Here is a 54,764-nt window from a genome sequence, read left to right on the forward strand (position 1 = left end):
AAGCTCAAGCCCAGCGCCATCACCACGATCGCGGTCACCTCGAACGGATCGGTCTTGGCCGGCAGCTCGGTCAGGAACCGGATCGACGGGTCCCAGAGATTCTGCCCCGTCACCAGTTGCACGAAGTTCACCACCGCCTGGCGATAGAACAGAAACACCGCGCCGAGGATCAGCCCGGCGACGATACCCAGCGCGCCGATCGTCACGCCGATTGTGACGAACACCTTGATCAGCCCGGCCCTAGTCGCGCCCATCGTCCGCAGGATTGCGATGTCGCGCGTCTTTGCGCGCACCAGCATGATCAGCGACGACAGGATGTTGAACACCGCGACCAACACAATGATCGACAGCACCACGAACATCGCCACCCGCTCGACCTGCAATGCCTCGAACAGGCTCGCATTCATCTGCCGCCAGTCGGTGACGACGCCCTGGGCGCCCACCTTGCTGATCAGCGGGTGCAGGATCTCCGCGACGCGGTCCGGGTCGACCGTCTGGACCGTCACCATGCCGACCGCGTCGCCCAGCATCAGCAGCGTCTGCGCGTCCTGGATCGGCATGATCACGAACGCCTTGTCGTAATCATAGACGCCCACCTCGAAGATCGCTGCGACGCGGTAGCTGACGATTCGCGGCACCGTGCCGAACGGCGTCGTTTGTCCGTCGGGGCTGATCAGGCTGATCGAGCTGCCGACTCGCGCGCCCAGCATGTCGGCCAGCCGCGCGCCGATCGCGACATTGCCGCTGCCGGGGGTCAGCGCCTTCAGGTCGCCGTCGACGACCTTCCCTTTCAGAACGGGATTGTCGCGAATGTCTTCGACGCGCATGCCGCGCGCGAGCACGCCTTCGACCCGGCCCTCGAACGTCGCCATCAGCGGCTGCTCGATCAGCGGCGTCGCCTCGGTGACGCCGGGGGTCTTGCGCGCCTCCTCCAGGATCTCGCGCCAGCCGGGCAGCCGGCCGCCATAGCCCTGGATCACGGCATGGCCGTTCAGGCCGACCACCTTGTCGAACAGCTCGGCGCGAAAGCCGTTCATCACGCTCATGACAATAACAAGGGCGGCGACGCCCAGCATCACCGCGACCAGGCTGATCGAGGCGACCAGCGCGATGAACGCCTCCCCCTTGCCCGGCAGCAGATAGCGTCTGGCGATCATCCGCTCGTAGCGCGACAGGATCATTTTTCGTGGAACCAATTCGAAAACGGAACTTGCGTCTAGGCCGCCGCCGAGAGCGCCGCAACCGCGCCGTGTTGCGCCGAAGCAACAGGTTCGCGCAATTTACATGAATGTAGGATAAACGGGCATGACTCTTTCGGAAAGCTGACATAGCCTCCCTCAATCGAAGCGCAGGCTGTTGAAAATGGCCGTGGTTCGGGGAGAGTCGTCGCTCCGCAGGGCCTCTTGAAGGGGAGCTGGCCCACGCGTCGAGAGGCGGTTTTCAAGGGGGCTGACGGCAACGTCACGCGGGTGCCCGGGTCGGAAACGGTCCGGGCATTCGCTTGTCTGGGCTCCTCCCCTCTCCCCCTCTCCCGGTCTCCCCATTGGTGGAGAGGGTTGAGTGGGGCCAAGCCAAGCCTTGCCTTCCGCGGCCTTCCGCCATAAGTCCGCGCCTTCCGTCGGAGCAGCGCTTCGGCGAAGCCAAGGTCGGGGCGTAGCGCAGCCTGGTAGCGCATCACACTGGGGGTGTGGGGGTCGCAGGTTCGAATCCTGTCGCCCCGACCATTCTTTTCAACTCCTCCCCGGAACGGGGAGGCGGACCATGCGAAGCATGGTGGAGGGGTCGCGAGCGCAGCGAGCCCTTTTTGCTGTGTCACCCACCCGCCGCCCCCTCCACCACCGGCTTCGCCGGCGGTCCCCCTCCCCGTTCCGGGGAGGAGCAAAAATCTCTGTCCTACATATAACCTATCTGGTTACACCTCCGAGTCGCAGCACTTGGAGGACCTATGGACATCGACTCCCTGATCGACGCGCTAATCGAGCGCGAGGGCGATTATGCCGACCATCCCGCCGATCGCGGAGGCCCGACCCGCTTCGGCATCACCGAGGCCGTCGCCCGCGCGAACGGTTACGCAGGTGCGATGCGCGCCCTGCCGCTCGACACGGCGGCCTTGATCTACCGCCGCCTCTACTGGACTCGCCCGCGGTTCGACGCCGTCGCCGAGCGCGCTCCGGCCATCGCCGCCGAGCTGTTCGACACCGGCGCAAACATGGGGCCGAAGGTCGCCGCCGCCTTCCTCCAGCGCGCACTCAACGCCCTGAACCGCGGCGCCCGCGACTATGCCGATATTTCCGTCGACGGCCTTGTCGGCCCGGCGACGCTGGACGCGCTCGACGGCTTTCTCCGCCACCGCGGCCGCCCGGGCGAAGCGGTGCTGCTGAAGGCGATCGAAGCGCTCCAGGGCGAGCGCTACGTGCGCCTCGCCGAAGGCCGCCCGGCCAATGAGGCGTTCCTCTACGGCTGGCTCGCAAACCGGATTGGCTAATTTCTCCTCACACGTGTCAACTTCGTCAACTTCGGAGACACCCGCATGCCGCTCATCGAAAGCCTGATCAGCCCGATCGCGGGCCTGATCGACAAGATCATTCCCGACCCGAAGGCGCGCGACGCCGCCAAGCTGGAACTGCTGAAGCTCCAGGGCAGCCAGGATCTTGAGGCAATCCGAACTCAGCTCTCCGCGATTGTCGCCGAGGCGCAGTCGGCCGATCCCTGGACGAGCCGCGCGCGCCCGAGCTTCCTCTATGTGATGTACGTGCTGCTGCTCTGGGCGATCCCGATGGGGCTGATCGCCGCCGCCGCGCCCGACATGGCCACCCACATCGCGTCGGGCATGACGGCCTATCTGAACGGCATCCCCGAACCCCTCTACGCGCTCTTCGGCACGGGCTATCTCGGCTACACCGCGGCCCGGCAATGGGGGAAGGTGAAGGGCGTGGAGAAGTGAGTCTTGCTCCTCCCCGGAACGGGGAGGAGCTTGATTCCCCTCCCAAACCGTATAACCGCCCCCCATGCACGAACCCGCAGCGCCGACGCGCGCCGTCCCGCCGTCCCTCTTCGCCTTCTCGATCTTCTACGGCGGCATGGTCTGCATCGCGGGCGTGCTCGGCAACAAGCAGGTGGCGCTGGGTCCGCTGGCGGTTGAGGCGGGCATCTTCGCGTTCCTGCTGCTGGTCGTCACCTCCAGCGCCGTCGCGGAGCTACATGGGCGGGATCGCGCCAACCGGCTCGTCCAGATCGGCTTCGTGCCGCTGATCGTGTCGCTGCTGCTGTCGATCGTGGTGCTGTCCTTGCCGCCCTCGAAAGACATGGACCCGGCCCGCCGCGACGCGTTCCAGCTGATGATGGGCGGCACCTGGCGCATCTGGCTGGGCGGCATCGTCGCCTACGGGATTTCGCAGACGCTGAACGTGACGCTCTTTTCATGGCTGAAGGGCCGGGAGGGCTCTGGCCTGCTCTGGCTGCGCGCGGGCCTGGCCAGTGTACTCAGCCAGATTGTCGACACGCTGCTGTTCGTCACGATCGCATTTCTGGGCGTGTTTCCGATCGGCAAGCTGCTGCTTGGCCAGATGCTCGCCAAGGTCGTGCTGTCGGCGATTCTGGTGCCCGCGCTGATCTATGTGTTCGTCGGCCTCGGCCGTCGCCTCGACAAGAAGGCATGAGAGTTCGCGTTATGACCGATCCCGCCAGCCTGATCGCCCGTGCCGACATCCTGATCGAGGCGCTGCCTTATATGCAGCGCTATGCGGGCCAGACCTTCGTCGTGAAATATGGCGGCCATGCGATGAGCGACCCGGCTGCCGCGCTCAGCTTTGCCGAAGACGTGGTGCTGCTGAAGGCGGTGGGCATCAATCCGGTGGTCGTGCACGGCGGCGGGCCGCAGATCGGATCGATGCTGAAGAAGTTGGGCGTGCAATCCGAGTTCGTGAACGGCCTGCGCGTCACCGACGAGCAGACGGCGGACGTCGCCGAAATGGTCCTGAGCGGCGCGATCAACAAGGAAATCGTCGCCCATATCGGACAGGCCGGCGGCAAGGCGGTCGGCATTTCCGGCAAGGACGGGCGGCTGGTCCAAGCGCGCAAGCTGGAGCATCGGGTCTACGATGCCGAGCGTGACGAAGAAATGCCGGTCGATCTCGGCTTCGTCGGCGAGCCGGTCGCAGTCGACCGCGCGCTGATCGACCATCTCGAGATCGCCGGCATGATCCCGGTCATTGCGCCGATCGGCATTGGCACGAATGGCGAGACCTACAACATCAATGCCGACACGATGGCCGGGGCGATCGCCGCCGCGCTGGGCGCCGCACGGCTGTTCCTGCTGACCGACGTTGCCGGCGTGCTCGACAAGCAGGGGCAGTTGCTGACCGACCTGACCCCGCCCGATATCGCCCGGCTGCGCGCCGACGGCACCATTTCGGGCGGCATGATCCCGAAGCTCGAAACCTGCCTGAACGCGGTCGAGAACGGCGTCGACGCGGCGGTTATCCTGGACGGCCGTGTCCAGCATGCGGTGCTGCTCGAAATCTTCACCAGGGCCGGCGTCGGCACGCTGGTCAGAGTCTGATGCTGGCAACACACCTTCGCTTCGGCTATCCGGGCGCAAACATTATTTCGAGGACCTCATGTGCGCTGTCGCTCAGATCATCCAAATCCTTCTGACCGCGATTTGGTGGATCATCATCATCCAGGCGGTTCTGTCCTGGCTGGTCGCCTTCAACGTCATCAACATCCATAGCGATTTCGTCCGGCAGGTGCTTTACGCGCTCGATCGGATGACGGCGCCCCTTTACCGCCCGATCCGTCGGATTATGCCCGATCTGGGCGCGCTCGACCTCTCGCCGCTCGTCGTGCTGCTGATCCTCTCGATCATCGACCAGGTGTTCATGCCGCGGCTGTTCGCGAGCGTCTGCCTGGCATGAGCCAGGCGGCGATCATCGACGGCGCCGGTTTCGCCGCCGGCCTGCGCGCCCGGGTGGCCGAAGGCGTCACGGCCTTTCGCGAGCGCACCGGCCGCGCGCCGGGCCTGGCGGTGGTGCTGGTCGGCGAGGATCCCGCGAGCCAGGTCTATGTCCGCTCCAAGGGCAAGGCGACGGCCGAAGCCGGCATGGTCTCGATCGAGCACAAATTGCCGGCCGACACCTCGCAAGACGAACTGCTGACGCTGGTGCGCGCGCTGAACGCCGATCCGGCCGTCGACGGCATTCTCGTCCAGCTGCCGCTGCCGCCGCAGATCGACGAGAATGCCGTGATCGCGACGATCGACCCGGACAAGGATGTCGACGGCTTCAATCCCGTCAATGTCGGCCGGCTGGCGAGCGGGCTGCATGGCTTCGTCCCCTGCACGCCGCTCGGCTGCCTGATGCTGCTGAAAGACCGGCTCGGCGACCTGTCGGGCCTCGACGCGGTGGTGGTCGGGCGATCGAACATCGTCGGCAAGCCGATGGCCCAGCTGCTGCTGCGGGAAAGCTGCACCGTCACGATCGCGCACAGCCGCACCCGCGACCTTCCCGCCGTCATCGGCCGCGCCGATATCGTCGTCGCGGCGGTCGGTCGGCCGCGGATGATCAAGGGCGACTGGCTGAAGCCCGGCGCGACCGTGATCGACGTCGGCATCAATCGCGTTCCCGCCGACGAGCCGGGCAAGACCCGCCTGGTCGGCGACGTCGCCTTCGACGAGGCGCTGTCGGTCGCGGGCGCGATCACGCCGGTCCCGAAAGGCGTCGGCCCGATGACGATCGCGGTGCTGCTGCGGAATACATTGGTGTCGGCGTGCAGGCGGGACGGAGTCCCGATTTCTGATGGCCTTTAAGGAACTCCGTTGGGGAGCGGCGCGATGCTAGACCTGTTCGTCGCCGCTTTCGCGACCTTCTTCGTCGTTATCGACCCGCCCGGCTGCGCGCCGATCTTCGCCAGCCTGACCGCGGGGGCGACGCCGCAGCATCGCCGCGCGATGGCGATCCGGTCGAGCATGGTCGCCGGCGCGATCCTGCTCGCCTTTGCGATCTTCGGCGAAGCGTTCCTGCGGTCGCTCGGCATCAGCCTCGACGCGTTCCGGATCGCGGGCGGCATCATGCTGTTCCTGATCGCGCTCGAGATGGTCTTCGAAAAGCGCCAGGAACGCCGCGAGCATCGGGCCGAGGACGTGAAGGCGCGGCCGGCGCACGAGGATATTTCGATCTTTCCGATGGGCATTCCGATGATCGCCGGGCCCGGCTCGATCGCGTCGGCAATGCTGTTGATGTCCCGCGGCCACGGCCTTGCCGAGGATTTGGTCGTGCTCGCCGCGCTGGCGGTGGTGCTGCTGTTGACGCTGCTCGCGCTGCTGCTTGCCGGCCCGCTGATGCGGCTGCTCGGCTACCGGCTGGAGGCGATGATCACCCGCGTCCTGGGCGTCATCCTCGCGGCCCTTGCCGTCCAGTTCGTGATCGACGGCATCCGCGCCAGTCTTACTTGATCCGCCACAGCCAATAGGGCGAGCCCTTCGGCAGCGGCACAGGCTCGAGCCACGGGAAGCGCGCGCCGCGTTCGAGCTGGGCATAGAATCCCTTGGGGCTGCGCGAGCGGTAGAGCGTCGATTCGGACATATAGGGGCAGACCAGCAGCAGCGTCGCCCCATGCCGCTTGGCGATCGCCCGCGCCTGTTCGGGGGGCCCGTCGAACGCGTGATGGATGTCCAGGATCGCCTGCTGGTTGCGGTGATAGGGCCCGGCGATCGCCTTGTGGTGCGTGACGGTGATCAGTCGGGGGCCCAGGTCGACAAACGTCATGACTGTCGCCGGCGGCAGCAGCGCGATCGGATGGAGCGACGGCAGGGTCGGGCAGGTCCGGTTGGCGTGCTCGACCTTGTCCCAGAATGGCTTGTCCTTCTTCTGCTCGGTCGGGAGCAGCGGGAAGACGGCGTAGGTGGCGATGCCGGACACCAGCAGGAACGCGCCGGCAATCCCGAACACCCGCACCAGCATCCGTTCGGACGCCGCGAACCAGCCGATCAGGTGCCAGCCGAGAAAGGTCGCGCCAATCACCCCGATCAGCTGCGCCGCCGGCCCGACGCGGACCTGCCAGAACAGCATGCCGACCGCGAATAGCGACAGCACGACGATCGACGACCAGCAATAGACGGCTTCGTCGCGCCGCGCCCGCCAGATCGCCCAGGCGGCGCCGATCAGCCCGATCGTCGGGATGGTGAGCCCGGCGATGATCGTGTCCGCATTCTGCATGTAGATCGGCCGCGCCTCGCGCACGTTCGACAGCCAGAGCTTGTAGAGTTCGGGCGACACCCCTTCCAGCCGGCCGCGGCAGTGCGGCCAGGTGAACCAGTAGAAGCCCGCGACGATGGCGCCTGCGCCGAGTGCCAGCAGCAGCCGCGCGCGCCAGCCGGCCGGGTCGAGCTGGCTCAGCAGCAGCAGGCCGGCGCAAGCGACCAGGATCGTCGACAGCCACACCGGCGACAGCGCGTCGCACACGGGCGCGCGGTTGGCATAGGAGGCAAAGAGGACGAACCCGATCGCCGAGGCGATCGCGAACGAGATCGCGTAGGAGACCATCCGCGGCTTCGCCTCGCGCCGCCCGATCCAGCGCAGCGCGATCGAGGCGCCGGCGACGGCGATAAAGGGCAGCAGCTCCAGCCCGATCACCAGCGACAATGCGCTCGCGATGCCGACGGTGATGCCGCCGCGCACGCGTTGCGGATCGGCCAGTGCGGCGATCGTCAGCATCAGAAAGGCAAGCTGCCAGCCATGATGGTCGATCCTCAGCGGCTGGAACATGCCGAGCGCAACCTGGCAGCACAGCACTAGCCCGCAGGCGACGATATAGGCCAGCGGATGGATCAGTCGCCGCGCGGTCAGGGCGGCGGCGACCATCGTCAGCAGCAGCGGAATCAGCGGCGCGATCGCAACCGCGGTCTGCTCCGCGATCTTGCCGCCGAACAGCGGCCGGACCAGCAGGATGATGCCGGCGATCGGCAGGTCGACCAGCCGCGACCAATGGATGTCGAATCCCTGCGGCGGGTTCAGCTTGTACTGCCTCAGGTCGTACCAGCCCTGCCCGTTCAGCCAGGCACGAACCTGGCTGATCCGCATATTGTCGTCGGTGTCGCCAAGCGCGAACCAGTGGATGGCGCCCCAGCGCTGCCACAGCAGCCAGGCGCAGGCGGCGAGCCAGATCAGCACCACCACCAGCCGCCAGCGATCGAGCAGCAACTTGCTTTCCGCGGACATACACTCTTTCCCCGCCCTTGACGCGGCATTAGGGGATCATTCGTAAAGAACAAGCGGCAGCGGCGGGCCGCCTTCGAACGGGATCTTCATGACCGACCACGTCTATTCGGGCGGATTCTACGATTATATCGATGCGGGCTCGCGGGCTTCCGCGCGCACAGTCGCGCGCCTGCTGCTGGGCGAGGTCGCGGTCGAAAGCCTGCTCGACGTCGGCGCCGGCCATGGCGCCTGGGCCGCGGAATGGATCGCAGCGGGCGTGCCCGACGTGGTCGCGGTCGATGGCGACTATGTCGCGCGCGATCGGCTCGCCATTCCGTCCGATCGCTTTCGCCCGCACGACCTGGCGCAGCCGCTCGACCTCGGCCGCCGGTTCGATCTCGTGCAGTCATTGGAAGTGGCCGAGCATCTGCCTGCCAGTGCCGCCGACGGATTTGTCGAGACGCTGACCCGTCACGGCGACCTGATCCTGTTCTCGGCCGCGGTGAAACATCAGGGCGGGGAACACCATGTCAACGAGCAGCCGCTCAGCTATTGGCGCGCCAAGTTCGCCGTCCGCGGCTACGCGCCCTATGACTGGATCCGTCCCCGCATCGCCGCCGACCGCGCGGTGATGCCCTGGTACCGCTTCAACACCCTGCTGTATGCGAACGAGGCAGGCGCGGCGCGGCTGTCGCCGGCAATCCGCGCCACGCGCGTGGCCGATGCCGCGCCGGTCGATATTGCGGGCGACCTGCGCTGGCGCACCCGCCGCGCGATGGTGCGGTTGATCCCGCCCGCTCTGGTCAAGCCGATCGCCATGGCCAAGGCGAACGTCGAAGCGCGTCTGCGGGGCTGAGATGCTGAGCAGGATCGATCCGCAGGCCCGCGCGGCCGCGGCGCAGCTTGTCCGCTACGTTGTGATCGGCGGCTTCGTCACCGCACTGGGCGCCGCGATCTATTATGGCTGCGCCGAGTTCCTCCACATCGAGCCGCTGATCGCCAACCTGATCGCGTTCATCGTCGGCGTGGTCATCGGCTATTTCCTGCACAGCCAGGTGAGCTTTCGCGGGCACGGCGCACGCGACGACCTGGCGCGGACCGGCGGGCGATTCATCGCCGTCAACCTGTTCGGCCTTACCCTCAATTCATTCTGGGTCTGGTCGCTGGTCCATTGGGCCCAGGGCCCCAATTGGTGGCCGATCGTCCCGATGGTCTTCGTGACTCCGCTGGCCACGTTCCTGATGCACCGCCACTGGACGTTCGGCTGACGCATTGATGCCGAGCCGCGCCGGGCGCCCGCTCCGCGCGCCGCGGATGTCGGACACGATATAGAGCGGCCGCTGCTTGGACTGGCTGTAGAGCCGGCCCAGATATTCGCCCATCACGCCCAGCACGAACATCTGCACCGCGCCCAGGGCGACGACGACCAGCATCAGCGATGTCCAGCCCTCGACCGCCTTGCCCGAGAGCCAGCCGGCAAGGATGTAGACGATCAGCAGCAGCGAGCCGATCGACAGCAGCATGCCGGCATGGCTGGCGAGCTTCAGCGGCGTCGAGGAGAAGCTGGTCAGCGCGTCGAGCGCAAAGCGAAGCATCTTGCGGAACGGATAATTGGTCGTGCCCGCGAACCGTTCGTCGCGATCGTAAGGTAGTGGCACCTGCCGAAAGCCAAGCCACGCGACCATGCCGCGGATGAAGCGCGCCTGTTCCGGCATCGACAGGAACACATCGAGCGCGCGGCGGCTGATCAGGCGGAAATCGCCGGTGTCGACCGGAATGTTGGTGTCGGTCGCGCGCGACAGCAGCCGGTAGAACAGCTTGGCCGTTCCCCGCTTGAATGCCGTCTCACCGCCGCGCGTGCGCCTAAGGCCGTAGACGACGTCGGCCCCGGCAAGGTCCATCTCCCGCATCATTGCCGGCAGCAGCTCGGGCGGATCCTGCAGGTCCGCGTCGATGATCAGGATGCGATCGCCGGCCGCGAGATCGAGCCCGGCCGTCAGTGCGAGCTGGTGGCCGTGGTTGCGCGACAGGTTCACGACCACGAGGTGCGGATCGCTCGCCGACAGCGCCTGCATGATCTGCCAGCTGGCGTCGCGCGAGCCGTCATTGACCAGCACGATCTCATGATCGGGCCCGACCGTCTCGTGCGCAGCGGCCGAGAGGCGGCGGTGCAGCTCGGGCAGGCACGCCTCTTCGTTGTAGCAGGGCACCACGATCGACAGCGCCGGCCGGTTCATTCGCTCTCCTTCCCGCGAAGGACACGATAGAGCGTCGAATGGCCGTTCGACCAGATGGGTTGGAGGTCCGGCGCACCGGCGCGCCCGTTCAACACCCAGACGTGATCGAATGCGGCCCGGTTGAACTCGCGCACCGCCTGCTGAAGATCGGACCCTTCGCCGCGGCAATTCTTCGGATAGACGAGCTGCGACGGGTCGGTGCCGTAGCGCCCCACACCGGGCTTGATCACGGTCATCGCCTGCGCGCTGTCGACCGTCCACTGATCGTTGGTGAACGCATCGCGGCGGACGATTGCCAGTGCCGGCAAATGATCGAGCCGCTCGGTCGACCAAGCGTCGTGGCATGGCCGGACGACGAGCGACAGGACCGAAGCGCCCCGCGGCAGATGCTCGAGCGCGCGCAGCTCATCGCGATAGCTCCGATCGTACAGCGCAAAGCTGGTCGTCGTCGCAGCGAGCCTGACCGCGAAAAACGCGAGCGCGGCGACAGCAATCCATCTGCCCTCGCTTCGGATGGCGAGCAGCGCCAGCGCGCATGTGAACGGCAGCAGCCGCATGTCGGCATAGGCGGAGCCGACCGCCACCCGCGGCATGACGACGAAGATGGCGAGGCACAGCAACGCTGCGACGGCAAGCTTTGCGTCCATGCGGCGGAGGATCGCAGCGATGCCGATGATCAGCAGCAGTGCCCACGCGGAAGCGATGTCGAACAGCTGCCAGCGATCGCGGAGCAGCGTCGAAATCCAGAAGATCTTCGCGTGCCAGTTGAACCAGTCGAAGGTCGCCGCGGTCGGGGAATCGCTCCGAAGCAGCACCATCGGGATCAGCGGCAGCGCGAGCGCGACGCAGCTGAGGCCCGCGAAAAAGGCAGCGTGCGCGATCGTTTCGCCCTGCCGGCGACGGCGCACGATCTCGGTCCCGAACGCGCTCAGGCCGAGCAGACCCCAGCCGACCATGTGCGTCAGCCACAGCAGGCACGAGAGCGGGACGAACAGAACGGTGCGCAGCCGCGCTCGGCCGAGCCGCCCCAGCCGGATCCACAGCGCGAGCGCGTTCCAGGCGAAGGCCACGGACAGGGAGAAGTTCAGAAACCCGAACTGGAACGGGTAGGCATAGGCGAGCGGCAGCGCGAACAGCGCCGTCGGCGGCACGCGGCCGTGCACTTCCCGCGCCGTCCACAGCATCCCGACGACGGTCAGCGGCGGAATAGCGAGCACGATCAGCTTGGTGCCGAGCTCGACCCCGAACAGCGTCCCCAGGGGCACGATCAGCAAATCGGCGCCGAGATTGCCGAGCAGCTTCCAGTGAAAGCTGAACGCCGCAGCCAGCGACGGCACGCGATCGATCGCCAGCTCGACATGGTAGCGGCCCATATGGCCAAGCACATCGACCAGGGGCGGAACCTGCGGCCATACGAGCGGGACCGCCGCTGCCAGGGCCAGCAGCGCGATCATCCAGCGTCTGTCGAGAAGCTCCCCCCGGCCGGGCATAGGCCCCCTTAGGGCTGGAGGCCCGGAGCGGCAATGGCGCGGACGCGCCAAACCAGCAGATCGCTGCCGATCAGCGACACGGGTTCCAGCCAGTCCGGAGCGGCGCCGCCCAGCAGATGGGCGGCCAGGCCGCCGGGCTTCACGAGCGGCGGCGGCAGCCCGCCGGTCGCGGTCGGGCACAGCGCGACATAGTCGATCGTCCACAGATTGGCTTGATAGCGCGCCTCATCCGGCGCCGACCGGAAGAACTCGGCCAGCGCGCGATTGCCCTGAACATTGCGGTGATAGGGACCGGCAAGGGCGCGGTGCTGGGTGCGGCCGATCAAATATGCGCTCAACTTCATCGGCGCGGCGAACGTGCCGGTGTCGAGCCGGCCGAGCGCCGCCAAAGTCTCCCTGCTCGTGCAGCTTGCGGCAGCAGCATCGGGACGGGGCCCCGTCGCGGCACCGAGCGTCTGCCACACAAGCCCCGCCGAAAGCAGCCAAGCGGCGGTGAGCAGGGCGACGCCGCGTCCGTGCACGCGCTCCAGCCATTGCGCGGCCACCGGGGCGGCGAAGGCGGCCGCGAACCACGCGACGCGCAATTGCACGATCGAGGTCGCGATCGCGACGACGATGATCGCGCCGAGCAGCAGCCACTCAGGCCGGCGCTCGGCCGCCCGCACGACGAACACGCCAGCGACCCCGAGCGCGATCAGAGGCAGGCCGAGAAAGGCCAGCGCGCGACCCAAGGGCTGCTGCAGCAATCCGCCATATTCGCCGACCTGATCCGGCCATGCCTGCGCGACCAGCGGGTCGGCCGGGCCATAGGGGCTGGCGAGGCAGGCCGGCGCTGCGAGCCAGATCGCCGCCAGCGCCAGAGCCGCCACCGCCGCCGCGGCGCCGATCCGCCAGCGCCGATCTGGCAGGCGCGGCGTCAGCCCGCCGAGCATAAGCCAGGCGCCGCCGCCGATCAGCATCGCGGCGAACAGCGGCGGGGTGAAGCCGTCGCAGCGATCGGCGGGCCAGACTTCCGGGCGCAGCAGTGCAAATCCCGCCAGCGCGGCCGCGACCAGCCCCAGCCCGAAACCGCCGACCCTTCGCCGGTCACCGATCCAAAGCCCCGCCACCCACAGCATCGCCGCAGCGATCACCGGCACTGTCTCGACGCCCACCAGCAGGCTTGCTCCGGCGGCCGCGCCGGCAAGGAAAGAACGCCTGTCGAGCAGCGCCAGGACCATCGCCTCGACCAGCACGACCTGCAGCCCGTGATGATCGATCCGGCCCGGTGCGAACAGCGCGACCGCCGGGAAGGCAAGCGCGGCGAGTGCGACGGCCGGCGCGGCCGTCCGCTCGCCGCCGAGCCGGGTCGCGAGGGCACCGGCGAGCAGCAGGTCGAGGAAGAACAGCAGCTCCGGCCAGAAGATCACCGCCGCGATCTCGGCGCGCGCCGGGCCCATCAGCGGCGACAGCAGGCGCACGATCAGCGCCGGCACGATGTCGGGCAGCCGCGACCAATGCATCGGCGTGCCGCCCGGCGGCCCGAGCCGCGCCTGCACCAGATCGCCAAAGCCCTGCCCGTCGATCCAGTCGCGGATCTGCGCGAGCCGCACCATGTCGTCCGGCTCCGGCAGCCTCAGCGCAGCGAGGTCGGCCCGGCCAAGCAGGGCCCACCATGCCGTCATCAGCACGGTCAAGATCAGCGCAAGCGGGAGGATCGGCGCAGGCCGGGCGGAGGTCATCGAGTGCTGCTTACAAGCTCCTCCCCGGAACGGGGAGGGGGGCCGTTTCCGCGCAGCGGAAATGGTGGAGGGGCCGCAGCGCAGCGAGGATGCCGCACCTCCGCTTCGCTCACGGGCTGCCTTGCAGCCGGGCTCCGCGGCTGCAGCTTGCCCCCGGCAAGCTACAGATCGCTGCTCCGGCCCCTCCACCATGCTTCGCATGGTCCCCCTCCCCGTTCCGGGGAGGATTTAGAAACTTATCGATCCCGCCGGCCCAACAGCCTCAGTCGCAGTGCGTTCAGCTTGATGAAGCCTTCGGCGTCGCGCTGATCATAGGCGCCCATATCGTCTTCGAACGTGACGATGTCGGTCGAATAGAGATTGAACTTCACGTCCGCCTTGCGACCGACCACCCAGGCCGAGCCCTTGTAGAGCTTCATCCGCACGGTGCCGGTCACGTTCTTCTGGCTGTGGTCGATCCCGGCCTGCAGCATCTCGCGCTCCGGCGAGAACCAGAAGCCGTTGTAAACCAGCGCTGCATAGTGCGGCATCATCTCGTCCTTCAGCCGCGTCGCGCCGCGGTCCAGCGTCAGCTGCTCGATGCCGCGATGCGCGAGGTGCAGGATCGTGCCGCCCGGCGTCTCGTACATGCCGCGCGATTTCATGCCGACGAAGCGGTTTTCGACCAGGTCCAGCCGGCCGATGCCGTGGGTCCGGCCATAGTCGTTGAGCTTTTCAAGCAGCGCCGCCGGCCCGAGGGCCTCACCGTTCACTCCGACCGGGTCGCCATGCTCGAAGTCGATCGTGATATATTCGGGCGTGTCGGGCGCGTCCTCCGGATTGACGGTCCGCGAATAGACATAGTCGGGCACTTCCTCCCACGGATCCTCCAGCACTTTGCCTTCGGAGGAGGTGTGGAGCAGGTTCGCGTCGGTCGAGAACGGTGCCTCGCCGCGCTTGTCCCGCGGGATCGGGATCTGGTGCTGTTCGGCGAACTCGATCAGTCGCGTGCGGCTGGTCAGGTCCCATTCGCGCCACGGAGCGATCACCTTGATATCGGGCGCAAGCGCATAATAGCCGAGCTCGAACCGCACCTGGTCATTGCCCTTGCCAGTCGCGCCATGGGCCACCGTGTCGGCGCCGACCTGACGCGCGATCTCGATCTGGCGCTTGGCGATCAGCGGCCGCGCGATCGAGGTGCCGAGCAGATACTGGCCCTCGTAGACCGCGTTCGCCCGCATCATCGGGAAGACGTAATCCCGGACGAACTCGTCACGCAGATCGTCGATGAAGATGTGCTCGGGCTTGACGCCCATCAGCAGCGCCTTCTGCCGCGCCGGCTCCAGTTCCTCGCCCTGGCCCAGATCGGCGGTGAACGTCACCACCTCGCAGTCATAGGTCTGCTGCAGCCATTTCAGAATCACGCTCGTGTCCAGCCCGCCCGAGAAAGCGAGCACGACCCGGTTCACCTTGCTTGCCATTTGCGCCGAATCTCCGTTCCGCGGCGCGGCCTATGCGCAATGAAAACCGGGTGCAAGAAGAGCGCGATCAGCCGAACCGGCGTCGGCCGACGGATTCCATGTCGAGTTCGGCCTCGGCCTGGCGGCGCAGCGACGCTTCGGCATCGGCCAGATAGTCGCGCGTGATCGGCAACGTGCGGCGGTCGCGGATATACTGGACCTGGTAATTGCACATGCCGCCATATTCGAACGAGATCAGCGCGCCGGCGAGATAGAACTCCCACATGCGGAAGAACCGCGCGTCGTACAGCGCCTCGATCTCGGCCCGGTGCGCGAGGGTGCGATCGTACCAGGCCTTCAACGTGTAGGCATAATGCAGGCGCAGCGTCTCGAGGTCGGACGCGATCAGCCGCGCCGTCTCGCTCGCGCTCACGATCTCGCTCAGCGCCGGAATATAGCCGCCGGGGAAAATGTACTTGGCGGTCCAGCGGTCGGTCGTGCTGGGGCCGCCCATCCGGCCGATGGTGTGCAGCAGCATCACCCCGTCTTCGGCGAGCAGATTCCGGCAATGCCGGAAAAAGGTCCGATAGTGCGGCGGGCCGACATGCTCGAACATGCCGACCGACACGATGCGGTCGAACTGCCCCGTCACGGCGCGGTAGTCGAGCAGCTCGAACCGGACGCGATCGGCGACCCCGGCCTCCTCCGCGCGGCGGCGGGCGACCCTGAGCTGCTGCTCGCTGAGCGTAATGCCCAGGACATCCACGTCGGCCATGCGATTGAGGTAGAGCGCCATGCCGCCCCAGCCGCAGCCGATGTCGAGCACCTTCAGCCCGGGCCGCAGCGCCAGTTTGGCGGCGATATGGGCCTTCTTGTCGGCCTGCGCCTGTTCCAGGCTGTTCGCAGGATCGGTGAAATAGGCGCAACTGTATTGCCGGTCCGCGTCGAGGAACAGGTCATACAGCCGGTCCGACAAGTCGTAATGATGCGCGACGTTGCGCTTTGACCGGCGCGACCAATTCAGCCGGTCCAGGCGTCCGTGCAGGTCCATCGCCGCGCGCCGCAACGGGTTGGGAGGCTGAAGCTCCCCGCCACGTTCGAACGGCTGGCTGCCGCGGATGATGCGCATCAGATCGAGCAGGGTGCCGCGCTCGACGATCAGGCCGCCGTCCATATAGGCCTCGCCGGCGCCGAGCCGTGGCATGCGCGCGATCCGCCTGGGCGTCGCCTTGTCCGCGAAACGCAACGTCACCGGCCGCACTGCCGGATCGGGCGTTCCGAACGTTCGGGTCCGTCCATCCGCGTAAATGACTGTCAATTCGCCGCGCTTGACGACGCGTTTCAGCATTGCATCGAGGAGAGCCATCGATGGCGAAACGCTGACGAAACGAATTGGTCGCACGAACCCAGATTAAATTCCGGCGTACCATTCGTAGTCAGTCGTATCCTCCCAGAACCCGCCCTTGCCGCCACGGATGCGCCGCAGATCGTCGACGGCTTCGACCCGCATGACGAACTTCGCATGCTTGTAGCCGAGCTGCCGTTCGATCCTAAGGCGAAGCGGCGCACCGTGCCCGACCGTCAGCAGGTGATCGTTCATGCCCCAGGCCAGGATCGTCTGCGGGTGAAAGGCATCGACCAGGTCGATCGACTCGTAATAGGGCGCGCCGCCGATCAGGTCGGCGCAGTGGAAGACGATATAGCGCGCGTTCGGGCGCAATCCGGCCTGGTCCAGCACCAGTTTCAGCGGAACGCCGTGCCATTTGCCGATCGCGCTCCAGCCCTCCACGCAATCATGTCGCGTGATCTGGGTGCGGGCCGGCATGCTGCGGATCTGCGCCAGCGACAGCGCGAGCGGATGCCGGACGAGTCCGTCGACCTGAAGCCGCCAGTTCGCGAACGCGCTGTCGACATGCGCCTGATACTCGGGTGTCCCCGGATTGGTGGAGCCGTTGGTCCGAAAAATGGGGCTCATCTGATCGGGCCGGTATTCGCGGGCGAGCGCCATCCGATCGGTCAACGATCGCTGCAGGAAGCGGTGCGCGTCTTCGCCCGAGAACAGGATTTTCGGAAAAGCCGGGTTCTCGCCGAGCCTGTCGCACCCGCCGAGCAAGCCGCTCGCGGCGGCGATCCCGCCGATCAGCTTGCGCCGGGTAACGATCATCGTTCCTCCCCCGCCGGCACGCGCAGCCAGCCGCTGATCATGCCGCGGACGCCGTTCAGCGGGCCGGCCAGCAGCACCAGCACCAGGTGGACCAGAATGAACAACAGGATCAGCGAGGCCACGATGAAATGGATCGAGCGCGCCGACTGGCGGCCGCCGAACAGGTCCAGCATCCACGGCCAGGCCGCGTCCATCCCGGGCGACATCGTCAGGCCGGTGAAGATTGCGAGCGGGATCAGCACGAAGATGACGATGAGGTAGCTGAGCTTCTGGAGGATGTTGAACCCGCCCGGATCGTCGGGATTGTCGAAGCGGAGCTTCAGATGCTCGACCACGTCATGCCACAGATTGGCCGGCCCGACCTCGCGCCATTTCAGCAGGAAATCCTTCTGGATATGGCGGTTGAACAGGCTGGCGATCAGGAAGAACAGCAGCCCGAAGGCAAGCACCAGCGCGAACGTCAGATGCCAGCGCCGTGCATGCGCGAGATCATAGCCGGACGGGATCGTCGCCCAATAAGGGAAGGCATTATTGCGGATCGAGCCGTCCTTGTCCTCCCAGCGGCCGAGCACGCCATCAGTGTCGAAGCGGCGATCGCCGAGCTTCAGATAGCCGCCGCGATCGTCGGCGCTGATCTCGAGCCAGGCCCGATCGAAATTGGCGCCATACTGGCCCCAGTAAAGCCGTGGATGCGCGTTGAAGATCATCGCGCCGCTCATCAGCAGCACGAAGATCGTCACCGCGTTCACCCAATGCCAGATTCGGGTGCCGAGCGTGTGGCGATAGATGAGGCGCGTGCGTTCCGGCTCGACCCGGTCGATCCCGCGTTCGTCCAACGCCTCGCCGTCCATCAGCGCCTCCCGCGACCGCCCGTCTTATGCAGCAGAGATACGGTCGCGGAAAGGTTTCGGTTGCAGGCTATTTGGCGACGGCGGTGATCATCCGCACCCAATGGTCCACATTGTCGTCGAATGCCTTGACCGGAATCCGTTCGTCGCGGCCATGCGCGCGCATGTCTTCGGGCACCACGATCCACAGTCCATCGACGCCGTAGACCGGCGTGCCGGCGACACGGAACGGCCGCGCGTCGCTCGCCCCGGCCGCCATTGTCGGGATGATCGGCGCGTTCGGGAACATCACGTGGATGCTGTCGGTGTAGGCCTTCATGATGTCGGGCCGCAGCGGCGAGGCATAGGACGTCTCGTTCTTGTCGAGCCGGGTCACCTGGACCTTGCTGCCCGCAATCTTCTGCAGCTCGTCGCGGATCGCATCGGGCGAGACGCCCGGCATGATGCGGCAATTGACGTTCGCTTGGGCCAGCTGCGGCAGCGCGTTCTGCGCATGGCCGCCGTTCAGCATCGTCGCGACGCAGCGGGTGCGCGTCAGCCCGACCTCGCCCGGATCGGCTTCGATGAAATCGGCAGCCTTGCCGTCCGCCGGATTGGCGAGCCAGGCGCGCATCGCATCGCCAAGCGGCCCCTTTTCGACCTTCTGCCGTTCCTGGAAATAGGAGCGCGTGGTCTCGTTCTGCATCGGCTCGAAACGATAGGCGCCGAGCCGCACCAGCGCGGCCGAGAGCTCGGTGATCGGGTTGAACGGCTTGGGCTTGCTGCTGTGCCCGCCCGAATCGCGCACCGAAAAACTATAGTCCGCATAGGTCTTCTCGGCCGTGTCGATCGAGAAGCCGAGATCGTGCCCGTCCGCCGCGAACGCACCGCCGCCACCGTCCGAGTTCAGGCCGAAGTCCAGGCCCTTGAACTCGGGCCATTGAGTCGCTGCCAATTGGGCGCCGTTGCCGGCCGTCTCTTCGTCACCGGTGAACAGCACGACGATGTCGCGCTTCGGCTTGAAACCGTTGGCCTTCAGTTCGAGCAGCGCCGTCGTGATCGCCGTTGCGCCCTGCTTGATGTCATAGACGCCGCGGCCGTAATAATAGCCGTCCTTCTCGACGAAGGTGAACGGGTCCATCGACCAGTCCGACGGCTTGGCCTCGACCACGTCCAGATGCGCCATCAGCATGATCGGCTTGGCATTCGATTTGACCGCCGCCGGCCAGCGCACGATCAGCGCCGCGGTCTTGTCGCCCGGCGCGCCTTCGTAAGGCACCACCTTGATGTCGCTGTCCGCCCAGCCCGCCGCCTTGAACTGATCGCCGAACCAGCGCGCCAGCTCCGGCACCTTGTTGCGGCCTTCGACGGTGGGCACCTCGACCGCGTGCTTCAGCATCTCGCGGGCCTTGGCGTGCCATTCGTTGTTCGCCGGCGTCGCGAGCGCGGGTGTCGCGAGCAGCAGGGCAGTCAGAGTCAAGGCGCGCATAATCTCTCCTATTGTTGTCGGCACCATAACAATCCTCCCCTGGAAGGGGAGGGGGACCACTCGGCGAAAGCCGAGTGGTGGAGGGGTGTCAGCGTATGAGTTCTATTCTGAAGCGTGGACACCCCTCCGTCGCGCTGCGCGCGCCACCTCCCCTTGCAGGGGAGGATCACCGCTCGCCATGGCCTTCGGCCAGGTAATCGTCCGAGCGCATTTCCATCAGCCGGCTGACGGTGCGCTCGAATTCGAAGCGGCCATCGCCCTTTTCGTAAAGTTCGGCCGGTTCGGCATCCGCCGCGGCGAACAGCTTGACCTTCTGTTCGTAAAGCGCGTCGATCAGCGTCACGAAGCGCGCCGCTTCGTTGCGGTTCTCGGGGCCGAGCTTCGGGATGCCGACCAGGATCACCGTGTGAAAGCGTCGCGCGATCGCGAGATAATCGGGCGCCCCGCGCGCTTCCCCGCACAGCCGCTTGAACGAGAAGACGGCGACGCCCTTCAGGCTTTTGGGCACATGCAGCGTGCGGCCGCCGGGGACCGGGATGTCTTCGGTCGGCACGTGCGCGCGGTCCTCGACCGGAAAGTCGGTCAGGCGGAAAAAGGCGTCGGAGAGCGCCTTCGTCGCTTCCGGGCCGTTCGGCACGTGCCAGGTCTTCAGGCCCGAGATGCGCTGCAGGCGATAATCGGTCGGCCCATTCAGCGCGATCACGTCCAGTTTCTGCTCGATCAGGTCGATGAAGGGCAGAAAATGCTCGCGGTTCAGGCCATCCTTGTAGAGGTCGCGCGGCGGGCGGTTGGAGGTGGCGACCACCGTCGTCCCGGCATTGATCAGCGAGGTGAACAGCCGCGACAGGATCATCGCGTCGGGCGAGTTGTTGACGACCATCTCGTCGAACGCGATCAGCCGCGCCTCGCCCTTCAGGTCGGCGGCGACCGCAGGAATCGGATCGCCCGCCTCCTTTGCGCGCTCGACGCGAAGCCGATCGTGCACTTCCAGCATGAACTCATGGAAATGGACCCGCCGCTTCTTCTCGATCCGGACTGCGGAGAAGAACAGGTCCATCAGCATCGATTTGCCACGCCCGACCCCGCCCCACATATAGACGCCGCGGGGCTGCGGCTGGGGCTTTGCGGTCAGGCGCCAGAGGATGCTGCCGCGATTGGGCACCGCTTCCAGCTCGTTTGCCAGCCGGTCGAGCAGCTGGGCGGCGCTCGCCTGGGCGGGATCGCGCCGCAGCTGCCCATCGCGGACCAGCGCATCATACCGCTCATAGACGCTGCTCATCCGCCGCTCGGCTTGCGAATGGTGCCCGAATAAGAGGCGATCACCTCCGCGTCCTGCTCGACAAGGCCGCGAATGAAGACCAGCCGCCGCGTCACCCGCAGCACTTCGCTGACAAAATCGAGCGGCCGGCCGATGTCCGCCGCGCCGATGAACTGGGTCGAGAGGTCGAGCGTCACCGCGGTGCCTGCTTCGATGATTCCCTTGCTGCGCGAGGTGGCGAACAGCGCGACATCGATGAAGCCGAGCAGCGCGCCGCCATGCACCTTGTCGGCAAGATTGGAATGCTGGCGCTCGGGAAAGGCGCGCATGCGGACGCGTCCGTCCTCGTCCACGCGAACGATCATCTTGCCGAGCGCCGAGTTGAAGCGCGTCGGGTCGCGGAACCCCCATCGCATCCAGCCGGGGTTGTCGGGATCGGGCTCGTGGAGAAAGCCCTCTCCCCTCCCGCTCGCGGGAGGGGCTGGGGGTGGGATCGTCACGCTGCTAAGAACCTCAATTCAGGCCCACCCCCGCCCCTTCCCGCAAGCGGGAGGGGAGATTCAGATGATCCGCTCGACTTCCATCTTCTTGATCTCCGCGATGGCCTTGGCCGGGCTGAGACCCTTGGGGCAGACGTTCGCGCAGTTCATGATGGTGTGGCAGCGATAGAGGCGGAACGGGTCCTCGAGCTCGTCGAGGCGCTCGCCGGTATTCTCGTCGCGGCTGTCGGCCAGCCAGCGATACGCCTGGAGCAGGATCGCGGGGCCAAGGAATTTGTCGGAATTCCACCAATAGCTGGGGCACGAGGTCGAGCAGCACGCACAGAGAATGCACTCGTAGAGCCCGTCCAGCTTCGCGCGGTCTTCCGGCGTCTGCAGCCGTTCCTTGCCCGACGGCGGCGGCGTCACCGTCTTCAGCCAGGGCTGGATCGATGCATATTGCGCGTAGAAGCGGCTGAAATCCGGCACCAAATCCTTGATCACGTCCATGTGCGGCAGCGGCGTGATCTGGACTTCCTTGCGGCAATCCTCGATCGCGTGGGTGCAGGCGAGCGTGTTGCGGCCGTCGATGTTCATCGAGCAGCTGCCGCAGATGCCTTCCCGGCACGAGCGGCGGAAGGTCAGGCTCGAATCCTGCTCGCTCTTGATCTTGATCAGCGCGTCGAGGACCATCGGCCCGCAGCTGTCGAGATCGACCTCGAACGTATCGTAACGCGGATTCTCGCCCGTATCCGGATCGTAGCGATAAATCTTGAATTGGCGCACGCGCGTCGCGCCGGGCTGGGCCGGGAAGCTCTTCCCGTCCTTGCGGACGACACTATTCTTGGGCAGCGCGAATTCGGCCATGTTTTCCCCGCCTCTTGTCTGAGCGTCTGATAGGCTGCGCGCCCGCGGGACTCAACCGTCCAGATGCGATCGTTGGCGGGCCAGGCTTTTCGACGGCGTAGGCTTGGCCCATCAAAGCCCAAGCACCTGTAACCTTTGGCAAAAACTCCGGCCGCGCTTGGCGCCGGGACTTGCCGGATCGCCCCGGCGCACCTATTGAGGCGGCCTGCGGGGGAACCTCTCGGATCGTGTCCGTTTCGTGTGACAGTCCCGCGAATGTGTCGGACCGTATATTGCAGCCCAATCAGCCCCATTTCCCTGCTGCCGCAGATGCGGCCGGCGCGCCCGCGCCGGAGCTGGCCTATCGGCTCCAGCAGCAACAGCTTCTTTCCGAGTTCGGGATGTTCGCGCTGGGATGCGAGGACCTGGCGGCACTGTCGCAGCGTGCGTGCGAGCTCGCCGCGCGCGGCCTGCATACCGAGTTCGCAAAGGTCCTGCGCTATGGGCCGGAGCATGACGACCTGCTCGTCTGGGCCGGGGTCGGCTGGAAACCGGGCGTCGCCGGGCATGCGACGCTCGGCGCCGATCTCGCGTCGCCGGCAGGGTTCGCCCTGAAGACCGGCCAGCCGGTCATTTCCAACGATCTTCGATCGGAGAGCCGCTTTCGCACGCCCCCGCTGCTTGCCGAGCACGGCATCCGGCGCGCGATTAATGTGCTGATCCCGGAATGTCGCGGATTCCGTGGCGTGCTGGAGGTCGATTCCACCGACGGCCACGCGTTCGTCGAGGCCGATCTGGATTACCTCCGCAGTCTTGCCCAGTGGTTGGGCATCGCGATGGAGCGGCAACGCGCGGAAGACGCGAAGGCAAGCTCGGATGAGCGGTATCAGCGCCTCTTCGAAGCGATCGATGCCGGCTTCTGCGTGATCGAGATAAAGTTCGACGCCGACCGGCAGCCGATCGATTACCGTTTCGTCGAGGTCAATCCGGCGTTTGCTGGCCATACCGGGCTTGCCGATGCGCAAGGCAAGTGGATGCGCGACCTCGCCCCCACCCATGAGCAGCATTGGTTCGACATCTATGGCCGCGTGGCCCTGACCGGGGAGCCGGCCCGGTTCGAGGAGCAGGCGGAGGCGCTCGGCCGCTGGTTCAGCGTCAACGCATTCCGCGTCGGCGATCCGGAGCTGCACCAGGTCGGCATCCTGTTCACGGACATGACCGACCGCAAGCGGCTCGAGACCCTGCTTCAGGAAAAGGTCGCGCACCAGGAAACGTTAATGCGCGAGGTCAGCCACCGGGTGAAGAACAGTCTCGCGCTGGTGGGAAGCATGCTGTACATGCAGGGCCGGGCGACGCATGACCCGGAGGTCAAGCGGGCGATCGCGGACGCGCAGACGCGCGTGCTCGCGATCGCGCAGGTCCACGACCAGCTCTGGCGCCAGAGCCAGGTCGAACGGATCGAGCTCGGGACATTCCTGGGCGATCTGTGCGCGAAATTGCAGGAGACCGACCGGCGACATCGGCTGCGCTGCGAGATCGATCCGGTCGCGATCCCGGCCGACCAGGCCATTCCGCTTGGCCTGATCGTCAACGAGCTGGTCACCAACGCATTCAAATATGCCTATCCGGACGAAAGCGGCGGCGTCATCGGCGTGGCCCTCCGGGAGACAAAGGACGGCATCCGGCTGGAAGTCGCGGACACCGGCGTCGGCCTGCCCGCTTCCGTCGACTTCGGCGCCTCGACGAAGAGCCTGGGCGGCCGCATGGTGCAAGCGCTGGCCCGCCAGTTGGGCGCAACGCTCGACGTGGAGTCCAGCAGTCGGGGAGCGAGATTCACGCTCGACATCCCGGAGTAGAAGAAAAGGGGGGCGGGGGTGAGACTGGGGGATTGTCACAACACCGAGGATTTTCGCCGCCTCGCCAGGCGGCGGCTGCCTTCGCCGGTCTTCCACTATATCGACGGCGCCGCCGATGACGAGGTCACGAAGGCGCGCAACACCGCTGCGTTCGATGAGTGCGACCTGATCCCGCGCGTGCTCGCCGGTGTCGAGCAGGTCGACATGCGCACGACGCTGATGGGCCGCGAGATCGCGCTGCCCTTGTTCTTCTCGCCCACCGCCTTGCAGCGGCTGTTCCACTGGCAGGGGGAGCATGCGGTGGGCGCGGCGGCGGAGAAATTCGGCACCTGGTTCGGCATTTCGAGCCTGGCCACGGTCAGCATCGAGGAGGTCGGCAGGACCGTCCGCGCGCCCAAGCTGTTCCAGCTTTACGTGCACAAGGACGAGGGGCTGAACCGGTCGATGGTCGAGCGTTGCAAGGCGGCGGGGTTCGATGCGATCGCGCTGACCGTCGATACCATCGTCGCGGGCAATCGCGAGCGCTGCCTGCGCACCGGCTTCACCTCGCCGCCACGGCTGACGCCCCGTTCTGCCCTGAGCTTCGCCGCCCACCCGCGCTGGACGCTCGACTATCTGTTCCGCGAGCCGTTCGCTCTCCCCAACCTCCAGACGCATGTGCGCCAGGGAACGAAGGTCGCGCTGTCGGTCGCGGACTATTTCGATACGATGCTCGATCAGTCGATGGATTGGAAGGCGGCCGAGCGGATCCGCGCCGATTGGGGCGGGCAATTCTGCCTGAAAGGCGTCATGTCGGTCGAGGATGCCCGCCGCGCCGTCGATATCGGCGCGACGGCGATCATGGTGTCCAACCATGGCGGCCGCCAGCTCGACGGCTCCAGAGCGCCGTTCGACCAGCTCGCCGAGATCGTCGATGCGGTCGGCGACCGGATCGAGGTGATCTGCGACGGCGGCATCCGCCGCGGCACCCATGTGCTGAAGGCGCTGTCGATCGGCGCAAGGTCCTGCTCCGGCGGCCGCTTCTACCTCTATGCGCTGGCCGCCGCCGGCCAACCCGGCGTCGAGCGCGCGATGGGCAAGCTGAAGGGCGAAATCGAGCGCGGCATGAAGCTGATGGGCGCGCGCAGCCTCACCGACCTGACCCGCGACAACCTGCGCTGGCGTTAGGCCGCGCGCAATTCGTCCAGGAACACGCGCGTCTCGGCCAGGATCGACTGGGTGCGCGCGAGCAACTCGGACGAGCGGCCCTCGACCTCTTCGGTCAGTCCGGACGAAATGACCGCCGCCTGCTTGGCTTCGGCAACCCGTCCGTGAACGTCGATCGCGAACGAGGCGGCGGCGATGGCGTGCTGTTCGAGTTCGCCGACGATTGCACCCTGGCCCTGAAGTGCGCTCGCGAGCGTCTGCGCCAGCTCTTCGAAAGCCCCGAGACAGCCCTGCATTTCAGCAATCGCCGCCTCGGTGTGGGTCGAGGCGTTGGCGATATCGTCCGCCTTCTGGCGCACGTCGCCGGTTGCGCGGCCGGTCTGGTTGGCGAGCGACTTCACTTCGGATGCGACGACCGCAAAGCCGCGCCCGGCCTCGCCCGCCCGCGCGGCTTCGATCGTGGCATTGAGCGCGAGCAGGTTGGTTTGGCGCGCGATATCCTCGATCGTCGTGGAAATCGCCCCGATCCCCTGCGCATTGCGCACGAGCGTGCGGAACTGCTCTTCGGCGCGGCCGGTCAGATCATAGGCGCGGACATTGGCCGAGGCCTGATCGTCGACGCGTTCCTGCACCGAGGCGAGTGCATGGCGAAGGTCGGCGGCGAGCGCGGAGAGCGTCGCCATGTCCGCTTCGGACCGATCGACCTTCCCGGCAAGCTCGACAAAACGCTGGTGGCTCGAGACCGCCGATTGCGCGAGCTGCCGCGCCAGCGCACAGGCCTGCTCGGCATCGGCGGCGATCGCTTCGATCCCCGACAGCAGCCGCGATTCGAACGATTGAGCGATGGCCGCGATTTCGCGCCGCCGGTCCTCCTCGCGTTGCTGACGAGCCTGTGCGGCAGCTTGGGAATCTTCAGCCGCGCGGGCAGCGGCGGTTTCGGCTTCGCGGGCGGCGAGGATGGCGATCTCGGCGCGAGCGCGCTCAGCGTCCGCGCCGCTCCGGAACTGCTGGACGACCATCGCGTGCTGCGACACCACCGTTCGCGCCAGCATCAGCACGAACACGGCGAGAAACGCGTAGACGGGCCATTCGATCGAGCTGATCCGGGCATAGACCGCGCAAACCGTCGTGACCGTCACGAGGAAGCTGGCGGCTGCGGCGGGAATCGATGCGTAGCGCAGTGCGCCGACCGCCATCACGCCGGCCATCACGGCCACGACGAGCACCTGCAATTCGGGCGGAGCGTAAAGACCCGCGTTGGAGAGGAAAATGAACCAGCCCAGCGCAACGAAGGCGGCTTCGGCAGCGATCTGGCGGACGCGTTCCGCGGGGCGATCGAGCTGCCAGCCGGCCGCGCGGTCGCGGAACCAGCGCACGAGCATCACGCTGCAGATGAGAAGGTGAAAGCCGGCTGCGGCAAGGATCGCGCGTAGATTCGCCGAATCGAGGCTTGCCAGCAGCACGCCCGAGGACACCAACAGGCTCATCGCGAACGACACGGGATAGGTGCGCGTCGCCGAATCGATCTGCGCGCGCAGCAGCTCGTCGGACAAATCTTCCGAGCGCAGCGCCGCGATCAGTGCCGACGTCCGCTTACCGGCTGCCATGCCCATCCTCTTGCACAGGGCTCGACCTAGCAGCGCCCAGCTAACAGGCCGTTAAGTGTAACGGCCCGGCGTGACACTATGGCTTTCGCCGCACCGCCGCTTCAGGTTAGGGACAGATGCTCTCGATGAACCTGTGCTTTTGAAAACCTCTGGGGCCTGATCGATGTTGAAACGCGTGACTCTCCTTCTCCTGCTCGGCACCGTCGCTGCGCCGCTCGCGGCCCAATCGATGCCGGACCTCAACGCGCGGGTCGGCAAGATCGAGAAGGAATTGCGCGCGGTGCAGCGCAAGGTCTTCCCCGACGGGCAGCCGCTGGAGCCGGAAATCGTCGCGCCCAAGGTGGTGCCCGAACCGCTCGGCGGCCCCGCCAGCTCGCCCGTCGCAGACCTGACCGCGCGGGTCGATGCGATCGAGGCGCAGGTGCGCTCGCTGACCGCCCAGGCGGAGCAGAACGGCCACCGGGTCAGCCAGCTCGAGGACCAGGTGAAGCAGCTCGTCGCCGACGCCCAGGCCCGCGCGGCTGCGGCTGCACCGCCGGCGGCACTGGTGCCGCCGGCCGCCGACGAGGTCCCCGCATCGCCGCCGCCCGGCGTCGAACGTCCGTCGACCGGCGATCCGGCTGAGGACGGCTATATCTACGGCTTCCGGCTGTGGCAGGCGAAGGCCTATCCGGAAGCGGAGGCAGCGTTGAAACAGGTGGCGGACAAATATCCGGACCACCGTCGCGCGTCCTTCGCGCAGAACCTGCTCGGCCGCGCCTATCTGGATGATGGCAAGCCCGCGCTGGCGGCGGTCGCGCTGTACGACAGCTACAAGAAATGGCCGAAAGGTGAGCGCGCAGCCGAAAGCCTTTATTGGCTCGGCCAGGCGCTCACCGATCTGAAGAAGCTTCCCGACGCGTGCAAAGTCTATGCGCAATTCGGTGACGACTATGGCGCGACGGCCGCCGCCAGCCTGAAGGCCCAGGTCGCCGCCGGTCAGAAGCGCGCGAAGTGCGCCTGATCGGCGCATGAAACGTCTCAGCGCCGGGCTGCTGCTGTTCCGGCGCCAGGGGGGCGTGCTTGAAGTCCTGCTGGTGCGCCCCGGCGGCCCCTATTGGCGCAAGCGCGACGTGGGCGCCTGGCAGATACCGAAAGGCGCCGTCGAGCCGGGCGAAGAGCCGCTCGCGGCGGCTTTCCGCGAAGTGGAAGAAGAGCTCGGGCTGCGGCTTGAGGGAGACCCGCTACCGCTCGGCCGCATCCGCCAGATGGGCGGCAAGCTGGTCGAGGCGTTCGCGCTGGAGGCGGAGTTCGATCCGGCGGCGCTGGTCAGCAATTTGTTCGAAATGGAATGGCCGCCGCGCAGCGGTGCCATCGAACGCTTTCCCGAAGTCGAGGAGGCGCGCTGGTTCACGCTTCCGGCTGCGAGCGAGATGATGCTGCCCAGCCAGCTGCCCCTGCTCGGTCGCCTTGCCGAAACGCTGGGGCCGGAGGACTGGTGATTTCCGCGCCGGAGGGGCAAAAGCGGTCTATGTCCACCACCTACACGATCGATACGGCGACCAGCCGCGCCCACCCGACGCCCGCGCCGATGAAGCGGCTGACGGTGCCGGCAGTGCGCGCGCGCAAGGGCGGCGAGCCGCTGGTGATGCTGACCGCCTACACGGTCCGGATGGCGCAGCTGCTCGACCCGCACTGCGACATCCTGCTGGTCGGCGACAGCCTGGGCCAGGTGATCTACGGCCTGCCCTCGACGCTTCCGGTGAGCCTGGACATGATGTGCGCGCATGGCGCCGCCGTCGTGCGCGGCAGCTATCATGCGCTGGTGATCGTCGACATGCCGTTCGGAAGCTATGAGGCGAGCCCGGAGCAGGCTTTCGCATCGGCATCGCGCATCCTGGCCGAAACGGGTGCCGCCGGGGTGAAGCTGGAAGGCGGCGAGACGATGGCGCCGACGATCGCGTTCCTGACCGCGCGCGGCATCCCGGTGATGGCGCATGTCGGCCTGACGCCGCAATCGGTGAACGCGCTGGGCGGCTATGGCGCGCGCGGTCGCTCCAACGAGGAGCATTCGCAGATCGTCGCGGACGCGCGCGCCGTTGCTGCTGCCGGCGCCTTCTCCGTTGTCGCCGAGGGCGTGATCGAGCCGCTGGCGCGGGCGATCACCGCCGAAGTCTCCTGTCCGGTGATCGGCATTGGTGCGTCGCCGGTCTGCGACGGGCAAGTGCTGGTGGCCGAGGACATGCTCGGCCTGTTCGAACGCACGCCCCGTTTCGTGAAGCGCTATGCGGACATGGCCGGCCTGATCGGCAATGCAGTCGCCACCTATGCCGACGAAGTCCGGTCGCGCGCGTTTCCCGGGTCCGAGCAGGTCTACGCGCCCAAGTAGCGGCTTCCGTTTGCCGCAGCGCGTCGCTAAGGTCCGCGCCGCTTGATCCCCCAGGAGATTTGGTTTGGCCGTACCGCCGGAGACGAACGAAGCTTTTTTACGCGAAGTCGACGAGGAACTGCGGCGGGACGAACTGGCCAGGCTCTGGAAGCGCTGGGGCCGGGCGTTGCTCGCCCTGATCGTGATCGGGCTCATCGCGTTCGGCGCTTTTCTGTGGTGGCGCGATCACCAGGCGAAACAGGCCGGGGTCGAGGGTCAAGAGCTGACCGCCGCGATCGACCAGCTGTCGAGCGGCCGCATCGACCAGGCGCTGCCGACTCTGCGCGCGCTGAGCAAATCCCCGCGCGGCGGCTATCGGGCTGCCGCGCAGCTGGCGATCGGCGCGATCGATTCCCAGAAAAAGGACCCGAAAGCAGCGATCGCCGCCTTCGCCGCCGTCGCGAATGACAAGGATATCGGCCAGCCGTTCCGCGATCTCGCGCTGATCCGGCAGACGACGATGGAATTCGACACGCTGCCGCCGGATCAGGTGATCGCGCGGATGCAGCCGCTGGCGAAGAAAGGCAGCCCCTGGTTCGGCAGCGCCGGCGAGCTGGTCGCGGTTGCCCAGCTGAAGGCGGGGCGGCCGACCGACGCCGGCGCAGCCTTCGCGGCGCTCGCTGCCGACCCCGCCGTTCCCGCCTCGATCCGTTCACGCGCCGCTCAGATGGCAAGCGTACTGGGTGTCGATATCAATCCTGCCGCTCTGCCGAGTTTGTCCCGATGATCCGTAATCTTCGCGCTCCGCTGCTGCTGGCCACGATGCTGGCGATCTCAGGCTGCGGCGTTTTCAAGCAGGCAAAGCCCAAGACCCCGGTGCTGGGCCAGCGCGTGCCGATCCTCGTCGCCGAGACGGGCGCCGAAGTCGATCCGACACTCGCCTCGATCGACGTGGCCGTGCCGCCGCCGGCCGTGAACGACGCCTGGACGCAGCCGAGCGGAAACTCGATGCACGCGATGGGTCACCTCGCCCTCTCCGCATCGCCGGCGCGGGTCTGGGAAGCCCAGGTTGCGGGTGGCGACAAGCGCGCGCATCTCGCCGCAGCCCCGGTCGTGTCGGGCGGGCGCGTCTATGTCATCGGCACCGACGCGCGGCTGCATGCCTTTGACGCCCAGACGGGCAACGAGGTCTGGACCGTGTTCGTCGGCAATGCGGCCGACGACGACCGCGGCAGCGGCGCCGCCAACAACAGCAAGGCGCTGTTCGGCGGCGGCGTCAGCGTCGACGGCGACAAGCTCTATGCCACCAACGGCCTGGGCGACGTGGTCGCGATGAACGCGGCGGACGGCTCGACGATCTGGCGCAAGCGGCCGGGCGGCCCGTTGCGCGGCGCGCCGACGCTGTCGAACGGCAACGTCTATGTCGTGAGCCAGGACAACCAGATCTTCGCGCTCCGAGAAAGCGACGGCAATGTCGAATGGACCGGATCGGGCACGCTCGAGGTCTCCGGCGTATTCGGCGTCGCCGCTCCCGCCGCGGGCCAGGGCACGGTGGTCGCCGGCTTCTCGTCGGGCGAGCTCAATGCCTATCGGTATGAGAATGGCCGGATCGTCTGGCAGGATGCGCTGTCGCGGACGAGTATCTCGACCTCGGTCGGCACGCTTTCCGATATCGATGCCGAGCCGGTGATCGATCAGGGCCGCGTCTATGCGATCGGCTCGGGCGGCCGCATGGTCGCGCTGGAGCTGGTGACCGGCCAGCGCATCTGGGAGATCAACGCGGGCGGCATCGCCACGCCCTGGGTGGTCGGCGACTGGGTGTTCGCGGTGACCGACAATGCGCGGCTGCTCTGCATCGCCCGCTCGAACGGCCGCGTGCGCTGGGCGACGCAGCTTCCGCACTGGAAGAGCGCCAAGAAGAAAAAGGGCTCGATCAGCTGGACCGGGCCGGTGCTGGCCGGCGGCCGCTTGATCGCGGTCAGCAGCGCGGGCGAGATCGCCTACGTGTCGCCGACCACAGGCTCGATCGAGGCGACCGTGAAATACGGCAAGCCGCTCAGCCTGTCGCCGGTGGTGGCCAACAACACGCTCTACCTGCTGGACGACGAAGGTCGGTTGACCGCCTGGCGCTGATACAAAAAGGGCCGCGGTTCTTCGGAACCGTGGCCCTTTGTTCGTGCAGATCGAGCTTACTTGCCCTTCACCGCATTGCCGGCGTCGGTCAGCGCATTGCCGGTCGCGTTCGCGGCGGTGTCGGTCGCATTGCCGGCGGCGTTCGCCGTGTTCGCGGCCATCGCGTCCATCGAATTGCCCGCGGCATCGAGCGCATTGTCGACGCTGTTGGCGCCCGCGTCGGCGGTGTTGCCGATGTCGGTGCCGACTGCGTTGGCGGCTTCGCTGGTCTCATTCTGGGCATGCTGCGAGCAGGCGGCGAGCCCCAGAGCGGCGGCCGAGACGAGCGCGAGGGCAGTCAGTTTCTTCATCGAGACACTCTCCTTTGTGAAGCGGGCGGGTCTAACGGCGCGTGCCGGGCGCGGCAACCGGGCAATTGTCGCCCGCGCTCGCATCCAGATCGAGGCAGCGGCCGTCGATCTCGGCCGGCGGCACGGGCAGGCCGATCAGCGATGCGAGCGTCGGCAGGATGTCGACCGTTTCGACGCCCAGCGGCTGCTCGAAATTCTGAACGCCCTTCCACCAGAACAGGATCGGCACCCGCCGGTCATAATCCCAGAAGCTGCCATGCGTGGCGACATAGCCCTTGGTCGGATCCGGGATCGGCGTGACCCGCTCCTTCAGCGCCACGATCAGGTCGCCTGACCGGCCCGGCCGGTACGACGCTCGCGCCCGCTCTGCGAACGACCAGGTTTCCGGTGGGCTGGTCGGCTGCGGCATCTTCGCGATGTCGGCGCCGACGAACACATCCTCGACCAGCGGCGACTGCTTGATCAGCTGCGCCGCACGAGCGACGGCCTTGGCGCGCGCCTTGGCGGGAACCGCACGGTCGAGATAAACGTCGCCGCCCGCCGGGATCAGCACCGGCCCCGTGAGCTTCAGCTCGCGGCCGATCTGCGCACCGATCGCCTTAAGGTCGAGCCGGCTGTCGACGCGCTGCGCGTCGGGCGCGGCGTGGATGCGGTTGCGCTCCGGCAGATCATGGCCGCCATGGTCGGCGGTCAGCACGACGACATAGTCGACGCCGCTCTTGTCCAGTTGATCGAAGAAGGCGCCCAGGCGCTTGTCCAGCGCGAGTAGCTGGATGCACATTTCGACACCCTCGGTGCCATAGGTGTGGCCGACATAATCGGTCGCGGATTCGCCGATCGAGATGATGTCGGTCTGCGGACCGCGGCCGAGCCCCATCGACTCGATCAGCGCCGATGCGAGCGTCAGATTGGCGTCGTCGATCTCGGGAGAGGCGCGGAACTTGGTCGTGTCGCCGGCAGCGCGGCCGAAATGCCAGGTGCCGACCGTCTTGCCGCCGCCGATCGGGATCGCCCGATCGCGCGAGGTGCAGACGTCGGGAACCGGCAGCGCCGGCTGCGGCTGCGCCAGCCGCGCCGCGAGCGCGCTGCGGAACGGGGCGATGGCGGCATCGGGCGCGGGCTGGCCGGCGGTCGTCACATAATCCTTGCCGTTCCAGAACCAGAGCTGGTCGACCTTGTGCCCGCCCATCATCACCGCGGCGCGATCCTTGCCGGCGACCGAGACGACCCGGGTAGCGGGATCGGCGTTCTTCATCCGCTCGCCGAGCGTCGGCACCAGAAGGTGCCTGGCGGAAACGGTATAGTCCTTGGAGCTACTGCCCGGCACCGTCTCGTCTTCGGCGCAATAGACGGTCTTGTCGGCACGCGCGACCGACTGATCGAGCCAGTCGTTGGCGATGATGCCGGTGCGATAGGGGCGGCTGCCGGTCAGGATCGTCGAGTGACCCGGGCAGGTCTCGGTCGCCGCATGGCTCTGATAGCCGGACGGAAACACCACGCCTTCGGACAAGCGCTTCAGGCCGCCGGTGAAGTGCTGCCTGTATTCCGAAAACAGGTCGGCCGAAAACTGGTCGATCGAGATCGCGACGATCAGCTTGGGCTTCGGGGGCTGCGCCTGGGCGGCGGTGGCGAGGAGAACGGCGACGGCAGTAACGATCGAGCGCAGCCTCACGTAGAAAACTCCTTGGGGTTTCGGGCCCGGAACCGATAGGGAATGCGCGATGCTCGCGAAACTGAAATCGGCATGGGCGTGGCTGCTGCTTGCACTGCTGTGGCCGGCAGCCGCGCTCGCGCAGCCGGGCGTCCAGCACATCCATCCGCGGCTGGTGGCGGAGAGCGCTTCGCCGGCGCCCGGACAAACGGTCGCGCTGGCGCTGGTGATGACGCCGGACAAGGGGTGGCACGGCTATTGGCAGAATCCCGGCGATGCCGGCGTGCCGGCGGACGTGAAGTGGCAGCTGCCGGCGGGCGTGAATGTCGGCGCGTTCCGCTATCCGGTGCCCGGCACGCTGCTGGTCGCGGGCCTGATGAACTATATCTATGAGCGCGAATATGCGCTGATCGCGCCGCTGACGGTGCCGAAGGACGCTGCGCCCGGAACCCGGCTGCACGTGACCGGCGACGCGCAATGGCTCGCCTGCACCGACGAAGTGTGCGTGCCGGAACAGGGCATGATCGCGGTCGACCTGACTGTCGGCGACGGGCGCATCGATCCGGCGGCACGCGCGCAGTTCGACGCGTGGCGGGCGAAGCTGCCGCGGCCGCTCGGCGCCCAGGCGCGGTTCGAGGTCGTGCAGGGCCGGATGCGCATTGCCGTTCCGCTGCCTGCGGATGTCCCCGTGTCCGCGCCCTATTTCTTCCCCTCGACAGAGGGCGCGATCGACTATGCCGCGCCGCAGAGCGTCAGCCGCAACGGGGATGCGCTGATCGTCGAAACGACAGCGAAAGGACAGCCCAACTCTCTGTCGGGCGTGCTCAAGATCGACGACGACACCGGCCTGTCGCTCGAGGCCGTGCCGGGCCCGGTGCCGCCTGCGGGCGAACCGATCGGCAAGGCGAGCGCGGCGCGATGGGACGCGATGACGGTGCTCACGGCCTTTGCCGGCGCAGTGCTGGGCGGACTGTTGCTGAATGTGATGCCGTGCGTGTTCCCGATCCTGAGTCTGAAGGCGCTCGGCCTGGCGCGCGCCGGCGTCGACGAGCGCGAGGCGCGGCGCGAAGGGCTGGCCTATGCGGCGGGCGTGATCGCGACCTGCCTGGCGCTGGGCGGCGCCTTGCTGGCGCTCAGGGCCGGCGGTGCCGCCGTCGGTTGGGCCTTCCAGCTGCAGGACCCGCGGGTGATCGGCCTGTTGCTGCTGCTCACGACCGGGGTTGCGCTGAACCTGGCGGGGCTGTTCGAGCTGAGGACGATAGGTGCCGGCGACGCGTTGGCGGCGCGGGGCGGCCCGGCCGGCGCCTTCTGGACGGGCGCACTGGCCGCCTTCGTCGCGACGCCGTGCACCGGGCCGTTCATGGCGGCAGCGCTGGGCGCAGCGCTGGTCTTGCCGGCAGCGGGAGCGCTGGCGGTGTTCGGCGGGCTGGGCCTCGGCCTCGCCCTGCCCTTCCTTGCGATCGGGTTCGTGCCCGCGCTGCGCCGCCTGCTGCCCAAGCCCGGTGCCTGGATGGAGACGATGCGGCACATACTGTCCGTGCCGATGTTCCTGACTGCGCTGGGCCTGGCCTGGATCCTGGGGCGGCAGGCGGGCGTGAACGGGATGGCCGTGGGCCTCGGCGCCGCGTTGCTGCTCGGCCTCGGCCTGTGGTGGGCGGGCGTCCGGCAGATGCGCGGCCGACCGATCCTGCCCGTGATCCCCGCCGCGGCCATTGCCGCCGGCCTGGTGCTGACGCTCGCCCCGGTCGCGACCCGGGCCGAAGCCGGCGGGCTCCTGAAGGCGCAGCCGTTCAGCGAGGCGGCGCTGAAGACGGCGCGGGACGCCGGGCGGCCGGTGTTCCTCTACTTCACGGCCGACTGGTGCCTGTCGTGCAAGGTCAACGAAAAGGGCGCGATCGAGCGGTCGGAAGTGGCCGATGCCTTCGCCAAGCATAACGTCGCGGTGCTGGTCGGCGACTGGACCAACGGCGATCCGACGATCGGGCGGTTCCTGGAAGCTCATGGCCGATCAGGCGTCCCCCTCTACCTCTTCTACCGGCCGGGCGCGCCGGAACCGGACGTGCTGCCGCAGGTGCTGACGCCCGGAATGTTAGCGCGGCTGGCCTCCTAGCGTCGGCGTGGGCGCCGGAAGCACCGGCGGCGGCGCGACCGGAGCGGCGGCGTTCGTGGGAGCGATCATGTTGTCCGTCGGCGGCGGTGTGGGTGGCGCGGGCGGATTGCGGCAGAAATCGACGACGCGGCGGATGGCGACCCCGCCCGGGATCGTCAGCGTCAGCGGGCCGCCGGAGACGGTCACCTGGGTTTGCGGACGGGCCATCGCGTCCAGCACCGCATCGCCCATGCCGGTGCGCGCCTGGACGCGGCCATTGCCCAGGTCGCGGGTGCCGAGGCTTACGCCCGCGCCGTCCGCCGACAGGTTCAGCGCCGTGCCGCTGCCGGCGCGCTCGAACAGGATCGACTGGCTCTGCCGTTCGCAGCGGAGCGCGAACACCGGCGGCTGGTCGGCGGCGCCGTAGAAAGCGGCGCCGTCCTCGACCCGCCACGCCATCGGCGCGCCGACGCCTTCCGGCGCCTGCGCAACATTCTCGTCGGTGTCGTTGGCAACGCTGACGCGCGTCTCGCCATTCCCTTCGGTGTGGTTGCCGACGGTCATCTTGTCGCAGCCGGCAAGCAGCAGGGCGACCAGGACGAGGCTATTTCGCGACATAGGCCCGCTGGCCCCCGATCCAGGTCTCGAGCACCTTGGTGGCACGAAGCTGCTGCGGCGTCGATTCGAGCGGATCGGTGTCGACGATGACGAAATCGGCGCGATAGCCGGGCTGGAGCATGCCGATCCGGTCCTCCGCCTGGCCGGCATAGGCCGCTTCGGTCGTATAGCCGGCAAGCGCGACTTCACGGCTGACGCGCTCCTGCGGCTGCCAGCCGCCGAACGGCTGGCCGTCCGGCCCTTCGCGCGTGATTGCCGCCGCCATGCCGGGGAATGGATTGGGCGATTCGACCGGCGTGTCCGATCCGAACGCGAGGTGCGCGCCGGTGCGCCGGATCGATTCCCACGCGTAGGCGCCCGCCAGACGGTTCGGCCCCAGCCGCGCCTCGGCCATCAGCCGGTCCGACGTCTCATGCGTCGGCTGCATCGAGGCGACGATGCCGTGCTTGCCGAAGCGCGGGATATCGGCGGGGTCGACGATCTGTGCATGCTCGATCCGCCAGCGGCGATTGTCGGGATAGCTGGGCGCGACTTCCTCGATCGCGCTCAGCACCTGGTCGTTGGCGCGGTCGCCGATCGCGTGGACGGCGACCTGAAAGTGATCCATCGCCGCGCGGACCATCAGGTTGCGGATTTTCGCGTCGTCCATGAAGCCCAGGCCGCTCTCCTTCGGCGCATCGGCATAAGGCTGCTTCAGCCAGGCGCCGCGCGAGCCGAGCGCGCCGTCCGCATAGAGCTTGATACCGACCATCCGCAGCCGGTCGTCATAGAGCCAGGGCGTGGGCCCGGCGCCCGCGATCGATAAGGCCGGCTCCAGCCCCAGCGCGTAGGACACGATGCGGACCTTCAGCACGTTCGCGTCGCCGGCGCGGCGGAACACGTTCCAGTCCTCGACAGACGTGCCCATGTCGTCGATGCCGGTGATGCCGAAGCCGAGCAGGATCGCCTGCGCCTTGGAGAGCGCGATGTCGCGCTCCCGCGGCTGCGGCGCGGGCACGACCTTCTCGATCAGCTTGCGGGCCGCGTCGACGAACACGCCCGCAGGCTGGCCGTCCGCGGTCTTTTCGATCCGGCCGCCGGCCGGCGACCGCGTGGCGGCCGTGATGCCGGCCGCCTTCATCGCGACGCTGTTCGCCCAGCCGGCATGGCCGTCGACCCGGACCAGCCACACGGGCTTGTTCGGCACGATCGCGTCGATGTCGGCTGCGGTCGGGAAACGGCCGAGGCCCCATTGCTCCTGGTTCCAGCCGGCGCCGATGATCCATGGTCGGTCCGGGTTGGCCTTCACATAGGCGGCGAGCATCGCCTTCGCCTCGTCGAGCGACTTCGCCGCGGTCAGATCGAGCGACATTGCCTTGAAGCCGAGCTCCATCACATGGCCGTGCGCGTCGATCAGGCCGGGCATCAGCACCCGGCCCTTGCCATCATAGCGAAAATCGAGGCCGCGATCGGGCCGCTTGTCGCCGCGATCGAGGAGCTTCGCGACACGGCCGTCCTTGTCGATCACAAGGCCAGTGAAGCGCTCGACCTTGCCGTCCTTGGTCAAGGTCAGCCCGTTCACATTGTCGATCAGCGCATCCGCATGGGCCGGCGCAGCGACGAGCACGAGAAGCGGCAGAAATGGACGAAGTGGACGACGTGGACGACATTCACATGGATTCATGAAAATTTTCAGGGCCGCCTTGGGGAAAGAGGCGAGCCGGGCGCGAAGGGGGAAGTCGTTCATTTCGCCTGCATAGCCGCGTCGGTGCCGGGTAGGACAGAGGGTTCGCGCGAAGACGCGAAGACGCGAAGGAAATGGGTTCTACGCGGAGGCGCGGAGGCGCGGAGGCGCGGAGAGGCTTCGCCGCTCGTCGATGCCGCGTCTTTCCGGCGAAGCCGGAGCAGGATGGGTTTCGGCTTCGCCGAAGATACGCCGGAAGCACGCCCCCTCCGCGCCTCCGCGCCTCCGCGCGAACCAACCTTCTTCGCGTCTTCGCGGCTTCGCGTGAACCTATTTCGGCAGCCGACGGATGATCGCGCTGGTGTCCTGGCGGCCATAGCCGAGCGCCTGGCAGTCGGCGTAGAATTGATCGACGAGGCTCGCGACCGGGAGTGTCGCACCGTTAGTGCGGGCCTCATCGATGGCGAGGCCCAGGTCCTTGCGCATCCAGTCGATCGCGAAGCCGAAATCGAAATCGTCGTTCGCCATCGTCTTCCAGCGGTTGAGCATCTGCCAGCTCGCCGCGGCGCCGCCGGAGACCGCCTCGAACACCTTGTCGAGGTCCAAGTTCGCGTGCTGGGCGAAACGCAGCGCCTCGCTCAGCGCCTGCACGGCGCCGGCGATGCAGATCTGGTTGACCATCTTGGTGGTCTGGCCGGCGCCGTCGGGACCGACATGCGTGATCCGCGCGCCATAGGCTTCCATATAGGGCCGCGCCGCCGCGATCGCCTTGTCGCGGCCGCCGCACATCACCGACAGCGTGCCGTTTTCCGCCCCGACCTGCCCGCCGGAGACGGGCGCATCGACGCACATGATCTCGTGCGACTTGCCTTCCACCGCGAGCTGCCGCGCGATCTTCGCGGAGACGGTGGTGTGATCGATGAACAGCGATCCCGGCCGCATCGTCCGGAACGCGCCTTCCCGGCCGAGCGTGACCTCGGCCAGGTCATCGTCATTGCCGACGCAGGTGATGACCACGTCCTGCCCCTCGCCCGCCTCCATCGGACTCGACGCCACGCGCCCGCCATTCTCGGCGACCCAGCGCTCCGCCTTTGCGGGCGATCGGTTGTAGACAGTGAGCTCGTGGCCCTTCTGGGCGAGGTGGCGGGCCATCGGGGCGCCCATCACGCCCATGCCGATAAATGCGATGCGGGACATGAGGGGGGATTAGAGGGCAAAAGTGGAAGAGGCTAGACCGGCGGCGGTGCCCGCTTCCGACCCATTGCGGACGTAAGCCCCTCTCCCGCTTGCGGGAGAGGGAGGGGCCCCCGCCGCGAAGCGGTGGGAGGGTGAGGGTCTGCGGCTCTCACGCTCGCTGCGCTTCGCTCTGGCCCCCTCACCCCGCTCGCGCTGCGCGCGAGTCGCCCTCTCCCCGAGGGGAGAGGGGCCGGATTACTTCCCCGCCACCTCGAAATCGGCCTGGGGCTCCGTCCGGCGGCGATGGTCTTCCTCCTCACCCCGGCTCTGGAGCCAGGCGGCGGTGCCGGCGGCGGCGAGGGCGCCGACGAAGAACAGGCCGCCGATCGCGACGGGGCTGATGCCGCCGCCTTCCGATTCATGGTCGAGCGGCTCGGTCTGGGTGCGGTGCGCGCGCGCCTTCACCGGATCGGGGAAGATGCGCACCGCGCTGGTTTCCAGCTTGTTCTTGAGGCCGCCGGCGATCACCGCGTGCCGGTCTGCCATCAGCGCGTCGATCGCCTGCGCGGCGACCAGGGCGGGATCGTCCTTGGCCATCTGGCCGGCGGGCGTGTTGTCCATGTTGGCGCGATGGAAGAAGTCGGTGTCGGTCGGGCCCGGCATCACCACCGTCACGACGATGTTCTTTTCGGCAAGCTCGTTCCTGAGTCCTTCGCCGAACGAGCGGACGAAAGCCTTGGACGCCGAATAGACCGATTCGAACGGCCCCGGCATGATGCCGGCGATCGAGGCGGTGAACAGGATGCGTCCCTCGCCCCGTGCCACCATGTCGCGGACGATAAGCTTCGACAGCTGCACCTGGCCGCGCACGTTCAGGTCGATCAGCGCCAGTTCCTTGTCGAGATCGGTCTCGTCGAACCCGCCGCCGCCGGAGCCGACGCCCGCATTCGCGCAGAAGATGTCGATCGCGCCCAGCGCCTTCGCTTCGCGGTGGAGCTGGTAGACGCCTTCTTCGGAGGCGAGATCGGCCGCGATCGTGTCGATATCGGCATCCGGCGCGCGCTCACGGATCAGCTCCGCGGATTGCTCCAGCTTGTCGATATCCTGCGCGGCGATGACGACGTCATGTCCGCTTTCCGCGAATTGCCGGGCCAGCTCGAAGCCGATGCCCGACGATCCGCCGGTGACGAGAACGCGCGGCCGATCTTCAGCCATGTGCCTACTCCGCTGGGGTTGCTGCCGCCTCTGACGTTCCGCTGCGGGCGATCGCCGACGTGCGGGCGAACAGTGCCGGACGTTCGTGCGCCACGGCCTTGCGGGCCGCCGCTTCGAGCGCTTCGCGCCGCTCATCCTCGTCCGCCTTCATCCGGCGATAGGTCGCGAGCGCCTGCCCGACCACCTGGTCCATATTGTAATAGCGGTAGGTGGCGAGCCGGCCGACGAAGACGACGTCGGGCTCAGCCAGAGCCAGCGCCTCGTAGCGTTTGAACAGCGCCTGATTCTCCGGCCGCGGGATCGGGTAATAGGGATCCCCTTCCGCCGACGGATATTCGTAGGTGATGCTGGTCTTGGGCGCCGTCTGCCCGGTAAGATACTTGTATTCGGTGATCCGGGTGTAAGGCGTGTCCTCGGCCGGGTAATTCACGACCGCGACCGGCTGGAACACTTCGGTGTCGATCATCTCGTGCCGGAACTGCAGCGAGCGGTACGGCAGCTTGCCGTAACGATAGCCGAAATATTCGTCGATCGGGCCGGTGAAGACGAGCTTGTCGTACGTCACCTCGCGGCGGACCTGATCGAAATCGGCGCCCAGACGCAGCTCGATGTTCGGATGGTCGAGCATGTTTTCGAACATCCGCGTGAAGCCGTCGAGCGGCATCGCCTGGAACTGATCGGTGAAATAGCGGTCGTCGGTGCTGGTGCGGGTCGGCACGCGGCTGGTGACGGACTTGTCGAGCTCCGACGGGTCCATGCCCCATTGCTTGCGGGTATAGCCCTGGAAGAAGGTCTCGTAGAGCTCACGCCCGACCTTCGAGACGACGACGTCGGCGGACGTCCTGATCTCGTCGACCGGTTCGGCGCGGCTTTCGAGAAACGCCTCCGCCTCCTCGTCCGTCTTGAGATCGAGGCCGTAGAGCATGTTCAGCGTGGTGCGGTTGATCGGCATCGGCACCAGCTTGTCGCCGACCTGCGCGCGCACGCGGTGTTCGTACGGCCGCCATTTGGTGAAGCGGGAGAGATAGGCGAAAATCTCTTCCGAATTGGTGTGGAAGATGTGCGGGCCGTAGAGGTGATAGAGAATGCCGTCCTCGTTCGGCAGGTCATACGCATTGCCGGCGATGTGCGGGCGCCTGTCGACAACCAGCACCTTCTTGCCGGCGTCGCGGGCCAGCCGTTCGGCCATCACCGAACCGGCGAACCCGGCACCGACCACGAGCACGTCATAATGCGGCTTCTTGCCGAGCGGCTGCACCGCGCGACGCTCGATCGAGGCTTCGGCGATCAGCGCCTCCATCTGCGCCGCGGTTTCGTCCCACGACATGGTCGAGAGCAGCGCATCGACCGGGCGCAGCCATTCGCGATTCTCCCGCGGCAGCGCGAGCGCCGTCTCGCACGCGGCGATGAAATCGGCGGGATTGCTCGCGATCTGGACCGCGTCGAGCTCGCCATAATGGCGGATCACGTCCTTGATGGGCGTCGAGACGACCGGACGGCCCGCGGCCAGATATTCCGGCGTCTTGGTCGGCGAGATGAACCTGGTCGCGTCGTTGATCGCGAACGGCATCATCGCGACGTCCCAGCCTGAGAGGTAGGCGGGAAGCTCCGCATAATCCTTGCCGCCAAGCCAGGCGATGTTGGGCTGGGTCGGCAGATCTTCCGGGCTGATTTTCACGACCGGCCCGATCATCACAAACGTCCAGTCCGGGCGCTGGGTGGCGACAGCGCCGAGCAGCTCCAGGTCCATCCGCTCGTCGATCACGCCATAGAAGCCGAAGCGCGGATGCGGCAGGTCAGCCTGATCGGCGGGGTCCGGCTGCTTTGCGCGCGCCTGGGCGAAATGCTTCACATCGACGCTGGACGGGAAGGCGTGGACGCTCAGATGCCGGTCGCGCTTTGCTTCGTACAGGCTGTAGCCGCCGGTGAAGACCAGATCGGCGAGCCCCATCAGCTCCTGCTCGAGCGACAGCAATTCGGGCGGCGCGAACTTGAAATTCGCGAGCTCGTCCATGCAGTCATAGACGGTGCAATCGGCGTCGAGATGCCGCGAGAACGGCAGCATCATCGGCGTGTAATACCAGCGCACCAGCGGGCCCGAGCGGGTGCCGACCAGCTCATCGACAAGACGGCGGAGCTGCCGTTCGTGCAGCTCGCCTTCGTTGGGGTTGAGATGCGGGACCGCGACCGTGACGCCCGACTTGGCGCAGATCGACAGGTCCAGCGACGGCTCGGCCGACGCGTCGAGAATCGGTTCTTCCCAGAAGATCACGCGATAATCGCGCGCGAAACGGCTCATCAGATGCTGCGGGCGCTGGAACACGAAATTCCAGCGCAAATGCGAAAAGCAAAGAAGTGTCGGCTTGGGCAACGTTCCGCCGGAGAAAGCCTGACGCTCGCGGCGACGGGAAGATCCAAGTTTCATAGCGCTCCTTCGGTCTGCCAGCCCGCACTTCAGCGCCCGCGAGGACCGCGGCGCCCCACTCGTTGATTGGCTGGCAAGCCGTAAAAGCGCCGGAACAGGCACTTAGTTCCGGCCGTTACGCCTCCGTTCGTCGCGCTTGCGCAACGGAATCCTACTCAGGTTAACCGCCGCCGGACGGCGTGGGTTCCGACAGGCGGTAACCGATGCCCGGCTCGTTGCGGATCAGCTGCGGACGCGCGGGATCGGATTCCAGCTTCAGCCGAAGGCCGCGCGCGGCGACGCGCAGATATTCGACGTCCTGTTCATGGGCAGGCCCCCACACCGCGCGCAGCAGGTGCCGATGCGTGAGCACCCGGCCGAGGTGGCGTGTCAGTTCGGCCAACAGCGCATATTCCTTGGGCGCCAGATGCACCTCCTCGCCGGCGCGCGTGACGCGTCGCCGGTCGAGATCGATCGCGATGTCGCCGAGCACGGCCGGTGCGGAGCCGGACGCTGGGCGGGCACGGCGAAGGGCGGCGCGAAGTCTCGCAAGCAATTCGTCACCGTCGAACGGCTTCGTCACATAATCGTCCGCGCCGAGGTCGAGCGCGGCGACCTTTTCCTCGGTTGCGTCGCGGACGGAGACGACCAGCACCGGCGTCGCGCTTTCCCGGCGGAGCTGCTGCAGCACTTCGAGCCCGTCGAGATCGGGGAGACCCAGGTCGAGCAGCATCGCCGCCGGCCGGCGCGCGCCCGCGAGCCGAAGCGCCTCGCGGCCGGTATCGCACTCGATCACCTCGTAATCCGCCCGCTTCAGCACGCCAGCCAGCAGGCGCCGGATCGCCGCCTCGTCATCGACGACCAGGATCGTTTCGCCGCTCATTCGGCGGCGAGGCGCGTGACGGCCGCGTCGGGAAAGGCGATCCGGAATTCGGCGCCCCCCCCGGGGCGGTTGCGCGCGGACACCTGCGCGTCCATCGCCTCTGCAAAGCTGCGGACGATGCCGAGCCCCAGGCCCGAGCCGCCCAGCCGGTCCGATCCCTGCAGCTGGCGGAAACGATCGAACACCAGCGCATCGGCGCCCGGAGGCAGGCCAGGCCCGTCGTCGATCACCGCCAGGGTGACGGTGTCGGCCGCCCTCCCCTCGATCCGGATCGCACTGCGCGCGAATTTCCGGGCATTGTCGAGCAGGTTGATCAAAATGTGGTGGAGCAGTCGCGGATCGGCGCGGACCATCGGCAGGTCCGGCGCCAGGTCCAGAGCGACGGCGATCCCGTCCAGCTCACGCCCCATATCATCGAGCGCGACGGCGACGGCATCCGACAGGTCGGTCGGCACGACCGCGAGGCGCAAGGCGCCCGCTTCCAGACGGCTCATCTCGAGCAGGTTGCCGATCCGGCGGTCGAGGCGCCGCGCCTCGGCCCGGACGCGGGCGGCGCCCTCCCCCTCGATGAGGGCAAGCTCGCCCAGGATCACGGTCAGCGGCGTGCGCAGATCGTGGCTGACCGAAGACAGCAGGGCATCGCGCAACCGCTCATGCTCGCGCTGCTGTTCTAGCTCCGCCGCCTCGGCCGCCAGCCGCAGCCGGGCGAGCGCCTGCGCGGCTTCGGTGACGAGGCCAGTGAGCAGTGGCATGCGGGCGGGCGGGATCGGCGGCCGCGCGTCGGGCCGGGCGAGCGCGGCGACGCCGAAGGGCGTGCCGACGGCGGCCAGCGGCACGAACAGCCATTCGGCCGAAGCCATGGTCGGCTGGCCTCGACCGGTGATTTCGCCATTGGCCTGCGCCCATCGGACGGCGGCGAGATCAAGGTCCGACAGGTCGGGCGTATCACCGCTGGCCACCCGGCAGGCGACGGCGGGCCCATCCACGTCCAGCACGGCCGTACTCGCACGAAAGGTCGCTGCGAGCTGAAGGCACAGGATCGTGTCGACCTGCTCGGCGGAACGGGTGTTGGCGAGCTTGTGGCCGAAACTCGCGAGCAGCCGGCTATCCTCCGCTGCTGCTTCGGCGCGATCCGCGGCCGCGCGCAGCCGGGCGGCGAACTCGCTGATCACCGCGGCAACCGCGAACAGCAGGATCATCGTCACCAGATGATCGGGATCGAAGATGCGCAGCGTGAAGCGCGGCGGCACCAGGAAGAAATTGAACGCAAGCGCTGCCAGCGCGCTCGTCACCAGGCCGGGCGCGAGGCCGCCCTGCGCGGAAGCGAGCATGACCGGAAGCAGATAGAGCAGAGCGAGGCTGGCCACGTTCAGCCGCCCCAGCAGGCCCATGTCGAGCAAGGTGATCAGCGCGGCGCCGAGCGCGCCCAGCGCATAGCTCCACGCGTCCGATCGGCGCGAGTTCGCGAACAGCTTCAACAGGGCGGAGGCATCGTCCACGGCCCGGAGAGTGTGCGCCCTGCGGGCGTTCGTGTCGAGAATCTCACACCTCGATCCGGGTGCCGAGCTCGACCACGCGGTTCGGCGGTATGCGGAAGAATTGGGTCGGGTCGGACGCGTTCTTCTGCAGGAAAATGAAGATGATGTCCTGCCAGAAGGGCATGCCCGCCTTGCGCGCGGCGCCGACCGAATTGCGGCTGATGAAAAAGGAGGTGCCGCCCGGATCGGACGCCACCTGCCCGTCGCGCAGCAGATCGGCGGGCACATCCGGCGTTTCCATATAGCCGTAGGTGAGCGTCGCGCGCGCGAAGCGATCGTCGAGCCGTTCGAGCTTCAGCCGCTCGCCAGGCTGGGTGTGAGGCCGCGGCGCCGTCGCCACCTTCAGCACGATATTGTGCCGGTGCAGCACCTTGTTGTGCTTGAGGTTATGGAGCAGCGCCGCCGGCGTCACGCTGGCATCGGAGGCGAGGAACACGGCGGTCCCCTCCACCTCGCGCGGCGGCCGGGCGGCGAGCGCGGGGACAAGGCTGTCGAGCGGCACGGTGTCGCCGTGGACCTGCGCCGCGAGCAGCGCGCGCCCCTTCACCCAGGTCACGATCACCACGCCCAGTAGCGCCGCGATCAGCAGGGGCACCCAGCCGCCCTCGCTGACGCGCAGGATGTTCGCGCCGAAGAAGACGAGGTCGAGCGCCAGCATGGGCGCGATCAGGGCGAGCGCGAGCGGCAGCCGCCATTTCCACAACCGCCGCACGACGATGAAGGCGAGGCAGGTAGTGATCACCATCGTGCCGGTGACGGCGATCCCGTAGGCCGCGGCCATCGCCGACGAGCTGCGGAACCCGTCCACCAGGATCAGCACGCCGGCGAGCAGCAGCCAATTGACGACGGGCAGGTAGATCTGCCCGGAATGATGTTCGGACGTCTGCTGGATCGACAGGCGCGGCAGCAGCCCCAGCGCGATCGCCTGCTGGGTCAGCGAATAGGCGCCGGTGATGACCGCCTGGCTGGCGATGATCGTCGCAAGGGTCGCCAGGATGACGAGCGGCGCGCGAAAGGCATCGGGGGCCATCAGGAAGAACCAGTCGGCGTTCTGAAAGACCTGGCCGGAGCGCTGCGCCGCCTCCTGCGCCGCGAGCGCGTAGGCGCCCTGCCCCAGATAATTGAGCGACAGCGCCGGGAAGACCAGCGCGAACCAGCCGATCCGGATCGGCCGCCGTCCGAAATGGCCCATGTCCGCGGTCAGCGCCTCGGCGCCGGTCACGGTCAGGAACACTGCGCCGAGCACGAACAGGCCGGTCACGCCATGGCCTGTCAAAAAGCTGATGCCGTAGAGCGGGTTCAGGGCGAACAGCACCGCGGGCGTGTCGGCGATGTGGAGCAGCCCGAGCCCGCCGATCGCGAGGAACCAGACGATGCACACCGGGCCGAACAGCCGCGCGACCCGTGCCGTGCCATGCGACTGGATCGCGAACAGCGCGACCAGGATCGCGACCGTCAGCCCCAGGATCAGCCGCACGTCCATGCCGCCCAGGCCGGGCACCGTCTTCAGCCCCTCGACCGCCGAGAGCACCGACAGCGCGGGCGTGATCGTCGCGTCGCCATAGAACAGGGCGGCGCCGGCCGCGCCCAGCGCGAACACGATCGGCGCGGGCCCGGAGCGCGCCCGCTTCGCCAGCGCCATCAACGACAGCACGCCGCCTTCGCCATTATTGTCAGCGCGGAGCAGGAAGGTCACATATTTGACCGTGACCACCAGGATCAGCGCCCAGAGCGCGAGCGACAGCACGCCCAGGATCTCACTGCGATCGATGCCGCCACCGGCGCTCTGCGCCAGCGCTTCGCGAAAGGCGTAGAGCGGGCTGGTGCCGATATCGCCGAAAACGACGCCGATCGCGCCGATGGTCAGCGCGGCCGTCTGCGCGCGCGAAGAGGGGGCCCCGGAACCGTGCATAAGCTGGCGGAAGCAGGTCTGGCCGTTAAGATGCCATGGGACACGGACGGCCGACGCATAAAGAAGGCATAAAGAATGTGAATGACGGGCAGGCCCATTGGGAGCAGGTCTATTCAACCCGACCCGCGGAGACCCTCAGCTGGTTCCAAGTTGCGCCGGAGCCTTCGCTCGACGCAATCCTGGGCCTCGCCCCCACGAAGGAGACGCCGATCATCGACGTGGGGGGCGGCGCATCGGGCCTGGTCGATGCGTTGATCGATCGCGGGTTCGCGGACGTGTCCGTGCTCGACATTTCCGCCGCTGCGCTGGCGCAAGCGCAAGGCCGGCTCGGCGCGGCAGCGGCGCAGGTGCGATGGACAGTGGCCGATGTTACCCGCTGGACGCCGCCCCGCACCTACCGAATCTGGCACGACCGCGCGGTGTTCCATTTCTTGACTGAGCCGGAGCAGCGCGCTGCCTATCGTCGCGCGTTGGAGGTCGGGCTGGCGCCAGGCGGTTTCGCGATCCTCGGCACGTTTGCGCCAGAAGGGCCGGAGCGGTGCAGCGGGTTGCCGGTCAGCCGCTACGACGCGGACAGACTAGCGGCCGAGCTCGGGCCCGAATTCCGCCTCCTTCGCGATTGGCGCGAGGCGCACCGCACACCGGGCGATACGAGGCAGCTTTTTCAGTGGTGTGTGTTACGTCGGCGCTAGCCGCGTCGCACCAGGAATGCGCCGGCGAAGACCAGCACCAGGCCCAGGATGCGCGCGAGCGTCGCCGGCCGGGGCTCGAGCCCGAGCAGGCCGTAATGGTCGAGCAGCAGGGCAGCGGCGAGCTGGCCAGCGACGGCCGCGGTCAGCAGCGCGCCGACGCCGATGCGGGGCGCAACGAACGCTGCGACCGCGACGAAGAAGGCGCCGTAGAGGCCGCCGGCCCAGGCATACCAGGGCAGCGCCCGCGCGCCCGACAGGCCGCGCGGCGCCCCGCTTGCCAGTAGCAGGATCGCCAGCGCGATCGTTCCCACGACGAACGAGATCAGCGCCGCCAGCACCGGCGAGCCCGACGCGCGCGCGAGGATGGCGTTGGTCGGCGCCTGTACCGCCATCAGCACGCCGCCGATCAGCGCGAGGAGAATGTAGAGAATGCCGGCACTCATCCGGCGCCTTTGCGCCGGGTTTCCGCCATCCGCAACGGCCTAGCCGCCGGCGGCGATGCGGTCGATCTCGTCCATGCGATCCCGATAGGCGGCGACGATGCAGGCCGGGCTGCGGCAGCGTTCGCGGCGCGCGAGAAAGCGGTCCTGCGTGCCCAGCAGCACCGCGCGCGTGTCCCGGTCGGAATCGTCGAAGGCCCTGCCGTAGAGCGACGCCGCGACGCGGTCGTAAGCGGCAAGGCGCTCGTCGCCACAGAGCATCCGTTCCGCCCGCGAGCGCATATCGCGGCAATCGAAGCTGGGACGGCCTCGCGCCGCGAGACGGGGCTCGAGCGCGGCCGAACGCCGCCGTGGCGGTGCAGCGGCGGGCGGCGGGGCGACGCTTTCCGCTGCCTCGACAACGGGCGGCGGCTTGTTCTGGGCGACGCGCAGTCCGCTCTTCAGATCGATCGCGGCCAGCCGGTACACGATCGGCTCCGCACCCCGGAGCGGATAGGCGCGCGCGATACCGTTCGATGTTGCCTGCACCGCATATTTCACGTCCGCGGAAAGCTGACGGTCGCCATTGAACGCGTCTTCGAAACCGGGCGGCAGGTCGATCACCATGCGCCCTTTGCAGACGGTGACGTTCAGCGCATCGTCCCGGCCCTCGACCGCCGCATCATCCATGCGCACCACGGCGGCGGCCGCGAGCCGGTCGAGCGTCGCGGCATCGCCGGCGCGGATCGTCTTCGCCTTTTCGAACGCGAGCGCCTTCAGCCGCTCATACGCGGCCTGGCTCGCGCACGCTGTCCGGGCGGCGGTCTGCTGTGCGCGATTGTCTCCGGCCTTGGCGGCTTGCGGCGTGCGCGGCTCAGTCTTGTGGCAGGCGGACAGGACCAGAGCCGCGAGCAGCGCGATCGTGCCGATCCTCGACCACCCCCAGACCAAGTGCTGCATCCGCGTCCTCCCGGACATGAAAGCCAATCAGAACTGCAGACTGCCCTCGTTCACACGTCGTTCCAGCGTCGCGCGCATCGAGGGTTGCGGACTGGTGCGGCGCTTTCCGCGTGCGGCGTAGAAAAGGGCGCCGGCCGCGGCCCCGACACCGGCGAGCAGCAGGAGGGAAACGACCAGCGACGGATCCGGTTGACGAGCGGCGGCGCCGGCATTTTCCGGAAAATCGAACGAAATCGTCGCGTTCGCGCCCGACCGCTTGATCGCGATGCTCGCGCCGGCGTCGAAATCGCTCCAGCGCGGGCCGTCGCGCAGGTTTGTCGGCGGGCCATAGCGGCCGACGAGAAGCTGATAGGCCAGATCGTAATCCTGACCGTCGAGGACGATGTCGAGCGAGCGGGCCTTGTGCGCCGGGTTCAGGGCAAGCGTCGCCCGGGCGACCGGAAGCCCGCCGAAGCTGGCGCGCGCGAGGGCGCACCGACTGCCGCCGTCCCGGCCGGCATCCGCGCGGCACGCCCCGAGCTCTGCCCGGTTCGAGAAATCGGCGGCGCCGTTCACGATGCCGAAGGTGAGGGGCTTCGCCTCGGCCGCCGACCAGCCGGTCATCCCGAGAACGGCGAAGGCCAGGACAGCGGCGCGATTCATGAAGGTCAACCTCCCCGGAAGCAACGAGGCCGGCGTGCGGCCCGAATGCACTACGCATGGGAGGCGGAACGGCTGCAAAGCCGCGCAAATCGGACGGTCCGGACACAAAAACGGCGCCGGATCGCTCCGGCGCCGCCTTGGTGATGCTGGTCTCAGGCGCCTTGCGGGGCCGGATCGCCGAACGGACCCGGCTTGCGGGGCTTGGTCTTGGGGATCGAGCTGCCGCCGGCGATCAGGGGCACGATGCGGCCCTTGTTCTGATCCTCGCGGCCAATATCCTCGCCCTTGATCGCACGCTTCGCTTCCTCGCCGGTCAGCGTCTCATATTCGAGCAGGTTTTCGGCAAGGCGATGAAGTTCGTCGAGATTTTCCGTCAGCACGTTGCGAGCGGTCGCCTCGGCTTCCTCGATGATCCGGCGGACTTCCTGGTCGATCAGCCGCGCCGTCTCTTCCGACACGGTCTGCGACCGCGCGACGGAATGGCCGAGGAACACTTCGTCCTGGTTGTCGCGATAGCGCAGCCAGCCGAGCTTTTCGCTCATGCCATATTCCATCACCATCGCGCGGGCCATGTCGGTCGCCTGCTGGATGTCGTTGGACGCGCCGGTGTTCAGCTCGTCCTTGCCGTAGATCAGCTGCTCCGCGATGCGGCCGCCGAAGCAGAGCGCAAGGCGCGCCTTCATCTGCTTCATCGACATCGAATAGCGGTCGCGTTCGGGCAGGTTCCAGGTCACGCCCAGCGCGCGGCCGCGCGGGATGATCGTCACCTTGTGCAGCGGATCGCAGCCGGGGACGTGGAGCGAGACGAGCGCGTGGCCGGCCTCGTGATAGGCGGTCGCCTTCTTCTCGTCCTCGGTCATCACCATGGACTTCCTTTCGGCGCCCATCATGACCTTGTCCTTGGCCTCCTCGAACTCCCGCATCGCGACCAGGCGCTTGCCCTTGCGCGCGGCAAGGAGCGCGGCCTCGTTGACGAGATTGGCGAGATCGGCACCCGAGAAGCCGGGCGTGCCGCGCGCGATCGTGCGGCTGTCCACGTCCGGCGCCAGCGGCACTTTCTTCATGTGGACGGCGAGGATCTTCTCGCGGCCCTCGATATCCGGGCGCGGCACGACGACCTGACGGTCGAAACGGCCCGGGCGAAGCAATGCAGGATCAAGAACGTCCGGACGGTTGGTCGCGGCGATGATGATGATGCCTTCGTTCGCCTCGAAGCCGTCCATCTCGACCAGCAGCTGGTTCAGCGTCTGCTCGCGCTCGTCATTGCCGTTGCCGAGGCCGGCGCCGCGATGGCGGCCGACCGCGTCGATCTCGTCGATGAAGACGATGCAGGGGGCGTTCTTCTTCGCCTGCTCGAACATGTCGCGCACGCGGCTCGCGCCGACGCCGACGAACATTTCGACGAAGTCGGAGCCGGAGATTGTGAAGAATGGAACGCCCGCCTCCCCCGCGATCGCGCGGGCGAGCAGGGTCTTGCCGGTGCCGGGCGAACCGACCAGCAGCGCGCCCTTCGGAATCTTGCCGCCCAGACGCGCGAACTTGGTCGGGTCCTTCAGGAAATCGACGATCTCCTGCAGCTCCTCGCGCGCCTCGTCGATGCCGGCGACGTCGTCGAACGTCACCTTGCCGTGCTTTTCGGTCAGCATCTTGGCCTTGGACTTGCCGAAGCCCATCGCGCCCGAGCCCGCATTCTTCTGCATCTGGCGAATGACGAAGAACGCCACGCCAAGGATCAGCAGGAACGGCAGCGACTGGTAGAGCAGGATCATCCAGAAGCTCGGCTCTTCCTTGGGCTTCGCCGAGAATTTGACGTTCTTGGCGATCAGCCGGTCGATCAGGCGCGGATCGTCCGGCGCCTGGGTGCGGAACGTCGAATCGTTGGTATAGGTCCCGCTGATGATGTTGTCGGCGATCGCGACGTCCTTGACCGAGCCGTCATCGACCCGCTGCAGGAATTCCGAATAGGGAATGCCCTCCCCGCTCGCCGTGCGGGTCTTGGTGTCGAACATCGACACGAACAGCACGAGCGCGAGCACGACGCCGAGCCAGATCAACAGGCTCTTCATCCAGGGATTGGACGCGTTCGGATCCTTCTTGTCGTTCATCGCAGGCGAATCTCACGGGAAACAGGCCCACAACATAGGTGGCGGAGGGTTAACCGACAATGGCGGGCCAAGAAGGGAATTCTCACACGAAGACACGAAGTCACGAAGGGATTTCGCGCTCGTCTAGCTTTGTGCCTTCGTGTCTTCGTGTGAGCTTATTTTCGCGTCCGGCGCGGGGGTGCCGGTGTGAAGGTCCAGCGCTCCCCCGGCGTCGCCTTGAGGGGGCCGAGGGTGGCGGTGCGGCCGGAGTGGAGGGCGGCGGTCAGGCGGGCGAGGTCGGGGCCGCGGGGGGTCTCGCCGTGGGCGGCGAAGATGCGGAGGAGGATGCGGCGGAGCAGCTCCGGCGGCAGGCCTTCGGGATCGAGGCTGGCGCCGTCGAAGCGCTCGGCCAAGGCGCGATCCGCCGCCCATTCGAGCGCGGCTTCGGATGCGGCCAGATGCGCCGCGCTGTGCGCCAGCCGCGCCGGATCGAGCCAGTCGGTCGCGGCCAGCAGCGCGCGCGCCGCCGTCCGGTCATAGCGGGGGTCGGCATTGCTCGGATCGCGCGCGGGCTCGATGCCGGCCGCGGCGACGATCGCCTCGAGCTCGGCCTTGCGGCGATCGAGCAGCGGCCGGACCAGCGTCACGCCCGGGCAGAGCGGGCGGGCGGCGCGAATGCTGGCAAGGCCGGACAGGCCCGCCCCGCGCGCGAGGCGCATCAGCAGCGTTTCCGCCTGGTCGTCGGCATGATGCGCGGTCGCGATGTGGGTGAGACTGTGGGCCACGCACCATTGCCCGAGCGCGGCATAGCGGGCCGCGCGCGCGGCGGCCTGGAGACTGCCCTCGACCCGCACGGTCAGGATGTCGTGCGGAACCCCGATCCGGGCGCAGAGCGCGGCGGCGGCCTCCGCCTCCGCACGGGAGTCGGGGCGAAGCTGGTGGTCGACGGTCGCGGCGCGGAGCCGATCCGGCCGGGCGCGGGCGGCGAGGAGGAGAAGCGCGAGACTGTCGGGGCCGCCGGACACTGCAAGGCCCAGGGGCGCCTCGGCCGGGATGTCGAACACCGGAAGATCAGGCTGTGCGGGGAGATCGGGGGCGCTCACCGCCTCCCCTTACCGCGGCACGTGCCGGAGCGGAATTCGCTGCTATTCGGCGGCGCGCGGAAGGCGGTCGGCAGCGCGGGCCCTTTGCGCCCGGTCGTGAACGCGGCGCGCATAGAGATAGCCGACGAGAGCAGCGATCAGTCCACCGATCGCGGGAGCCAGATTAGCCAGCACGTCCATCCCGTGAAAATAATCCGCCTTTCCGGACAGGTCCACTCAGCGAGCGCTGCAAAGGGGTGTCGTGAAAGGCGAGACACCGCGGTCGCCCTCACCCCGCTCGCGCCTTGCGCGAGTCGCCCTCTCCCGCCGGGAGAGGGAGTGCATGCTGCCGTCGTCGAAAATCTGCGGCGGCTTATGGAAGAATGGTGGAAGCTGGTGGTGTGCGCTATTCTCGGTCTCGGCTGAAGCGGCGATCGGGACAGAGGATATTTGTCCGGCGGACCGGCGCCCGGGAGCGACATGGATGCGGCACAAGAGAGGGCTTCACGGGCTGGCGGTCGTGTCGGCGCTGGCGTTGTCCCTGACCTGTGCGAGCGGGGCTGCAATGGCGTCGGGCGGGCGCAAGCCGCCGCCGGTCGATCCCGCGGCAAAGATGCCGCCGCTTCCGCCCGCCGTGATCGACGACACGCTGGCGATCGGCGGGGAGGACATCGACGCGCGCAAGGTCCGCACCCGGATGACGGTCGCAGTTCAGGTGAACGGCCATGGCCCCTACCGCTTCGTCGTCGATAGCGGGGCCGACACGTCCGTCGTCGGCCGGCGCCTCGCTAGCGCGCTGCAGCTGCCGGCGGGCACGCCGGTGCTGTTGAACGGCATGACGGACAGCAGCCGGGTCGATCGCGTGCTGGTCGATGCGCTGCAGCTGGGGGAAAGCACCATCACCGACCTGCAATTGCCCGCGTTGCAGGAACGGGATTTGGGCGGCGAGGGGATGATCGGCATCGACGCGCTGGTTCAGCAGCGGCTGATGATGGATTTCGAGGCGCGCACCATCAAGGTGGAGGACGCGCGCCAGCCGCCGCCTCGAGCCGCCGCCGACGAGATCGTGGTAGTGGCGCGGCTGCAGCGCGGCCAGCTGATCCTGACCCAGGTTCGGGCCAATGGCCGATCGGTCGACGCGGTCATCGATACCGGGTCCGAAATCACGATCGGCAATCTGGCGCTTCGCGACCAGCTGATCCGCCGCGATCCGGACAAATTCACGACGATCGGCGTGACCGGCGTGACCGGCGTCACCGTCAACCTGCAGCTGGCGCGCGTCGCCGAGCTACGGCTGGGATCGGTGATCCTGCGCAACGTGCCGATGGCGTTCGCAGAGGTTCCGCCCTTTGCCGTGTTCGGCCTTTCCGACAAGCCGGCGCTGCTGCTGGGCACCGACATATTGGAGACGTTCCGCCGGGTGTCGCTCGATTTCCGGGCGCGCAAGGTGCGCTTTCAGCTCAGGCGGTGCGGGTCGACCGGGATCGTGATCAGCACGTCCCCGACATCGTCACTCGCGCGGCTATCGTCCGACCGCGGCAGCGAGGCCTGCCGACGGTGAGGTGAGAGCGTTCGCGTAAGCGGGGCGGCGGCGCGGCATTGCGAAGGTGCGCGTTTCCGCATTAGCCTGCCCCGATGCGCCATCCCCTCATCTGCCTCGGGCTGCTCCTGCTTCCCGCCTCCCCGTCGCTGGCCGCCGAGACCGGACGCGTCGTTCGCCTGCCGGGCCTTGAATACAAGGTCCTGCACTCCGGTCCCGCGGACGGCGTGCGGCCGACCCGCGCCGACCGGGTTTCGATCCGCTATGTCGGGCGGCTGGCGGACGGCAGCGTGTTCAGCACCTCGCCCGACAATGGCGCGAGCCCGACAAGCTTTGACGTGCGGGTCGTCATTCCGGGGTTCAGCGCGCTGGTGCAGCTGATGCGGCCGGGCGACCGGTGGGAGTTCCGGATTCCGGGCTATCTGGGCTATGGGCGCGAGGGCAAGAAGATGACGTCCGGCGACGGCTCGCTGCGCCGGGAGATTCCGGCGGATGCGGCGCTGGTGTTCGATGTGGAACTCGTGGGCGTGACGCCGGCGGGGTGATGCCGTCGGTGCCGCGCGCTTCGGGGCGGCTCGGAATGTCTTGGAACGACCCACTGCAGGTATTAGC

At 67.5% G+C, this 54,764-nt stretch carries 49 protein-coding genes, 1 tRNA gene and 1 pseudogene (1 of these 51 running past the window's edge); 21 read left to right on the plus strand and 30 right to left on the minus strand.

From position 1 onward, the window contains the following. Positions 1-1,181: the 5' portion of a lipoprotein-releasing ABC transporter permease subunit gene (locus SCH01S_RS15065; protein WP_046349656.1), read on the minus strand. The gene continues 70 nt to the left of window position 1, outside the view; the window shows 1,181 of its 1,251 coding nt (coding positions 1-1,181); it begins with the start codon at positions 1,179-1,181; the stop codon falls past the left edge of the window. A gap of 466 nt (positions 1,182-1,647) precedes the next feature. On the opposite strand from SCH01S_RS15065, the gene SCH01S_RS15070 reads away from it, so the two are divergent. From SCH01S_RS15070 to SCH01S_RS15105, 8 genes are all read left to right on the plus strand, one after another. Beyond that, a tRNA-Pro gene (locus SCH01S_RS15070) sits at positions 1,648-1,724 on the plus strand. Between the two features lie 221 nt (positions 1,725-1,945). Continuing rightward, positions 1,946-2,485, plus strand: coding sequence for a glycoside hydrolase family 108 protein (locus SCH01S_RS15075; RefSeq protein WP_046349657.1), 540 nt, complete (start codon positions 1,946-1,948; stop codon positions 2,483-2,485). A 45-nt stretch (positions 2,486-2,530) separates the two neighbouring features. Continuing rightward, entirely contained in the window at positions 2,531-2,944 is a 414-nt protein-coding gene (locus SCH01S_RS15080) for a holin family protein (protein WP_046349658.1), read from the plus strand. A gap of 64 nt (positions 2,945-3,008) precedes the next feature. Continuing rightward, the gene (locus SCH01S_RS15085; protein WP_046349659.1) at positions 3,009-3,659 is read left to right on the plus strand and encodes a queuosine precursor transporter; all 651 of its coding nucleotides are present in this window, start codon (positions 3,009-3,011) and stop codon (positions 3,657-3,659) included. Between the two features lie 11 nt (positions 3,660-3,670). Then, positions 3,671-4,561: an acetylglutamate kinase gene (gene argB / locus SCH01S_RS15090; RefSeq protein ID WP_046349660.1), complete on the plus strand. Its 891-nt coding sequence runs from the start codon at positions 3,671-3,673 to the stop codon at positions 4,559-4,561. A 58-nt stretch (positions 4,562-4,619) separates the two neighbouring features. After that, positions 4,620-4,916, plus strand: a complete 297-nt coding sequence (locus SCH01S_RS15095; protein WP_046349661.1) for a YggT family protein — start codon at positions 4,620-4,622, stop codon at positions 4,914-4,916. After that, the gene (gene folD / locus SCH01S_RS15100) at positions 4,913-5,806 is read left to right on the plus strand and encodes a bifunctional methylenetetrahydrofolate dehydrogenase/methenyltetrahydrofolate cyclohydrolase FolD (RefSeq protein ID WP_046349662.1); all 894 of its coding nucleotides are present in this window, start codon (positions 4,913-4,915) and stop codon (positions 5,804-5,806) included. The genes SCH01S_RS15095 and folD overlap by 4 nt, the downstream gene beginning before the upstream one ends. A 24-nt stretch (positions 5,807-5,830) precedes the next feature. Then, complete coding sequence (locus tag SCH01S_RS15105) at positions 5,831-6,451, plus strand: MarC family protein (protein WP_046349703.1); 621 nt, start codon at positions 5,831-5,833, stop codon at positions 6,449-6,451. Here SCH01S_RS15105 and SCH01S_RS15110 read toward each other — a convergent pair. Next, positions 6,444-8,216: a hypothetical protein gene (locus SCH01S_RS15110; protein WP_052733974.1), complete on the minus strand. Its 1,773-nt coding sequence runs from the start codon at positions 8,214-8,216 to the stop codon at positions 6,444-6,446. The two genes, SCH01S_RS15105 and SCH01S_RS15110, sit on opposite strands and share 8 nt — an antisense overlap. An 88-nt stretch (positions 8,217-8,304) precedes the next feature. On the opposite strand from SCH01S_RS15110, the gene SCH01S_RS15115 reads away from it, so the two are divergent. Beyond that, entirely contained in the window at positions 8,305-9,051 is a 747-nt protein-coding gene (locus SCH01S_RS15115) for a methyltransferase domain-containing protein (protein ID WP_046349663.1), read from the plus strand. Position 9,052: 1 nt separating this feature from the next. Then, positions 9,053-9,397, plus strand: a pseudogene (locus tag SCH01S_RS15120) (GtrA family protein); the annotation flags it as partial. Here SCH01S_RS15120 and SCH01S_RS15125 read toward each other — a convergent pair. From SCH01S_RS15125 to SCH01S_RS15175, 11 genes are all read right to left on the minus strand, one after another. Next, positions 9,341-10,432 carry a glycosyltransferase family 2 protein gene (locus tag SCH01S_RS15125; protein ID WP_084689607.1) on the minus strand — a complete coding sequence of 364 codons (1,092 nt, stop codon included), beginning with the start codon at positions 10,430-10,432 and terminating at the stop codon, positions 9,341-9,343. The pseudogene SCH01S_RS15120 and the gene SCH01S_RS15125 overlap by 57 nt on opposite strands. Beyond that, entirely contained in the window at positions 10,429-11,922 is a 1,494-nt protein-coding gene (locus SCH01S_RS15130; protein ID WP_046349665.1) for a hypothetical protein, read from the minus strand. The genes SCH01S_RS15125 and SCH01S_RS15130 overlap by 4 nt, the downstream gene beginning before the upstream one ends. Positions 11,923-11,930: 8 nt before the next feature. Beyond that, complete coding sequence (locus tag SCH01S_RS15135; protein ID WP_052733976.1) at positions 11,931-13,643, minus strand: hypothetical protein; 1,713 nt, start codon at positions 13,641-13,643, stop codon at positions 11,931-11,933. Positions 13,644-13,879: 236 nt separating this feature from the next. Continuing rightward, on the minus strand, positions 13,880-15,103 hold the full coding sequence (locus SCH01S_RS15140) for an argininosuccinate synthase (RefSeq protein ID WP_046349666.1): 1,224 nt from the start codon (positions 15,101-15,103) through the stop codon (positions 13,880-13,882). A 67-nt stretch (positions 15,104-15,170) separates the two neighbouring features. After that, on the minus strand, positions 15,171-16,448 hold the full coding sequence (locus SCH01S_RS15145; RefSeq protein ID WP_046349667.1) for an SAM-dependent methyltransferase: 1,278 nt from the start codon (positions 16,446-16,448) through the stop codon (positions 15,171-15,173). 45 nt (positions 16,449-16,493) lie between these two features. Continuing rightward, the gene (locus tag SCH01S_RS15150; protein ID WP_046349668.1) at positions 16,494-17,246 is read right to left on the minus strand and encodes a molybdopterin-dependent oxidoreductase; all 753 of its coding nucleotides are present in this window, start codon (positions 17,244-17,246) and stop codon (positions 16,494-16,496) included. Continuing rightward, positions 17,243-18,097 (minus strand): cytochrome b/b6 domain-containing protein, encoded by an 855-nt coding sequence (locus SCH01S_RS15155; protein WP_157033013.1) that lies wholly within the window; start codon positions 18,095-18,097, stop codon positions 17,243-17,245. The genes SCH01S_RS15150 and SCH01S_RS15155 overlap by 4 nt, the downstream gene beginning before the upstream one ends. A gap of 67 nt (positions 18,098-18,164) precedes the next feature. Beyond that, positions 18,165-19,562 carry a M20/M25/M40 family metallo-hydrolase gene (locus SCH01S_RS15160; RefSeq protein ID WP_046349669.1) on the minus strand — a complete coding sequence of 466 codons (1,398 nt, stop codon included), beginning with the start codon at positions 19,560-19,562 and terminating at the stop codon, positions 18,165-18,167. 166 nt (positions 19,563-19,728) lie between these two features. Beyond that, positions 19,729-20,841 (minus strand): cell division protein ZapE, encoded by a 1,113-nt coding sequence (zapE, locus tag SCH01S_RS15165; RefSeq protein ID WP_046349670.1) that lies wholly within the window; start codon positions 20,839-20,841, stop codon positions 19,729-19,731. Beyond that, entirely contained in the window at positions 20,838-21,236 is a 399-nt protein-coding gene (locus SCH01S_RS15170) for a PaaI family thioesterase (RefSeq protein ID WP_046349671.1), read from the minus strand. Before SCH01S_RS15170 ends, zapE begins: the two co-directional genes overlap by 4 nt. A 144-nt stretch (positions 21,237-21,380) precedes the next feature. Next, positions 21,381-22,166, minus strand: coding sequence for a succinate dehydrogenase iron-sulfur subunit (locus SCH01S_RS15175; protein WP_046349672.1), 786 nt, complete (start codon positions 22,164-22,166; stop codon positions 21,381-21,383). A gap of 272 nt (positions 22,167-22,438) precedes the next feature. Here SCH01S_RS15175 and SCH01S_RS15955 point away from each other — a divergent pair, with 272 nt between their 5' ends. Continuing rightward, positions 22,439-24,001, plus strand: a complete 1,563-nt coding sequence (locus SCH01S_RS15955; protein ID WP_052733977.1) for a sensor histidine kinase — start codon at positions 22,439-22,441, stop codon at positions 23,999-24,001. Positions 24,002-24,019: 18 nt separating this feature from the next. Further along, the gene (locus SCH01S_RS15190; RefSeq protein WP_046349673.1) at positions 24,020-25,168 is read left to right on the plus strand and encodes an alpha-hydroxy acid oxidase; all 1,149 of its coding nucleotides are present in this window, start codon (positions 24,020-24,022) and stop codon (positions 25,166-25,168) included. Here the strand turns inward: SCH01S_RS15190 and SCH01S_RS15195 are convergent. Then, positions 25,165-26,754, minus strand: coding sequence for a methyl-accepting chemotaxis protein (locus SCH01S_RS15195; RefSeq protein ID WP_245612289.1), 1,590 nt, complete (start codon positions 26,752-26,754; stop codon positions 25,165-25,167). The genes SCH01S_RS15190 and SCH01S_RS15195 overlap by 4 nt on opposite strands. A gap of 163 nt (positions 26,755-26,917) precedes the next feature. Here SCH01S_RS15195 and SCH01S_RS15200 point away from each other — a divergent pair, with 163 nt between their 5' ends. The 5 genes from SCH01S_RS15200 to SCH01S_RS15220 all read left to right on the plus strand — a co-directional run bounded on the left by SCH01S_RS15200 (position 26,918) and on the right by SCH01S_RS15220 (position 31,234). After that, complete coding sequence (locus tag SCH01S_RS15200) at positions 26,918-27,757, plus strand: tetratricopeptide repeat protein (protein WP_046349675.1); 840 nt, start codon at positions 26,918-26,920, stop codon at positions 27,755-27,757. A gap of 7 nt (positions 27,758-27,764) precedes the next feature. Then, the gene (locus tag SCH01S_RS15205) at positions 27,765-28,235 is read left to right on the plus strand and encodes an NUDIX hydrolase (protein ID WP_046349676.1); all 471 of its coding nucleotides are present in this window, start codon (positions 27,765-27,767) and stop codon (positions 28,233-28,235) included. Between the two features lie 29 nt (positions 28,236-28,264). Further along, positions 28,265-29,122, plus strand: a complete 858-nt coding sequence (gene panB / locus SCH01S_RS15210; protein WP_046349677.1) for a 3-methyl-2-oxobutanoate hydroxymethyltransferase — start codon at positions 28,265-28,267, stop codon at positions 29,120-29,122. 64 nt (positions 29,123-29,186) lie between these two features. Next, positions 29,187-29,888, plus strand: a complete 702-nt coding sequence (locus tag SCH01S_RS15215) for a tetratricopeptide repeat protein (protein WP_046349678.1) — start codon at positions 29,187-29,189, stop codon at positions 29,886-29,888. Beyond that, positions 29,885-31,234, plus strand: a complete 1,350-nt coding sequence (locus SCH01S_RS15220) for an outer membrane protein assembly factor BamB family protein (protein ID WP_046349679.1) — start codon at positions 29,885-29,887, stop codon at positions 31,232-31,234. Before SCH01S_RS15215 ends, SCH01S_RS15220 begins: the two co-directional genes overlap by 4 nt. Positions 31,235-31,290: 56 nt before the next feature. Here the strand turns inward: SCH01S_RS15220 and SCH01S_RS15225 are convergent, their stop codons facing one another. Together SCH01S_RS15225 and SCH01S_RS15230 are read right to left on the minus strand one after the other, a co-directional pair. Then, a complete protein-coding gene (locus SCH01S_RS15225; protein WP_046349680.1) occupies positions 31,291-31,584 on the minus strand; it encodes a hypothetical protein in 294 nt (97 codons plus the stop codon). Between the two features lie 31 nt (positions 31,585-31,615). After that, positions 31,616-33,256: an alkaline phosphatase family protein gene (locus SCH01S_RS15230; protein ID WP_046349681.1), complete on the minus strand. Its 1,641-nt coding sequence runs from the start codon at positions 33,254-33,256 to the stop codon at positions 31,616-31,618. A 49-nt stretch (positions 33,257-33,305) separates the two neighbouring features. On the opposite strand from SCH01S_RS15230, the gene SCH01S_RS15235 reads away from it, so the two are divergent. After that, positions 33,306-35,345 carry a protein-disulfide reductase DsbD family protein gene (locus SCH01S_RS15235; RefSeq protein ID WP_052733978.1) on the plus strand — a complete coding sequence of 680 codons (2,040 nt, stop codon included), beginning with the start codon at positions 33,306-33,308 and terminating at the stop codon, positions 35,343-35,345. On the opposite strand, the gene SCH01S_RS15240 is transcribed toward SCH01S_RS15235, so the two are convergent. From SCH01S_RS15240 to SCH01S_RS15275, 8 genes are all read right to left on the minus strand, one after another. Beyond that, entirely contained in the window at positions 35,325-35,942 is a 618-nt protein-coding gene (locus tag SCH01S_RS15240; RefSeq protein WP_046349682.1) for a hypothetical protein, read from the minus strand. The two genes, SCH01S_RS15235 and SCH01S_RS15240, sit on opposite strands and share 21 nt — an antisense overlap. After that, the gene (locus tag SCH01S_RS15245) at positions 35,929-37,605 is read right to left on the minus strand and encodes an amidohydrolase (protein ID WP_046349683.1); all 1,677 of its coding nucleotides are present in this window, start codon (positions 37,603-37,605) and stop codon (positions 35,929-35,931) included. The genes SCH01S_RS15240 and SCH01S_RS15245 overlap by 14 nt, the downstream gene beginning before the upstream one ends. Positions 37,606-37,935: 330 nt before the next feature. After that, entirely contained in the window at positions 37,936-38,802 is an 867-nt protein-coding gene (locus tag SCH01S_RS15250; protein ID WP_046349684.1) for an NAD(P)-dependent oxidoreductase, read from the minus strand. A gap of 234 nt (positions 38,803-39,036) precedes the next feature. Further along, the gene (locus SCH01S_RS15255; protein ID WP_084689609.1) at positions 39,037-39,996 is read right to left on the minus strand and encodes an SDR family NAD(P)-dependent oxidoreductase; all 960 of its coding nucleotides are present in this window, start codon (positions 39,994-39,996) and stop codon (positions 39,037-39,039) included. A gap of 4 nt (positions 39,997-40,000) precedes the next feature. Continuing rightward, positions 40,001-42,421: a UDP-galactopyranose mutase gene (gene glf / locus SCH01S_RS15260; protein WP_245612291.1), complete on the minus strand. Its 2,421-nt coding sequence runs from the start codon at positions 42,419-42,421 to the stop codon at positions 40,001-40,003. A gap of 160 nt (positions 42,422-42,581) precedes the next feature. Continuing rightward, positions 42,582-43,283 carry a response regulator gene (locus tag SCH01S_RS15265; RefSeq protein ID WP_046349685.1) on the minus strand — a complete coding sequence of 234 codons (702 nt, stop codon included), beginning with the start codon at positions 43,281-43,283 and terminating at the stop codon, positions 42,582-42,584. Further along, positions 43,280-44,782 carry a DUF4118 domain-containing protein gene (locus tag SCH01S_RS15270; RefSeq protein WP_052733979.1) on the minus strand — a complete coding sequence of 501 codons (1,503 nt, stop codon included), beginning with the start codon at positions 44,780-44,782 and terminating at the stop codon, positions 43,280-43,282. The genes SCH01S_RS15265 and SCH01S_RS15270 overlap by 4 nt, the downstream gene beginning before the upstream one ends. A 43-nt stretch (positions 44,783-44,825) precedes the next feature. Continuing rightward, entirely contained in the window at positions 44,826-46,733 is a 1,908-nt protein-coding gene (locus SCH01S_RS15275; protein WP_046349686.1) for a potassium transporter Kup, read from the minus strand. 77 nt (positions 46,734-46,810) lie between these two features. Between SCH01S_RS15275 and SCH01S_RS15280 the strand changes: the two genes are divergently transcribed. Next, positions 46,811-47,425, plus strand: coding sequence for a class I SAM-dependent methyltransferase (locus tag SCH01S_RS15280; protein ID WP_217995442.1), 615 nt, complete (start codon positions 46,811-46,813; stop codon positions 47,423-47,425). Here the strand turns inward: SCH01S_RS15280 and SCH01S_RS15285 are convergent. From SCH01S_RS15285 to SCH01S_RS16665, 6 genes are all read right to left on the minus strand, one after another. After that, positions 47,422-47,868 carry a DMT family transporter gene (locus SCH01S_RS15285; protein WP_046349688.1) on the minus strand — a complete coding sequence of 149 codons (447 nt, stop codon included), beginning with the start codon at positions 47,866-47,868 and terminating at the stop codon, positions 47,422-47,424. The two genes, SCH01S_RS15280 and SCH01S_RS15285, sit on opposite strands and share 4 nt — an antisense overlap. A 39-nt stretch (positions 47,869-47,907) precedes the next feature. Then, positions 47,908-48,804, minus strand: coding sequence for a lysozyme inhibitor LprI family protein (locus SCH01S_RS15290; protein ID WP_046349689.1), 897 nt, complete (start codon positions 48,802-48,804; stop codon positions 47,908-47,910). A gap of 27 nt (positions 48,805-48,831) precedes the next feature. Next, positions 48,832-49,446, minus strand: a complete 615-nt coding sequence (locus tag SCH01S_RS15295; RefSeq protein WP_046349690.1) for a hypothetical protein — start codon at positions 49,444-49,446, stop codon at positions 48,832-48,834. A 152-nt stretch (positions 49,447-49,598) separates the two neighbouring features. Further along, positions 49,599-51,551 (minus strand): ATP-dependent zinc metalloprotease FtsH, encoded by a 1,953-nt coding sequence (gene ftsH / locus SCH01S_RS15300; RefSeq protein ID WP_046349691.1) that lies wholly within the window; start codon positions 51,549-51,551, stop codon positions 49,599-49,601. Positions 51,552-51,706: 155 nt separating this feature from the next. After that, entirely contained in the window at positions 51,707-52,633 is a 927-nt protein-coding gene (gene tilS / locus SCH01S_RS15305; RefSeq protein WP_157033015.1) for a tRNA lysidine(34) synthetase TilS, read from the minus strand. Between the two features lie 42 nt (positions 52,634-52,675). Then, a complete protein-coding gene (locus SCH01S_RS16665; RefSeq protein WP_157033017.1) occupies positions 52,676-52,849 on the minus strand; it encodes a hypothetical protein in 174 nt (57 codons plus the stop codon). A gap of 247 nt (positions 52,850-53,096) precedes the next feature. Between SCH01S_RS16665 and SCH01S_RS15310 the strand changes: the two genes are divergently transcribed. Together SCH01S_RS15310 and SCH01S_RS15315 are read left to right on the plus strand one after the other, a co-directional pair. After that, entirely contained in the window at positions 53,097-54,173 is a 1,077-nt protein-coding gene (locus tag SCH01S_RS15310; protein ID WP_169746406.1) for an aspartyl protease family protein, read from the plus strand. Between the two features lie 74 nt (positions 54,174-54,247). Beyond that, a complete protein-coding gene (locus SCH01S_RS15315) occupies positions 54,248-54,697 on the plus strand; it encodes an FKBP-type peptidyl-prolyl cis-trans isomerase (RefSeq protein WP_046349693.1) in 450 nt (149 codons plus the stop codon). The last annotated feature ends 67 nt before the right edge of the window (positions 54,698-54,764 follow it).

The organism is Sphingomonas changbaiensis NBRC 104936 (genome assembly GCF_000974765.1).
Lineage (GTDB): Bacteria > Pseudomonadota > Alphaproteobacteria > Sphingomonadales > Sphingomonadaceae > Sphingomonas_B > Sphingomonas_B changbaiensis.

Bases quoted from the DNA above. Each gene is read 5' to 3' on its own strand.
- SCH01S_RS15075 (WP_046349657.1), top strand. From the start codon at position 1,946: ATGGACATCGACTCCCTGATCGACGCGCTAATCGAGCGCGAGGGCGAT.
- SCH01S_RS15080 (WP_046349658.1), top strand. From the start codon at position 2,531: ATGCCGCTCATCGAAAGCCTGATCAGCCCGATCGCGGGCCTGATCGAC.
- SCH01S_RS15085 (WP_046349659.1), top strand. From the start codon at position 3,009: ATGCACGAACCCGCAGCGCCGACGCGCGCCGTCCCGCCGTCCCTCTTC.
- argB (WP_046349660.1), top strand. From the start codon at position 3,671: ATGACCGATCCCGCCAGCCTGATCGCCCGTGCCGACATCCTGATCGAG.
- SCH01S_RS15095 (WP_046349661.1), top strand. From the start codon at position 4,620: ATGTGCGCTGTCGCTCAGATCATCCAAATCCTTCTGACCGCGATTTGG.
- folD (WP_046349662.1), top strand. From the start codon at position 4,913: ATGAGCCAGGCGGCGATCATCGACGGCGCCGGTTTCGCCGCCGGCCTG.
- SCH01S_RS15105 (WP_046349703.1), top strand. From the start codon at position 5,831: ATGCTAGACCTGTTCGTCGCCGCTTTCGCGACCTTCTTCGTCGTTATC.
- SCH01S_RS15110 (WP_052733974.1), bottom strand. From the start codon at position 8,216: ATGTCCGCGGAAAGCAAGTTGCTGCTCGATCGCTGGCGGCTGGTGGTG.
- SCH01S_RS15115 (WP_046349663.1), top strand. From the start codon at position 8,305: ATGACCGACCACGTCTATTCGGGCGGATTCTACGATTATATCGATGCG.
- SCH01S_RS15125 (WP_084689607.1), bottom strand. From the start codon at position 10,432: ATGAACCGGCCGGCGCTGTCGATCGTGGTGCCCTGCTACAACGAAGAG.
- SCH01S_RS15130 (WP_046349665.1), bottom strand. From the start codon at position 11,922: ATGCCCGGCCGGGGGGAGCTTCTCGACAGACGCTGGATGATCGCGCTG.
- SCH01S_RS15135 (WP_052733976.1), bottom strand. From the start codon at position 13,643: ATGACCTCCGCCCGGCCTGCGCCGATCCTCCCGCTTGCGCTGATCTTG.
- SCH01S_RS15140 (WP_046349666.1), bottom strand. From the start codon at position 15,103: ATGGCAAGCAAGGTGAACCGGGTCGTGCTCGCTTTCTCGGGCGGGCTG.
- SCH01S_RS15145 (WP_046349667.1), bottom strand. From the start codon at position 16,448: ATGGCTCTCCTCGATGCAATGCTGAAACGCGTCGTCAAGCGCGGCGAA.
- SCH01S_RS15150 (WP_046349668.1), bottom strand. From the start codon at position 17,246: ATGATCGTTACCCGGCGCAAGCTGATCGGCGGGATCGCCGCCGCGAGC.
- SCH01S_RS15155 (WP_157033013.1), bottom strand. From the start codon at position 18,097: ATGGACGGCGAGGCGTTGGACGAACGCGGGATCGACCGGGTCGAGCCG.
- SCH01S_RS15160 (WP_046349669.1), bottom strand. From the start codon at position 19,562: ATGCGCGCCTTGACTCTGACTGCCCTGCTGCTCGCGACACCCGCGCTC.
- zapE (WP_046349670.1), bottom strand. From the start codon at position 20,841: ATGAGCAGCGTCTATGAGCGGTATGATGCGCTGGTCCGCGATGGGCAG.
- SCH01S_RS15170 (WP_046349671.1), bottom strand. From the start codon at position 21,236: ATGCGATGGGGGTTCCGCGACCCGACGCGCTTCAACTCGGCGCTCGGC.
- SCH01S_RS15175 (WP_046349672.1), bottom strand. From the start codon at position 22,166: ATGGCCGAATTCGCGCTGCCCAAGAATAGTGTCGTCCGCAAGGACGGG.
- SCH01S_RS15195 (WP_245612289.1), bottom strand. From the start codon at position 26,754: ATGGCAGCCGGTAAGCGGACGTCGGCACTGATCGCGGCGCTGCGCTCG.
- SCH01S_RS15200 (WP_046349675.1), top strand. From the start codon at position 26,918: ATGTTGAAACGCGTGACTCTCCTTCTCCTGCTCGGCACCGTCGCTGCG.
- SCH01S_RS15205 (WP_046349676.1), top strand. From the start codon at position 27,765: ATGAAACGTCTCAGCGCCGGGCTGCTGCTGTTCCGGCGCCAGGGGGGC.
- panB (WP_046349677.1), top strand. From the start codon at position 28,265: ATGTCCACCACCTACACGATCGATACGGCGACCAGCCGCGCCCACCCG.
- SCH01S_RS15220 (WP_046349679.1), top strand. From the start codon at position 29,885: ATGATCCGTAATCTTCGCGCTCCGCTGCTGCTGGCCACGATGCTGGCG.
- SCH01S_RS15225 (WP_046349680.1), bottom strand. From the start codon at position 31,584: ATGAAGAAACTGACTGCCCTCGCGCTCGTCTCGGCCGCCGCTCTGGGG.
- SCH01S_RS15235 (WP_052733978.1), top strand. From the start codon at position 33,306: ATGCTCGCGAAACTGAAATCGGCATGGGCGTGGCTGCTGCTTGCACTG.
- SCH01S_RS15240 (WP_046349682.1), bottom strand. From the start codon at position 35,942: ATGTCGCGAAATAGCCTCGTCCTGGTCGCCCTGCTGCTTGCCGGCTGC.
- SCH01S_RS15245 (WP_046349683.1), bottom strand. From the start codon at position 37,605: ATGAATCCATGTGAATGTCGTCCACGTCGTCCACTTCGTCCATTTCTG.
- SCH01S_RS15250 (WP_046349684.1), bottom strand. From the start codon at position 38,802: ATGTCCCGCATCGCATTTATCGGCATGGGCGTGATGGGCGCCCCGATG.
- SCH01S_RS15255 (WP_084689609.1), bottom strand. From the start codon at position 39,996: ATGGCTGAAGATCGGCCGCGCGTTCTCGTCACCGGCGGATCGTCGGGC.
- glf (WP_245612291.1), bottom strand. From the start codon at position 42,421: ATGAAACTTGGATCTTCCCGTCGCCGCGAGCGTCAGGCTTTCTCCGGC.
- SCH01S_RS15265 (WP_046349685.1), bottom strand. From the start codon at position 43,283: ATGAGCGGCGAAACGATCCTGGTCGTCGATGACGAGGCGGCGATCCGG.
- SCH01S_RS15275 (WP_046349686.1), bottom strand. From the start codon at position 46,733: ATGCACGGTTCCGGGGCCCCCTCTTCGCGCGCGCAGACGGCCGCGCTG.
- SCH01S_RS15285 (WP_046349688.1), bottom strand. From the start codon at position 47,868: ATGAGTGCCGGCATTCTCTACATTCTCCTCGCGCTGATCGGCGGCGTG.
- SCH01S_RS15290 (WP_046349689.1), bottom strand. From the start codon at position 48,804: ATGCAGCACTTGGTCTGGGGGTGGTCGAGGATCGGCACGATCGCGCTG.
- SCH01S_RS15295 (WP_046349690.1), bottom strand. From the start codon at position 49,446: ATGAATCGCGCCGCTGTCCTGGCCTTCGCCGTTCTCGGGATGACCGGC.
- ftsH (WP_046349691.1), bottom strand. From the start codon at position 51,551: ATGAACGACAAGAAGGATCCGAACGCGTCCAATCCCTGGATGAAGAGC.
- SCH01S_RS15310 (WP_169746406.1), top strand. From the start codon at position 53,097: ATGCGGCACAAGAGAGGGCTTCACGGGCTGGCGGTCGTGTCGGCGCTG.
- SCH01S_RS15315 (WP_046349693.1), top strand. From the start codon at position 54,248: ATGCGCCATCCCCTCATCTGCCTCGGGCTGCTCCTGCTTCCCGCCTCC.